Source organism: Collinsella sp. LCP19S3_B6 (assembly GCF_052121815.1).
Taxonomy (GTDB): domain Bacteria; phylum Actinomycetota; class Coriobacteriia; order Coriobacteriales; family Coriobacteriaceae; genus Collinsella.
Genome location: NZ_JBQKDN010000001.1, coordinates 57,672 through 114,879, shown reverse-complemented (window position 1 = coordinate 114,879; position 57,208 = coordinate 57,672). Strand labels below are relative to the sequence as shown.

Here is a 57,208-nt window from a genome sequence, read left to right as displayed (position 1 = left end):
AAATGGAGTGAGGAAAATTGGGACTTCGGTGGTTTCTATCAGTTCCACTCTCCAGAAGGCGATGACATAGAATTCAAGACAATTTTCAGGACAATTTTTGATGCAACTGATCAGGAAATGTATGTCTTGAGAGGTCATGACGAGAAATTCCGTTCAGACGTTCCCTATGGTACAGCTAATTACTACAGGCTTACTCTCGGAAAGAACATGCAGGCCACTAATAAGAGCGCAGAAATCGACGCGCGTATTGCGGTAAGAAATGCAGGAGCTGAATTGTATAAGAAGGGCTCAGTGGATGACGAGTCCATGGAGTATTACAATAAGGCTGCTGAGGCGGTGCACACGGGATGCAATTACACCACTATGGCTGATTGCGCCAATGCGAAAGGCGATAAGGAGCAGGCTGCGATTATGTATGGCCTTGCTACTTCGCAGTTTGCCAATGCTCAGCGATACGCACAGGCATCCTATACTACTGAAAATGTAATTATTCAATAATCTTGCGTAACGCTCAGCTCGTCATTTAAAGAAAGCGGAAGTGATCTCGAACCCTCCCTAAAGATAACGCTCGAGATCACTTCCAAGATGTACCATCATGCCGATCATCTCGGCATGATGGTATTTTTCGTTTATTCGCGCTACCAGGCTTTCCTGCGTCTGACCCGGAGTTTTGATCGTGGAGGCCGGATTCGAACCAACGACCTCCAAGGCGCATAGATTGACACGGGGGATCCAAAATGCCCGCTCAGCAACTAGCTCGCCGTGCTATTTATCCAAAGAAAAACAGCCGAGAGGAACAATACCTCTGAGCTGCTAAAAGTCTTGGTCGCGGGGGCAGGATTTGAACCTACGACCTCCGGGTTATGAGCCCGTTGGAGGCTGGCGCTTATATTATGCATGGGTGTTTACCTGCGGTTTTATTTACAGATGTTTGGCGCTATTGCTCGTATTTTTCTACTCTATTTCTTCGTAAGGCGCTTTTCTTCTTCGAATCTTCGCTCAATGTGCGCAGCGGAAATGCAGCGAAACGCCTCGAAATCCGATCGAAATATCGGCCTGGACTTCCAGCAAGATTGGACGTTTCTGCAAGTTGCTCAGGCGTATCCCGCCTTGCGTTTGGCATCCGAAGATATCGTGGATGCGGTCGTTCGAGACCACTTCGCCGATATTAAGGTCCTGCTCAAACATATTGTGCTCCGCCCTGCCGTGATTGAATAGCTCGCCTGAGCGCTGCGCCGCGAGCCGGCAAGGTCAATGGCCTACAGCCAGGATGGTCTGGCGGCATCCCACCACTCGGCGCGGACGCGGGTGACCGCGAGCAGGGCCCCGCACACCGCGAAGAGCTCGTAGTCCGCCAATGTCGTCGCCATCTGCATGAGCTCAGCCAGGAGATTGAGACGGTCAGCGGTGCCAAGGTCGCCGAACGCCCCGATTGCGTTCGCGATCCGGCGCGCCTCCTGGCTGATGTTCGGGCTATTAACATCCTTATCGGGGTTCATGGACATCCTTCCTCCTCGATCCCAGCCAAGGGCATAGGAATACCTGCACAGCAGACGTAAACCATAGTTTACGTTCCGGGGAAAACGCGCTGGGAAACCAAACTCGGCATCCGCCGAGATGTGCCCACGGCTCCGCGACCGGGTTGCACCTCCGCTGCGCGGCCTCAAGGGGGCCCACGGAATCGCCCACAATTCTCCTCTTCGATACGAATGGCGGGGATTGCCGTGGACCTCCCTTGACCCCGCTCCGCTCCGGTGCGGCTTCTGCAGGAGCAGAAGCAAGCGCCGCCGACGCAGCGCTTCGCTTCTGCGCGCAGGGGCGAGAGTCTAAGGGTCACGCGCCCGGAACGGAGGAAGACATGCAGCAGCTGATGACCGAGGAAATCGCCAAGACGGCACCGAGGCTCTACGAGCAGGACGGGGCGGAGTGTTAGCGTCAATCTATTTTTCACCAGTTTCGCTAAACAGGCGCGCCGTTTGCGCAAAGGCGGTTTCACCGGTTGCGCTAACGTATTTTCACCGATTCCGGTCACGGCTCGACGGGGCCGTCCCTCGGCAGGTCCTTCAGCCTGTAGGACCTGCCGGTTATCTTGACCAGGTGGCAGTGGTGGCACACCCTGTCCGCGATCGCGCTCGCCGCCACGTCGTCCCCGAACACCCTGCCCCAGCCGCTGATCCCCACGTTGGTGGTGATGATCGTCGAGCGCTGCTCGTAGCGCGTCGATATCAGCTGGAACAGCAGGTCCGCGCCCGCGCTGCCGACGTCGAGGTAGCCGAGCTCGTCGATGATCAGCAGCCTCGAGTGGGCGTAGTACCTGAGCCTCTTCTTGAGGATGCCGCGCGACGAGGCGTCCTCCAGGTCCTCGACGAGCCGGGCGCAGTCCACGAACCTGACCTCGCGCCCCGCCCTGACCGCCTCGATGCCCAGCGCGACGGCGAGGTGCGTCTTGCCCACGCCGGGGCTCCCCACGAACAGGACGTTCTCGGCCCGCTCGACGAACCTCAGGGTCGCGAGCTCCTCGATCTCGGCGCGCGGGACCGACGGCTGGAAGTCCCAGTCGAAGTCCGCCAGCCCCTTGACGTAGGGGAACCCCGACGACCGTATGCGCTGGCTGGTGATCCTGACCTCCCGGGCGGCGACCTCGACGCGCGTCATCTCCTCGAGGGCGGAGGCGAAGCCCCGCTCGCCCGCGGCGACCATCCTCACGTAGTCGGGCAGGGACGCCGCCATCTCGTGCAGCCCGAGCGCGGAGAGGTTCGCCTGCGCCCTGATCGAGGGGCTGCCCTCCGCGACGGCGCCCATCACGCCCCTCCGAGCGAGTCGAGCAGCGCGAGGTTGGCGCGCGCGGCCTCGGCGATGTCCGCGTCGGCCAGGCCCCGCTTCCCCTCGAGGGCCTGCCCGTAGTGGTCGGGGTCGTAGTTGATGGGCCTCGACGGCCCGGACGCGGCGTCGTGGACGGCGACCTCCTCGCCGGCCATCCTCACCACGACCTGGCCGCCGGGCATCGCCACGACGCTCACGCGCCGGCCGATGCAGCGCCTGGGCACGGACCACTCCCTGCCGGCGGCCCTGACGAGCATGGTCGGCGGGACGGTCTGGACGCTCACGTCGCCCACCATCGACTCGAGGAGACGGAGGTTCCCGATGGGCCGCAGGCTCTCCTTCTCCCGCATGAACAGCGCGTCGGGCGGCAGGCCGGTGGTGCGGTTCGGCTCAGAGTTTGCCTGGGCCTCGACCCGGGCCACCGCCCCGGCGAGGCCGCTCCACCCGGTGAACTCGCCGCCGTAGGCGAGCAGGCGGTTCAGGAAGCGGTTGGCCGACTCGTCCTTGCCCTTGGTCTGCGGCGAGCGCGGCGCGCAGAGCCTGAGCTCGAAGCCGGCCTCCCGCGCGAACCGCCACGCCCTCTCCTGCCTGGTCCTCCTGCGGCCAGAGACGGTCACCAGGCACGACATGTTGTCCGTGATGCACTCCTCCGGGACGCCGCCGAGGCGGGTGAAGGTGGCGAGCAGGCAGGACAGCAGGTCGTCGAGCGTGCGGCTCCTGACCGGTATGAAGCGGTGCTTCCGGGAGTAGCCGAGCGTCGCGGTGAACACGCTGAACTCGAAGACCTCGCCCTCCGAGTCGACGAGCCTCATGCCCTCCTTCCAGTCGAACTGCAGCTGCCTGCCCGGGGGCGTCTCGAACCGCGGGTGCGGCTCGCGGCCGCCCGCGCCCCCGAAGGGCACGTCGCGGGCCCGGCACCACGCGGTGAAGGCGCCGTACCCGGGCAGCCCCTCCCCGCGGCCCTCGCGCAGGAACGCGTACACGGCCATCTTGGTCATCCCGGGCAGCTGGGCCTTCGCGCGGATCACCTCCTCGAGCGGGTCGAAGGCGCTGCCCCTCGCGGACCTCCCGTCGGCGGCGGACTCGCCCTCCCGCCAGTACTTGGCGACCGTGTGCCGGTCCATGCCGCGCCTCCTCGCGATCTCGCTGAAGTTCGGCTTCGCGCCGGACCCCCTGTAGACGTTCAGCTCTCCCATTACGTTTCGCTCCATATCCCGCTCCTCCCGGGTCGGATACCCGATCGGAGCATAGTTCCGTTAGCGCAGTTGGTGAAAGTGCGTTAGCGGGGCCGGCGAAAGCGCGTTAGCGCATTCGGCGAGATGCGTTTGCGAAAGTGGTCAATTTTAGATTAGCGCTAACACGGAGGACCCCACGGCCTACGCCCACTACTTCTCGTGCTTGAACGGATGGGACTGGTGGCTGCTCAAGTTCGACGGAACGGACGAGGCGTTCGGCCTCGTCGAGGGCTACGACGACGAGCTCGGCTACTTCAGCATCAAGGAGATGGCCGAGCTGAACCGCTAGATGGGGTTCGCCGCCGTCGAGCGCGACGAGCACTTCTCCCCGAAGCCGCTCAGCGCCGTCAGGAGGAGGTAGCCGCATGGTCACGGTCGAGGTGGGGACCGCGCCGGCGGGCTCGGAGGAGCTCGAGCGCCTCACCGCCGCCGCAAGGTCCGAAGCCGACGCGTTGGCGCGCTCCGGCGGATGGGCTGCCGTCCGGGTCGGTTTCGGAGACGCCGAGACCATCGACTGCGAGACGGGTCGGACGGTCTATATGGCCGGGGCGGAATAGCCCCGGGCCGCCGCCCGCACGGGCATGCCGGCGGCGGCGTGCCCCTCGCGGCGTTTCGCGGGGATGTCTCGCGCCATCCCCGGACCCCTGCGCGCCAAAGGGACGAGTCCCCTTGGAACCCCGGAACGGCCGCCGGCGGGCCGTGAACGGCGGAGCGTCACAAGCGTACCCGTGAGCTATACGCCCGAGGCTCCGCAACGTGACGATAGACAATTCGGTTTGTAGCCTTTCAGCCCGCTCACACCCGCTGACGGTACGATAAAGCTCCGCAGCCTACTGGTAGAGGTACCGGAGGCTGCGGGGCTTTATCGCACCGTCAGCGGGGTAGAAATAGGCTTAGGCGGGGGCTCTAAGCGGCACTAGCTCGTCATACGCTATGACACATTCGTCCACCAAGTGAATTCAATTCCACTCATTGAGGTGTTGAACTGCGGCATCCCCTCGTAGTTGTTCAGATAGCCTGTCACTGAGATCCAAGCGCCGCCATCGCCAACGTCACTGAGCATGTCGAGGAACGGGTCGATATCTTGGGCCCATATCACCAGCGTGACGTTACCGCTTGAAGGGTATCCCTCTCCGATGTCAACAAACACGGGCATGCCAGCTTCATCCGTCGCTTGATACACGTTGACAACTGGGCCGACCACAGTGCAGGTTGTTCCCATGTGGTCGCGAGCGTTGTACCAGCGTTCACTCTCGGGCACAGCTACCAACTCGGGGACTGTTGTTTGCCAACGTTCGTCTTCATATTGCGGGATGCGTCTTGCGCCTCCGCCGCTCGAAAGCGAGGAATCGGAGGTGGGGTCGGCCTCATCATCGAACGCAGATTCCGGGTCATAACCGTAGTCGTAATCCTCATCTACGACGGAATCGATTTCATTCGATTGCGCTGAATCATCAGGGGTGTTGACTGAGGGGGCGTCGACGGGCTCACGCGTTGCAACGCCCGCGAGGAATAAGGCGACGCAGAGAACGCCCGCCAAGGCAAAGCCGCGATTCTTTCCCCCAAGCTTTTCGTCAAGCCGTGCCACTGCAAGGAGGGCACATGGAACCGCCACGAGAAGCATGACGAGCGTAACCCCATCGAGAATGAGCGTCCCATTGCCTAGCTCTAGTAGGCTCATGGCGACCACCGCCACGCCAAATATACCGAATCCGACCATTCCGCCCCCTTCGGAAGGCTGTACTAGACTCCAGTCTATTCTGTACAAAAATGCAGGTCAAATTACTGTCAATATCTTATCTATTAATGTGTCGTCCATTTTGCGTTTTTGGAGGTCGGCATGACGAGCGAGCTGTTTTTCTACGTAACAATCGACACTTTCGATGAAATTATCACTGAGCTCCGCTCTTGTTGCGACGGCTCAACGGAGATGGAGCGTGAACTACTTCAGCAAACAGCCAATATGAATAACCTGCTGACGAAGTGGAAGAGCCATCCGGGGCCCTATAAGTGGAACTATTGCCCACCGGACGTTTCGGATGACATGCTGATGAAAATTGAACTAGGCACATATTTAGCCATGAAGATGCATCTCGACGGCAGGTTGGCGCGCTCCGGCGGATGGGCTGCCGTCCGGGTCGGTTTCGGAGACGCCGAGACCATCGACTGCGAGACGGGTCGGACGGTCTATATGGCCGGGGCGGAATAGCCCCGGGCCGCCGCCCGCACGGGCATGCCGGCGGCGGCGTGCCCCTCGCGGCGTTTCGCGGGGATGTCTCGCGCCATCCCCGGACCCCTGCGCGCCAAAGGGACGAGTCCCCTTGGAACCCCGGAACGGCCGCCGGCGGGCCGTGAACGGCGGGCCAATCGCTCGGCTTCAACTCGCGATCGCCCCGCCGTGTCACGCCCCGCCGGCTCTCGCTCCGGCTCCGTTCGATGGCTCCCAAGGGTCGCCATCACTGCGCCTCCGCTCACCTGCCCCGTTGCACTCCAGCCGCATGGGCTTCCGCTGCACGGGCCATGCGAGCTGTGGCTCGCCCTTCATCCAGGATGAGACCGGCCCCTTGAGGGACGTTTGCTCCCAGGCCTGCCGCATGACGCTACGGCGAAAGAACGGGTTGGCGTAACCGGAAAGGAAAGAGATGGCCAAGGTCCCGCGCAACAAGGGCTCCTACAGTGTCTACAAAGACGGACGGGCCCAGATTAAGTTCCCCCTCGGGTTCAACGAGAAAACCGGAAAGTACGGCGTCTACAACGAAAACTTCCCATCAGAGGCAGAGGCTATCGCGGCAATCAAGGAGATCAACGACTTCATCTACCACGGCGGCACCGCCGCCGTGGTGCCCGCCCATAGGATGAAAAAAGATGCCAAGGCGAAGGAGGAGGCGGAGCCCTTCCGGACATTCGCGGCGAATTTCGTCGCCGACCGAGGGAAACAGAAGGCGGTCACAGAACGGACCATCAAGGACTACCGCACCCACCTGAAGAGAATCGATCCGTATATCGGAAGCATGCCAATAAGCGCCATCGGGCCCAAGGACATTAACGCCATGTACTCCGGCCTCCGGAGCAACGACCGCCGCAACGGTGGGGCGGCGCCCGTCAGTGGCACGTACCTCCAGCACATACACAGCACCCTGTCCCTGGTCTTCGACCGAGCGGTCGTATACGGCTACATTGGCTCGAACCCCTGCAAGGATGTCGACAAACCCAAAAGGGACACCGAGGAGAAATATGCCCTATCGGTTGATGAGTGCCGCGCATTCATCGGGTCCGTGCTTGACAAAGGGCTTGAGGCGAAGAGCGTCGGCCTCCTTATCTGCCTGTGCACCGCCGCACGGTTATCGGAAATGCTCGCATTGACCTGGGCGGATTATTCCAGCGGCACCCTCCGCATCAGCAAGGCGATGAAAAAGGATAGCCAGGAGACCAAGGAGACCAAAACGGGGGACGTGAGGAACGACCCCTGCCCCCGATATTGGTCGACGTCCTAGCAGAGTGGAAGGAATTGCAGGCGGCCCAGCTCGAACGCATCGGCCTGAGCCAGACTGGATCGACCCCCATCGTTCAGGCGAGGCGGGGCAAGCACACCCTTAAGACATCGTTCGAGAAGTGGTTCAGGCTACAGAAGCACAATTACAATCTGCCGCCGGAGATCACAATACACGGACTGCGCCATACCGCGACCAGCATCTTGCAAAGGGACTGCCATGTCGACATGGCGACGACGATGCAGATCACCGGCCATAAGACAGTCGAAATGCTGAAACGCTATTCTCATACGGACGACAGTGCAAAGCGCGCTGCGGCCGAGGCCTTTGGCGACTTGCTGGCACCCGACAAGAACGAAGCGCGTTGCCGCTACTGCCGCTACTGGACCGTGTCCCCGGACGACGCGGGGATCGGGGCATGCTGGCACGGCTACGACGGCAACGGGATCAAGGTCCTGCCCGGCGCGACGAAATGCCCAACGAACGGCTTCAGGGCGGGCTGATCTAGCAACCGCTGATGTGGCCCGGCTCCGCAGACAAACTTACCAAGACAGTCATTCCTCGAAGAAATCCGTGTCAACGGCCTTGATCTCGTAGACCTGTCTCGTGCTCACGCCGACGCCGTAGTCGATCATGAGGCCGGCGAGCGCGGGGCCGTCGACGAGCACGACCGTCTGCCCCAGGAGGCCCTCAGCATATTTGCGGGCATCCTTGGAGAAGCGAGCCGTGGTGATGAAAAGGCCCTTCGATACGCCCTTTCCGGAAAGCGCCCCGACGAATGCCTGAACCTCCGGCCGTCCGACCGTCCTTTGCGGATCCCACCGCTTAGCCTGGTAGCAGATGGTTCCAAATCCGAGTCGGTCCTCACGGACGACGCCGTCTATCCCCTCGTCACCACTCTTTTTGGTGACGTCGGCACGGGAGTCCAGGCTCTCGCCGTAACCCATCGCCACGAGCAGCTTTCCGACCAGGTGCTCGAAGAAATACGGATCTTTTCCCATGATGATCGAAATGAGGTCGTCGGCGAGCGCGTCGCGAATCTCGCCGTAGGCAGACTCCATCGCCTCCTGAGGGGACTCCTGGTCCTCCAGCGTCGAAACGCCCTCGGGCTCTGAAGCGTTTTTGGCCTTGCTTGCGGCCTGATAGCCGTCTTTCCACTTCTTGAATGCCGTGCAGTTCTCATAGAGACCCTTGGCTGTAATGGGTCCGGGATAATCAGAGAGGTACGTCCTGCCGGCATCGGTGATACGGTAGGTTCCCTTCTTCTCGCCGTATTCCAGAAGCTTAGCCTTCTCCAAATCGGTGATACCCCAGTACACGCGGTTGTAGAGTCTCGACTGGCCGGTCTTGAGACGCTCGCCCCGTTCGTCATCGGTCATGTCGAATTCGATCGCCACGGCATCCTGGAGGTCGGTGCCCGCCAGATATCCATCGACATGCGCCAGCGCTTCAAGGATGGGCCGCATGGTCTCATGCCATTTGGGCATCGTCATCGCTCGTCATCCCCTTCATTTCAGCAAAATCGGTAAAAGGTTCAACCGCCTCTGCGGTCAAGGGACCTGTCGCCTGTGGCAACGACCTGAGCTCCCCTGCAAGTCTCCTAGACCCGCCCTTGAGGCTGACGAACGTGAGGCCGCCCGAGACGAAGCCGCCGACGACCGGAACGACCTTGCTTACAGCGTCGCCGAAACTGCTTTTGGTGATTTTGACGCCGATTCCGGCAAGAACCTTTTTGATTATCGGGTAGTAGCTTGTCTGCATAAGCGCCTTATTGGCGACCTTCTTGGCAACATTCGACTGGACCGTTTTGGAAAACGCCGTCAACGCGGAGTTGGCCCCGCTCACCCCGACCATCACGGCCAGGAGAAGGGCAAAAGCCGCCAAGGTCTCATCGTCCATCTCGTCGCAATCGTCGATGAAGGACCGCCAGCCGTAAAGATACGCCAGTTTCTGCATGATTCGAAAGGCGTGGACATAGTACTGCGTCACGTCCGCCGGGATCGTTCCGAGCATCGCGAGTCCTCCGGGCAATCCCGCGGAAAACGAAAGGACGCTCGATTTCTTCGTCTCGAAATCAATGACGTCCATGGCGATGGAGTCGACAAGGCCGGAATCCATCCCGGCGGCTGCCGGGCTCGTTGAAATAGCGAGCTCCACTCGCTCGTCCGAGACGCCTCGTTTCCGGAGCTCAGAACGAAGGAAATGGTCGCGCTCGATCGCCACGCCCTTCAGTCTCATCACCTTCTGGAGGAAGGCGACGGCATATCTCTGGGCTTCTTCCTCCTCCCGATCAGCCTCGGCCTTTAGGCCCCCAATACCTTCTTTCACAGAATCGGACTCGGATAGCTCCGCCCCCTCTTTTGGCTTTACGGCACTCCCCTTCACGCTACTCACCGACCTTTTCGGCATAGAGATTAAATAGATGGGAGACGATCTTGTTCTCGTCTCCATTGAAATCGACACCGTAGGCCGATTCGATTGCCTCGTCGAGCTTGCCGTGGGCTTCGAACAGCTCTGGATACAGGAACTCGTCCGCCGGTTTATAGAGGTCGGCCAGGGACGCGCCGTGATACAGCCCCCTTGCAGAAAGCACCGCCTGACCGGCATCGATGATGGCCCGCCGTCCCTCATCGGTTAATTTCGGCAGGGGGAAATTGTTCCACACGATGGTGTTCGAGAAACGGCAGTCGCTCTTGAGCTCGCCTCCGACCGCCTTCTGCCACGCCATGAAGACCCCTGATGAGATGATTCCGAACAGGAGACCATCGGGGTCGTCGGCGAAGAAACAGGCGTCCGTAGCGATTTCCCCGGATTCACACCGTTTGACCGTGAAGTACTTTCGCCCACCGGAAAAATGACGCGGGACGCAGAGGAACGGCCCGTCGGCCTTCCTCACCTCAGCATAGCGCCAGGGCTCATCAGCAAGCCGCCTCGTCGATGCTTTCTTCGAAGCCAAACGGAAATCTCGGACTCCCTGGACCCTCTCCCTCAAGATCGGGGATTTCGCGATATCCGATCTAGGCGCGTCCGCAAGCCACAAAGACCATCTTTCCTTGTTGTTAATCAACTCCTGGGCTCCCACACACGGGACTACATATTTTGCGGCGATGCTGTCGGAAATAACGTCCTCGTATTCTTCTCTTGTCTTAATCTGGAAGTATCCCCCATCCGCCGGTTTACCTCCGATGACCATAGGAGATACATCCTCAAACAGTGGTCTCATTTTCTTCTCAACAAAGACGTTCGGAGCGTCAAGCAAGTAACCGTTCAAATTGTTCGGATGCTCAATCGTCCTTTTGCCCCGATGATACGAGAAGGCAACAGGCTCCACGGGACCCTGGGAGAATCCAACGATGACTACGTGCACATGGGCCTCGTCGTCAGCCGCCGAATCCCATACGAAAGAACGGTGTGCGAAACTGACCCTCCATCCCGCGTCGAATAGGGGCCTGAAAAGGGATGGAACCGGCTGGCCCTGGCAAATCGAGTTCGTCGAGACAAACGAAAACTCCGCGTCAGTATTAACCAAATAATCGGCCGCTTTCCTATACCAGCATGTCGCATAGTCGAGATAGCCGTCGTAGCCCCGGCCCCAAACATACTTGAGGTCGTCCACCTGCTCATCGGTCCTTTGGGACTGCCCGATAAACGGCGGATTGCCGAGAACGTAGTTGACCTCATCACTTGGGACCACGTCGTTCCAGTCGATGCGAAGCGCGTTTGCGTTGACGATGCCCTCGTAGTCCGTGAGCGGCAGTTCCTGATAGACGCGCTGCGTCACCTTTGCCGTATCGGCATCCGCCTGCTTCTCGGCAATCCAGAGCGCAGTGCGGGCAACGCAGCAGGCGAAATCCTCAAGCTCGATGCCATGGAAATTCTTCAGACTGACAAGGACGTCGGCGGCCTCGACCTCCTCAAAGCGGAAAGACGTTTGTTCTCCTTGGAGTTCAAAAAGAATACGGTTTTCTAACTGTCGCAGGCAGAGATAGCTCTCCGTAAGGAAATTACCCGAACCTGCCGCCGGATCGAGGATAGAGATGCTACCGATCTTCTCATGGAGCTCCTTGAGAGCACGGGTCCTCGCGCCGCCCGCGACGGGCTTTGCACAGGCCTCATCAAACTCCACCTTGAGATCGTCGAGAAAAAGCGGGTCAATCACTTTATGGATGTTCTCGGGGCTCGTGAAGTGTTGGCCGTTCGCACGCCGATGGTCATGCGACAGCGCCCCCTCAAAGATGGAACCGAAGACCGTGGGGCTCACGCCAGTCCAATCGAATTCCTGACAGCCCTCGACAATGAGCGTATGTCGGAAACTCTCGGACAATGGCGGGATTTCCGTCCTCTCACGAAAGAGGCCGCCATTCATATAGGGTAGCTTCTTCAACCAGTCCTCGGCGTACTTGTCACGATCTTCATCTTTGGTATCGAGCCAGACGAACAGGTCCTTGAGGCCTCGCCTGAGATCACCCGCCTGGAAGTGTGCGACGTAGTCTCGGAAGGCATTTGGCTCCATGAGACCAGCGTCCTCGCAGAACATAAGGAACATGAGGCGCGTCATGAGCACGGAGAGCGCATGGTGGTTCTCGGGCGCGTCGGGGTCGTCGAACGCCTCGGCAACCTGGTCATGAAGTTTCGACATGATCTTGCCGGCCTCTACGGAGACGGCACGGGAGATCGTGGCCGGGGCCTCCGCCCCGCCCTTGAGGAACTGAATGGCCGCGAGATTCTTGGGGAGCTCGGCGAGTGGCAACTTGAAAAGAGGCTCCCGGCATAGCGAGTCCCGTTCGCGGTCGAAGATCCAAAACTCGGCAAAATTGCAAGCGATAATGTAGCGCGGCTGTTGGGAGAGGGGCATGCCCTGAGCATAGGCGTTACCCTGCTTCGCTGGTGTCACCTTGCGTCCCTGGCGCGTCTCCTCCTTGGCGAGATCGATTCCAAGCGACTTCTGCTCGACGAGGGTTTTTGCCGACGGGATGAAGACGTCGATGTACCCTTCATGTGTGCTCGCATCGGTGGAAACGGGCTTTTCGAACTCAAGCCGTGACACCGCGTCCTCTACGCCGAGGACGTTCTGGTAAAAGTCAATCCAGAACCGCTGGGTGTCCTGGTTCTCATTTCCCTTTTTCGCCCACCTGCTTGCAAAAGCTTCTGCATCGGCTTTCTTTCCTGGCATACGGACCCTCACTTGATAGCCTTTTCCACTGAGAAAGATTCTACGGGTTCTTCACTTCTATTTAGCTGGTTTTAGTTTTATTGGCATCCGTTTTGCCTTGGCGGTCGTTGCAATCTGCTCATATTCCGCTCAGGAGTCCTCGCTGCATTGTCAAGATAAAAGAAAACAGCCCAGAGAACAAGGCCTCTGAGCTGCTAAAAGTTCTTGGTCGCGGGGGCAGGATTTGAACCTACGACCTCCGGGTTATGAGCCCGGCGAGCTACCAGACTGCTCCACCCCGCAATGTCTGGGCGCCTCATATGCGCAAGGAAGAATATTACTCGGGAGTTCGGTGGACGGCAAGGAAAATCTCGTAGAGCATAATTCCTTCATATTTAAAACCTCTCAGCCCACATTACCGTAAACGAATCGCAGCCGAGCGCCGTCGACAGCACGTATACAATGGTGCGCGTCCTTTTATGCCGAAATCGGGAGTAGACATGCTGCTCGCTATCGATATGGGAAACACGCAGACGGCCATGGGCCTGTTTGACGGAGACGAGCTGGTGCAGTCGTGGCGCATGCCCACTGACCGCTCCTATACCGCAGATGAGATCCATGTGCGCCTGATGGGTTTTTTTAAGATGTACGGCCTTTCGCTCGACGCGGTCGACGCTATCGCCTTTGCGGGCGTGGTGCCGCAGCTCTCGCGCGAATGGCATGCCGTGGCCGACCGCATTGCCGCAGACGCCATCGTCATTGGGCCGCAGACGGCCGCCGTGACCAAGCTGCGCGCGGCGCGTCCCCAGGCCGTAGGTGCCGATCGCGTCGCCAACGCCGTTGCGGCTGAGACTTTCTACGGCGCGCCGGCAATCGTGGTGGACTTTGGCACCGCAACCAATATCGACGTCATCGATGAGGACGGTTATTACATTGGCGGAGCGATCGCGCCGGGCATCCGCATCTCCATGGATGCACTTGCCGCCCGCGCCGCCAAGCTCGCCAGCGTGCCGCTCGAGGCGCCCGAGCACGCCATCGGCCGCGATACCGAGGAGTGCATCAAGGTCGGCGCCGTGGTGGGCACCGCCGCTATGGCCGAAGGCCTGGTCGCGCGCATGAAGCGCGAGCTGGGCCGCGAGGATGCCACCGTTATCGCCACGGGAGGCCTCGCCGGCATCGTCGCCGATTCGACCGATGCCTTCGACGTGGTCGATGGACAGCTCACCATTAAGGGTATCTGCGAAATCTACCGCCGCATGCAGGAGCTGGGGTAAGACAGGGACCGGAGCCAAGCGTGAGCACTGTCTTATCCCCTCAGTTTCTCTGACGCACGGACTAGGTGACTCTAGTTCTCCAACCCCTCCGTGAGCCAGTTCAAGGGACTACGTTTCATCAAAACAGAAAGACCGACACAAATGCGACAGCGTCGCTTTCGTTTCGCGACGCCGCCCCCTCGGCAAACACGGCGTAGTGTTGCACTAGGTCCGAATGCCAGACGCACAAGCCCGGCCTCCGTCCGCATCCCGCCTTTCGAGGGCATCCGCAAGCACTTGATAGTAGATAACCGGATCCTGCGCCGCAGCGAGGCCCGACACCTGCCCGTCGCCGGTCTCCACCACAATCCAGGTTCCATCCACTCGCCCCGCAAAGTCCACGGTGTAGTAGGGGCTCCCAAGATTTGAGCACGCCAGTACAAGCTCCTCGGGCGGCTTCGCAACATTGGTCGGCTGATTTGAATTCCGGCATACGTTGAGGAGATTCCCGTCGAGATAGAAAGCTCTCCATTCATTCGTTGCACCACCGTAGCGGGCCAGATCAACGTACTCTTTGCAGACAATACCGACCGTGAAAAGGTCCCCGCGGAGCTTGACGAACTCTTTAACAATCCCGTCCATGCGCTCCTGGCTCACGGGAGTGTGAAAGCTAACGGGAAACCTCGTCCCTTTGACCGACTTTACATAGCCCTTGACCATAAACTCCGTGAACATGCGGTTGATTACCACCGCATCAGCCCGATGGCCTAGAAAAGCAGAGCGCAAGCTCTCCACGCTCCTCGAACAGTTCCAGATCGAAAAGCCCCACGTCAAGACGCCCCTCAGCACACGCAGACTCATATTCGATACGCATCAACCCATCTGGAACTATCTTTTCAAAATAGTCAGCTGGAAAGAGTACGTTGGCGACCCTTGGCATAGCAGCCCCCTTCGCAAATCTCAACCTCACCTTTCTTGCACGTCCACCGACGGCAGCGCGACGCTTGCCACAAAGAGCGGTACGCCGGTGCGAGACACGAGCGCTGCATAGAAAGGCCTGTCAAGCGTTATCTTGCGCGGCTCTGGCGGGTTCTCCGGCGGAAGGCCCGCGACAGCGACCATCACCGTGTACGCACCGGCCTCTACGCCGTTCTCATCGACAGCGAACTTCGCGCCATGGACAATCTGCGTTGGAGTCCCCTCTACCCCCACCATAGGTGTAAGCTCCATCGCAGTTGCCGTAGAGACGCCGGCGGCCTTTAGCAGCGAGCAGACGTCCGAGAGCGTCGACTCGCATTCAAAGCGAGGAATCCCCAGGTCGACGGGCTCCCATTCTCCCTCGCCTTGGGACAGACGCTCGAATAGCCCAAGCGCGTCATCAACATGATCATCCTCGCCGCTCGGAAGAACAAAACACACGCCGGCATCGGAGCTGAGCGGCAACAAGAAGGCAACCCTGCCGTTCTCGACGATCACCGCGCAATCGCGCTTGCCACGCATAAACGCTGCTTGAACATCGCCGCTCTTTGCATGGAAGGTCTCAACTTTGGTCGATTCACCATCAAACGGATCCGCCCATGCATCCTTCATGTAAAGCGCACTCACAAGACAGGCAAGAGCCACTGGTGATAACTCGATGCTTGGCGACAGCAGGCCGTGAGTTTGTTCGGCTATCCAATCGGTCACCCGTTGGCTAACGCGCGGATCGGCCAAGTCATCGATTGACACATGCACGCTGCATTTGTCGCACTCGTGCAGAAACGCCTCCGATGGGCTCGCGGACCTGGAAAGCCAAGCTGCCGTTGCCGAGCTCGCATCATAACCGTCATAGCCCCAGTTCCGCTCCAGCTCGATGCCGAAGGGATCACGCTCGCTAAACATGTCGCCATCGCCCAGGAGCATGTCGAGCTCCCGACATGTGGCGCCCGAGGCACCCTTTCGTACAATCGTCAACAAGCTCGCGACGCACGCAGGCGACCAAACCCCGTTCTTGCCTTGAGCGAGTATTTTCTCGGATAGGGATTTTGCAACCCTCCATGCCTGTGGACACGCCGAATTTGCTTTGTCAGTCATAGTCTGCTCCCATCGTTAGGATATAAACTATTATTTCGCACGGCGCGGACACAAATCTCGCACCGGAAAGGCAGCCCAATGGTTTTCTAAGAGGCTCAAAGCCTTTCTATTCCTCAAAAACGAAAAATTTTCAGTTTTGAGGAACAGGCTCGATGCACGCTACGCCTCGCCGCACAGCCACCTCGCCAGGTCCACGATCTGCACTCCGTCGCGGTCCGTGGCCTCGTGATGCGTGCGGGCGAGAATCATCTTGGGGTACGCGTCGCCAATGCTCAGCAGTGGTGAAATCTCGCGTTCAAATGTCTTATCCGAGCTGATGTCGTCGCTCACCTGAATGTAGAGCTTCTCGCTTCGCTTGATTGCTACAAAGCCAATTTCCTTTTTATAGAGTACGCCGACGTATACCTCATATCCGCGGCGCAGCAGCTCGATGGCCACTATGTTCTCGTATACGCGCCCCCAATCCATATCACGTGTACCGAGCAGCGCGTATTTGAACGCGTGGTCCGCCAGGTAATACTTCTCGCCTCTCTTAAGGTATTTCTTGCCGCGAATGTCATATCGACGAACTTTATAGAAGGCAAACGCATCGCACAGGTACCCCATGTACGCACCGACCGTCTTGTTCGTAATCTTTAGTCCATCCGCATTTAATGCATCGGTAATGTTGCGTGCCGACGTAATGTTGGAAACGTTGTCCATCATGTAATCGGCAATGCGCAGCAGCGCCGATTCGTTTCTCACGTTATGCCGCTGCACGATATCTCTCACAATGAGCGTCTTAAAGACGTTGGAGAGATATTGATAGCGCTGCTCCTGCAGTGGATAAGGGTAAGAGCCGGACATGCCGCCGGTTCTCGCGTACTCATCGAAGTCACGGTCGACCTCGTCCTCGTCGCCATAGAGACGATACTCCTCAAACGAGAATGGGAAAACCTCGATCTCGAACGTGCGCCCCGTAAAGAGCGTCGACAGATCGCTCGACAGCAAAAAGGCGCTCGATCCGGTAATGAAGATGTCATACTGCTCGGATGCGTGAAGGCTGTTGATCGCACGCTCAAAACCGTCGCACATCTGAACCTCATCGATAAGCAGAAAGTTTTGTTTGCCGGGCACCCGATGATCTTTTACATAAGCGAGCAACGCGTGATACTCGAGCAGGTTCTCGAACTCATCGAGGTTGTAGTTGATATGGATGACATTCGAATTAGGCAGATTTGCCTCCACGTAATCGCGGAGGGCCTCGAGCAATTTTGATTTACCGCTGCGGCGGATGCCCGTGATGACCTTGATATCCGGCACGCCAATAAGACTCGTCAACGTGTCCATATATGACGCTCTATTGATGAGTTTCATCGGGGCCTCCTCGCAGTCTTTTATCGCTATTCCTCAAAAACGAAAATTTTTCAGTTTTGAGGAATAGGGCCGCGATGCCACCCTGTAGTCGTGCAAAGACCCTCCCCGGCAGAGGCAGTTCACTCTGCCGGGGAGGGTCTTGTTGTCATCGTTGTCTTTGAGCGCGGGCATCTCGCGTTACAGCCCGCGAATCCGTACGGCCTCGGGCGGAAACTCCTGCTCGCCGGCATCGGTCTTGATGGTCGCGCGACCCCAGATGTCCAGGCCCGCAAACACACCGACCGCAAGCGGCAAGCCGTTGGGCGACACCGCCGCAACCTGGCGGCCCAGCAGCGGCACCATGTCGAAGTACTCGCCCAGCACGGGAGCCAGCGGGCCGGCGGCGCCCTGCGGCGTGTTGGCGACAACCGCCCAGGCGTCCACGCGAGCCAGCACGGCGGTAGTCAGCGCTTCGACCAGCGCTTCATCGGTCACATCCACGCCAAGTTCGCCCAGCGCCGCGCGCTCAATATCCACCGTCACGGCACCGAACATGCCCGCGGCACCGGCGCCACCGTTGACGGCGACGCGTGCAAACGACGTCTCAAACGCGGGCGCGCCGTACACGATATCGCTCGGCCACTGAATGCCCACCTTGCCGGCAAGGCCCAGCCCCGGCGTCGATGCCGTTCCCGCAAGCGCGTCCATCATGCCCATCGCCGCCACAAACGGCAGGCCATGGAAGGCGTGCATATTCACATCCGGGCGCACGACCAGCGAAAATGCCAACGATGTGTCGCCGGCACTCCAGGCGCACCAACCCGCGGGCACACCCTCGCGACCCGCGTCGCGCGCGGCGTCAAGCTCGGCACCGACGGTTACAGCGTTCATCTCAATCATCTACATACGCCCCAATTCGCCCACGATATGGCCCACGCGATCCTCGGGCTCCTTGACCTCGACGCCGTTGTAGCGGAAGAACCGCGCCGGGTCGTGCATCAGGTCCTCGAGCGGCACCAGCACAAAGTCGCGTTCGCCAATGAGCGGATGCGGCAGGCGCAGCTTTTTGCCGCCGTGGATCTCGCCATCCATCCACAGCAGGTCCAGGTCGATGGTGCGCGGGCCGTTGACCTTGGCCCTCTTGGATCGGTCGCGCCCCAGCTCGGCCTCGATCTTCATAAGCTCGTCGAGCAGCACCAGCGGCGCCAGCTCGGTCTTGATCTCGATGACAGCGTTGGCAAACGCGTCCTGGCGCGTCTCGTAGGCCGGCTCGCTCTCGTAGATGCGCGAGCAGTTGGACACACAGGTGAGCGGAATCTCGGCGATCATGTCGCGCGCGGCGCGGATGTTGTCGCAACGATGCCCCAGGTTGGAGCCCACGGCCACAAACGCGCGACGCGGCTGCGGCTTGGCAACAGCCCAGTAGCCGTTCAGGAACTGCGCAAAGCCGGTGACATCGTGCACGCGCACGATGTTGGCACCGGCCTGGATAGCGCCCAGGCACACGCCAAATGTGGCGGCATCGCGCTCGGCGGCCTCGGTCACGCCCGAGACGGCGCCCACAAAGCGCTTGCGCGACACGGCGCACATGAGCGGATAGCCCAGCGACGCCATCTTGGCGGTCTCGCGCTGGATGACGATGTCTTCGTTGGCCGTCTTGCCAAAACCCGGACCCGGATCGATGCAGATACGGTCGCGTGACACGCCGGCGTGGATGAGCGCGCGGGCCTGATCGGACAGAAAGCCCATGACGCGGCGCATGATGGGCGCCGAATCGGGCAGGGTAAAGCGGCGAAGCTGCGAGGTGGGCACATAAGCCTCCTCGCGGCGGGCGCTGCGGCGCATCATGGCGGCCAAGTGATCGCTGGGCTCCGGCGCGGGCTCAGGGGTCGCGGCGGCCTCGGCGGCAGGGGCAGCCTGCTCGGCGGCCGGCGTCTCCTGCTTCTGCTCGCCCGTTGGCTCGGGCGCTGGCTCCGGATCGCCAAACGGCAGCGAGGGCTGCACCACGCCACCCGGCAGTTTGGCCTCCGTCTTGGGCTCGCCCAGCAGCTTGCCACGACGACGGCGGGCGGGCTTCTCGGCCTCGCGCGCGGCCTCGGCAGCCGCCTCGCGCGCCTTCTCGGCAACAAACGCCGCGGCAGAGGTATCGAGCTGCACCGTTGCATGCGTGCGAGCGGGCGCGGCGACCTCGCCGGCGTGCATCACGATGACGCCGCAGGTGCTCGTCGCGACAAACTCGACCATCTTGGGGTCGGTGAATCCCGTCACGTCGTTGACGATCGAGGCGCCGCAGCGCACGGCCGCCTTGGCAACCGCCACGTGACGTGTGTCGATCGAGACGATGGCGCCCTCTTTGGCCAACGCACGCACAACGGGCAGCACGCGGCGAGCCTCCTCGTCGGGGTTGACCGGGGTAAAACCGGGGCGCGTGGACTCGCCGCCCACGTCGATGATGTCGGCACCGGCGTCGAGCATCGCCAGGCCGTACTCGATGGCGGCATCCGGGTCGAAATGCTCCCCGCCGTCGCTAAACGAATCGGGCGTCACGTTGAGGACGCCCATGATGCGCGGACGGTCAAAGCTGAGCTCGTACTTTCCGCACCGCCATGTCTTGCTGTCGTTCGCCATGAACATCCTCCTAAAATGCCCGCGCCGCCACGCTCGGGCGCAGGCGGCGGGGTCGCTTTGCAATCAGTCTTTCTATTGTATCCGCGCGCGCGGGCTAGAACGCAAACGCGGCAGCGATGTCGCAAGAAATCAGCAGGTCGGCATTTGCATCCTGATCGGTGGGAGCACGATTGCATATGGCCAGCGTATCGCCGGTAAAGTATCGCGTAAGACCCGCCGCCGGATACACCACGAGCGAGGTCCCGCCCACAATGAGGGCATCGGCCGCGGCAATGGCGGCAACGGCGTCGGTCAGCACATGCTCGTCGAGCGGCTCCTCGTAGAGCACCACATCGGGCTTAATGCGCCCGCCGCACGCGGGGCACACGGGCACACCCGCGGCGTCCTCGTGCCCGCGGGCGCAAATCCACTCGGCGCTATAGACCGCGCCGCACGACTGGCAAATGTTGCGATGGACCGATCCGTGCAGCTCGAACACGCGCTGCGAGCCCGCCATCTGATGCAGGCCGTCGATGTTTTGCGTCACCACGGCATTTAGTTTGCCGGCACGCTCCAGCTCGGCCAGTTTGGTGTGGCAGCGGTTGGGCTTGGCGCCAAGTGAGATCATCTTGGTGCGGTAGAAGTCGAAGAACTCGGCCGGATGCGCCTCGTAAAAGCTATGCGAGAGCATGGTCTCGGGAGGGTAGGCAAACTGTTGGTGATATAGGCCGTCCACGCTGCGGAAATCGGGGATGCCACTCGCCGTGGAAACACCGGCGCCGCCAAAGAAGACCACACGCTTGTGGGTACCAAACAGCTCCGCCAGTGCGGCGGAGGCCCGCTTGGGATCCGATATCGCCTGCGTCATATGAGTCCTCCGTCCTTGTTGGTCGGGCAGCGTCGGGCGACATCCCAGCATGCGGCCTTTGAGTCAGCACGCGCGGAGCCCACCACCGCCCCTTTTGCGCTAATCTTAAGCCTGCAAACCCCGTCGAAAGGACACCATGCCTCAGACTTACACTTTCGCCTCGTGGAACGTCAACGGTCTGCGCGCCGTGCTCAAAAAGGACCCGAGCTTTATCCAGATCGCACAGGAGCTCAATGTCGATATCCTGGCGCTGCAAGAGACCAAGCTGCAGGAGGGCCAGGCCGATATCGACCTGCCCGGTTATCACCAAACCTGGAGCTACGCCGAGCGTAAAGGCTATTCGGGCACTGCGGTCTTTAGCCGCCAGGAACCGCTGCGCGTGCTGCGCGCCGATGCGCTGCTGCCTTACGCCGGCGAGGGCGCGGCAGCCGAGCTCGTGGCGCAGGCCGCGACCGAGGGCCGCGTCTGCGCGCTCGAGTTCGACAAGTTTTGGTTTGTGGACGTCTATACGCCCAACGCCCAAAATGAGCTCGCGCGCATCGATGTGCGCATGGCCTGGGACGATGCCTATCGCGGCTTTTTGAGCGCGCTTGAGCGCGAGACCGGCAAGCCCGTGGTGACCTGCGGCGACTTTAACGTGGCGCACGAGGAGATCGACCTTAAGAACCCCAAGTCCAACCGCGGCAACGCAGGCTTTTCGGACGAGGAGCGCGGTAAGTTTACCGAGCTGCTCGATGCCGGGTTTACCGATACCTGGCGCGCGGCAAATCCCGACGTCGAGGGCGTCTACAGCTGGTGGAGCTACCGCTTTAATGCCCGCAAGAACAACGCGGGCTGGCGCATCGACTACTTCCTGGTGAGCGACACCATCGCCGGCAACGTGCGCGACACCGGCATCCGCGGCGACATCTTTGGCAGCGACCACTGCCCCGTCACTCTCACCCTAGAGCTCTAGCCCCAGCCGACCCCTCGGGGACGAAGCAAAACGGATCATTTTCACCTCGCGAGGGAATCCACGCGGCACACCCGCCACGAAACTGCCCATCTACTACGTTTAAGCCACTACCATCAACCACGGCGAACAACGCAAAAAGAAAACCGCAGGTAGAAAGCCTGCGGTTTTCATAAAACGCGGTCATGGTCGAGGGTATCAAGCTAAACGTAGTAGATGGGCTAGTTTCGTGGCAAGCGCCGTCAACTGATTCCCTGGGGACGTCTGGGGGCGGAAGAAAACGGATCGATTTGGCTCTCTGAGGGCCACGACGCGCGTCATATCAGCCGGCCATTTTAAAACTATGCCGGTTTACGGGGCTAAATCGCAAATCCCCAACCAAACGCAATTCAAGCAAAATAAAACCGCAGGTAGACGGATCGTCTATTTTCGAAAAAAGCCGGTATGGTCTGCCTGTGCCAATCTAGCCCCGTAAACCGGCATAGTTTTAAAATGGCACTTCAACAGTATTGATTCTCGCCCCGGCGCAACCGCCACTACAGCCCGTATTTCACGACGACACGGTTAATGCGACGACACCAAGGTTTGTAGAGAGCGGCCAAGAACACGCAGGTCGCAAGGCCGTGTGTGATATCGAACGGTACCGCCGTGGCAAGACGCGCCACGGCGCCCGCCCACGTGAGCGGTTGCACAAAACCGATGATGTCGTAGGCGTTAATCACGGCGCCATAGAGCAGGCCCGACGCAAAGCCGTACGCCATCAGCGCTGGCATGCGCACGGTGCCGTCGGCGCGGTCGAACGCACCCGTATACGCCAGCGCACCGCCAACGTATCCCACGAGCCCCCAAGCATACATCTGCCACGGCGTCCACATGCCCTGTCCAAAAAAGAAATTGCTGGTCAGCGCCGCCAGCGCACCGACCATAAAGCCGTTACGACGACCGAGCGTCGCCCCGGCGATAATGGCGATGGCGCTCACGGGTTTAAAGTCGGGAATGGGGCCAAACAAGATACGCCCCGCCGCGGCCAACGCCGCCAGAACCAGCGTGGGCATAATCTGGCGCAGGCCCGGTCGCGACGCCTCGTAGCCCGCAAAGAACAGCGCGAGCACCAGCGCCACCACGACAAGCATGGCAAGCGCCGCCTGCTCAACGCCTGCCAGCAACGCCGCGGCCATTACCGCTGGCACCGCCAGCAGCAGTGGGATCTCCAGTTTTGCGAGTAGGCGCAAGACGCGATAATCCGCCATCCCATCACGCCCTATAAAACACATTGTCGGCAAAAAAGTCGGCGGGCGGCTCCATGCAGGCAATCTCACCGTCGAACATCATGGCAATGTCATCGGCAACCTGCTCGGCAAAACCCAGATCGTGCGTTGCCATGATGACGGTACCGCCGGCCTCCGCATGGTCGCGCAGGGCGCGGGCGATGATGCGACGGCTGGCCAGGTCCAGACCCTTGGTGGGCTCATCGAGCAATAGCAGCTCGGGGCCGATCAACAGCAGCTTTGCCAACGCAAGCAGCTGGCGCTGCCCGCCCGAAAGATCGTACGGATGGCGCCCATCCAAGCCGGACAATCCCAGACTCGTCGCGCGCTCTCGCGCCATAGCCTCGTCATATCCGCAGGTCGAAGCCCATTCCATCAGCTCCTCGCGCACCGTCTCGGCAACCAGCAGCGCCTTGGGATTCTGAGGCAGCAATGCCGCCGAGGCCGCCCCACGCTCCATATGCCCACGCTGCAACTTAACCGTCTTGGCCAGCACCGAAAGCATTGTCGACTTACCGCAGCCGTTACCGCCCACAACAGCATGCACCGCGCCTGCCGAAAACGACGCATCGAGCCCGCGCAGCACCCAGCCGGACGCTCGATCGTAGCGAAACCAGCCCCCTGCCAGGGTGGTAGCCGACCCAGCGTGCATTTTTGGGAGTATTCGGCATCCACCGGCGCACGATGGCGCCCCCGAGTCGTCTTGCGACAGGATTTGCGCCTCAAATTCAGCCGTTTTGTCCGATTTCGGTCTTTTTTTTGCGCCCGGAGCGCCCACGCGCGGGTCCAAATAGCCCGGCCGGCCACTGGCGCTGCTGAAAACTCCGTTTTTTGCACGCCGCGAGCCACCCCACCCTGGCACCTCGCCAGAAAACAGCTCTTCGCGATGCCCCAAGGAGGCGATGTCAGCGACCTCGCATACGCGCCCGCCCTCAATCCGATACGCGCACGTCGCGTATTCGAGCATCGGGCGCGGCTGGTGCGTTGCCACAACAACCGTGCAGCCCAGCTCGCGATTCACGCGAAACAGCGCATGCAGAAAATTTTTCTCGGCAACGGGATCCAATTGGGACGTGGGCTCGTCGAGCAGCAGCACGCGAGGGCGCAACGCCAGCACGGCTGCAAGCGACAGCAGCTGCTTGCGTCCGCCCGAAAGCGCATCGGTATCGCGGTGGAGCCAATCCTCCACCCCAAAGAAATAACTGGTCTCAGCCACGCGACGGCGCATCTCGTCGCGCGACATGCCTAAGTTTTCCAGGCCAAACGCCATCTCGTGCCACACGGTTTCGCACACAATCTGGTTCTCGGGGTCCTGAAACACATAGCCCACGCGCTCCGCGGACGCGCGAACGTCCATGTCGGCAACGCTTTCGCCCAGCATGCGCAGCTCGCCGGAGCATTCGCCCGCCGGCGAAATCTCGGGCTTGAGCAACGAGAGTAATGTCGACTTGCCCGACCCGGTACCACCGACAAGCAACGCAAACGTCCCTTGGGGAACACGCCAATCGAGCCCCTCGAACACCGGCACTTCGGCCCCGGGGTAGGCAAAGCGCAGGCCCCGCACTTCAATCGCCGGCATATCCGAGCCGCACACCGCGTCCGCCATGATGCTCCCGTCCAACCGAGCCATCAGCCAAACCTCTTCTCGTCAATCGCATGCAGCACGCAGGGCAGCGCCATCCAGGTCGCGTATACAACATAGCCAGGCCACGGCGCTGGCACCGAAAGCTGCGGGTAAAACGAATACTGCATCGTCGCGGTCCACGCCACTGCCGCCGTGGCCACGCCAAACAGCGCAAGCCCAACCAGCGCGGCAACGTCGCCGCGCGCCAGCCGATACCGCGCGTACGTCGTGCGACGCGCCGCGGCGCCCCACCCACGGGAGCGCATGGCGTCCGCACGCTCCAGCGAATCTTCCATGCCCCAGCCCATCAACACGCTCGATGCCCGTAGGCGCGAACGCACGGGGTCGGCCGGCGCGCGGCCCGGCACTTCAATCGCATCCTGCACCGCCAGCACCGTGCGACCGCGACGCAAAAACTGCGGGATAAGCCGCATACACATCGAGATCATGAGCGCGATCACCGGCGCGGTGTTACCCAAAAGCGCAAGCACCCTGTCGTAGCTAAGCATCGACGCCGCGGCCTCAAACCACAGCACGCTCGCCACAAACAGCCCGCCCATGCACAGGCCGTATACCATGCTCTCCAGATACACCGCACGCATGCCAATACGGAACAGTTCCGTCGAGCCCGAAGCGCTAAATAACGGGTTGAGCACCGCGATAATCAAAATCACCGGCAGCTGCCAGCGAAGCGCCCCCAACGTGCGTGCGACGCCGCGCGTCGCAAACCCATACGCCAGCCCGCCCGCAAGCGACAGCGCAAGCAGCACCGGTTGCATCGAGAACATGGTGAGCCCCAGCGTCAGCACCATGTAGAGCGCCGGCACCGCCGGATGCGACATCGAGAATGCCGCGACGGGCTCGTTGCCCGATTCCTCTCGCATGATATCCACGGACACCCCCATCCCCTCGCTCAAACGCCAACGCCGCAGTGCCGCCGCCATGCACAACCAGCGCAAACGTCACGCCGGCGGCACCGACATCAGCCGCCATGCGCCAATCGTTACGCGCTCATCATATGCCTGCGGTATCATATTGCGCCGTGTATCGTTTCCAAACACACGTCTCTATAACGTAACAGGAGATCACATGGACGCAACCGCAATTATCCTCGCCGCCGGCGAGGGCACCCGCATGAAGTCGAACCACTGCAAGGTTTCGCACAAGATCCTGGGCAAGCCCATGGTCCAGTGGATCGTCGACGCCACCATCAAGGCCGGCTGCAGCCGCGTCGTGGTCGTCATCGGCAGCCACGCCGACGAGATGCGCGCCCTTATCGACGGCGCCTACGCCAACAGCGCCACCAAGGTCGAGTGCGTCGAACAGACCGAGCGCCTGGGCACCGGCCACGCCGTAAAGGTCGCGCTCGAGGCATGCGGCATCATGCAAGGCCCCGTCGTCGTGCTCAACGGCGACCTGCCGCTCATCACCGCCGACACCGTCGCCAAGTTCGCGCAGACCGTCGCCGGCGGCGAGCTCGCCTGCACCGTCATGACCATGACCCCGCCCGATCCCTTTGGCTACGGCCGCATCAAGCTGGGCGCCGACGGCCAGATCGAGCGCATCATCGAGCAGAAGGACTGCACGCCCGAGCAGGCCGCCACGCTGCTCGAGTGCAACGCCGGCTGCTACGCCTTCGACGGCGCGCAGCTCGCAGCCCACATCAGCGAGATCGGCAACGACAACGCGCAGTCCGAGTACTACCTGCCCGACATGCTCGAGATTCTCAAGGGCCACGGCCAGGCAGTCTCCATCTTCCACTGCGACGACTACCGCGACGGCCTGGGCGTCAACAGCCGCATCCAGCTCGCGCAACTCACCGCTATCGCGCGCGACCGCATCAACGAGCACTGGATGGCCGAGGGCGTTACCTTCATCGACCCCACGCAGGCCTGGATCGGCCCCGACGCCGTCATCGGCCGCGACACCGTCGTGTGGCCGCAGACGCACCTGATCGGCCACGTCACCGTGGGCGAAGAGTGCCAGCTCGGCCCCAACAGCCGCCTCACCGACACCACCGTTGGCAGCGGCTGCACCATCGATGAGACCATCGCCATCGAGGCTGTCATCGAGAACGGTGTCGACTGCGGCCCGCGCGCCTACCTGCGCCCGGGCACCCACATGCTCGATGGCTCCAAGGCCGGCACACACGTGGAAATCAAGAAGTCCACGATCGGCGAGGGCTCCAAGGTGCCGCACCTGTCCTACATCGGCGACACCACCATGGGTTCCGGCGTCAACGTGGGCGCGGGCTCCATCACCTGCAACTACGACGGCGTGCACAAGCACAAGACCGTCATCGGCAAGGATGCCTTCATCGGTTCCGATACCATGATGGTCGCGCCCGCCCAGATCGGCGACGGCGCGCTCGTGGCCGCCGGCTCCGTCATCACCGAGCCGGTCCCGGCTGACGCACTCGGCCTGGGCCGCGCCCGTCAGCTAAATATTGAGGGCTGGGCCGCCGATTATCGCCGCCGTCTGCACGAGGACGACGAGGTATAACGTTTTACCAAACATCTAAGGAGCTGTTCCCATGGGGATGGCTCCTTTTTCTATGCTGACCTGCGCGACCGGATGAGTGGTCGGTTCGTGTCCGTTGACGGTAAAGACGTTATCAAGACCCGATAAACCCCGCCGCGCGGTTACAATGCAACAAGGCATCTATATGGCATTCGATATATAAAGGAGAAGGGTAATGCCGATTAATGATCCCGAGAAGTCGGAGAATATGCGCAAGTCCATCCGCGTGTATTCCGGTTCCTCCAACCGTCCCCTCGCTCAGAAGATCGCTGAGTACCTTGGGGTCGAGCTTTCGGGCCTTACGCTAAAGCAGTTCGCCAACGGTGAGATTTACGCCCGCTACGACGAGACCGTCCGCGGCGCCGACGTCTTCCTGATTCAGTCCGTGGCCGGCGGCAACGTCAACGACATGCTCATGGAGCTTCTCATCGCCACCGACGCTGCCAAGCGCGCATCCGCCCGCTCCATCACCGCCGTCATCACCCACTACGGCTATGCCCGCCAGGACCGCAAGGCCGGCCCGCGCGAGCCCATCACCGCCCGCCTCGTCGCCAACCTGCTCGAGCGCGCTGGCGTCAACCGCATCATCACCCTCGACCTGCATCAGGGCCAGATTCAGGGTTTCTTCGATATCCCGGTTAACCACCTATCTGCACTGCCGCTGTTTGGCCAGTACTACAACGACATGCACTTCGACACCGACAACCTGGTCGTCGTCTCCCCCGACGTGGGTCGCGCCAAAGCTGCCAAGAAGCTCTCCGACATGCTCGGCTGCAGCCTCGCCATCGCCCACAAGGGCCGTCCGCGCCACAACGCCGCCGAGGTCATGGGCATCATCGGTGACATCAAGGGCAAGACCTGCATCATCAATGACGACATGATCGACACCGCTGGCACCCTGTGCGCCAACGTCAAGGAGCTCAAGGCCATGGGTGCCGGCGACATCTACGTGTGCGCCACCCACGGCATCTTCTCGGGCCCGGCCATCGAGCGCCTGAACGACGCCCCCATCGTCGAGTGCCTCGTCACCGATGCCATCCCCGTCGAGGTTGGCGGCAAGATCAAGACTATCTCGGTCGCCGAGGAGTTCGCCGAGGCCATCTCTGCCGTTTACCACGAGGAGCCCGTCTCCACGCTCGTCGGCGGCGACTTCGCGCTGTAATCCAGCGCGCAGCGCATCATCTTTGGTGTTTTTAAAGGGTCGGAGGCTCGCTTCCGACCCTTTTTTCTGCCCCTCGACAACCCGCCTTGGACAGTTAGTTCAGATTTGTATTAATGTGGCATTCGTTTGGGCCATTTAATGCGTCGAAAACTCTCTTGCCGGCATAATTCCGCTCGATTCCTCCACCTATGGATCTCTTCACCATGCCATTGGCCCCATTTTGCCCACCGAGTCCCTCAACAACGGCAATACACCCCGGTCGCCTTGTACAAATCTGAACTAACTGTCCAGCACCCATCTCAGTAGATGCCTCCAAGGCCAACCCATCACTCCATTCTCCACTTTTCCAAGGCATTCCGTATGATGTCGTTACCGCCCGCGGCGCGCGACGCCCCTTTGAGCGAAAACAACGGCACGGCCATATCATTTCGCCAACGGCTTAGTACCTTATAGCTATGACAACCGTAATTTCACACCTCTCCGCCCTTCGCGCAATTCGCCGCGCTCGACGGGCGTACTCCGCCCTTCCCTGGGACGCCATCGATGACGAGCAACAGACACAAGCCCTCGTAGGTTGCGTTCCCAACAAGGACGCCATAGACTTTGCGGCCCTTGCAATACTTGACGCCTGGAGCGAAGACGACTCCGAGCGTCTAGACCTCTTTGTTGCGAGCGGCAGCAACAGACGGCCCGACGGACGGCTCCTCCAGCACACCATCACCGCCCCTCTCCCCCAGGGCGCGATCATGCACATCGAAGCCGACATCTACGCAACGTCTCCCGCCATGACGGCCATGCTTTGTTCCAAAAATGAATCGGTTGCCAAAACCTTGATGCTTCTCATGGAACTGCTCGGAACCTACTCACTTCCGCCCGAAGCAACTTACCCCATCGCCTACGACGACACGTGGCCCGAGGCCAACAGCTTCGAAACGATGGACGATCTCGATTGCCAGGGTGATCAACCGACACCCGAAAAGCAATCCGAAACCCGCTACGAACAGGCACACTACAAATGCGAGCCCGCCACAACCATCGAAGAGCTCGAGGCGGTCGCACGGTTTGCCAAAAGTAGTTCCTACGCCTCGTTTCGCACAGCTATCAAACTCGCCCGGGCCGGATCCGCATCCCCAGCGGAATCATTGATGTTCGCCGTCCTGGGCGCACCCATGCGCTTTGGCGGATTCGGGTGTTGCAGCCTGCCCATGGGAGGCCTGCTGCTCAACTATCGAGTCGATTTCGACACCCTTGCGATCAACATGTCCTCGGGCATCCCTTACGCCATCTGCGACTTATATTGTCCAGCCGCCGGAGTCGACAACGAATACAACGGAATTGGACATGAGCTTCAAAACGCTCGCATCCACGATGGCAATCGCAACAATGGCCTTAAGGCCATGGGTATCCACGTCCTGGTTATCAATCGCGACCAAATGAAGGACCTTGTTGCACTCGAAGCCTTCGCCCAGACGATGCATCGACTTGCGGGAGTTCGATTCCGCTACCGCATCAAGGGTTATCGCAAGCGTCAGGCCGCCTGGCTCAACACCCTGCGGGCCGGAATCGGCCTCGCGCCGGTCTAAAAGACTTTTACCCAGTGTTACCGAGCATGGCTGGACAGTTAGTTCAGATTTGTATAAACAGACGGCTAATGTCGAGGTGGTTTGCCGCCATCCCGGCGCCAATCACCTCATTTGAAGACTCAAAAGATCTGAAATAGCACAAATTGTGCTCCCCAAAGCGCCGTGACAATTCCGTGGCCCCGATTTTGGCAGTCAAAGATCTCTTGGTTTATACAAATCTGAACTAACTGTCCATCCCGGCTTCTGACGACTTTCCAAACGCCCTCATGCAGCCTCAATCACCCTCCATTTGACAGCAGCAACGGGGTCGCTCACCATAGCAGGCGACAAATCGATGAAAGGAAGCACATGGCAGCTGCACAGCCGCTTAAGATTCGCATGGTTGCCGGACTTGGCAACCCTGGCGATGAGTATGCCGAGACCCGCCACAACGCAGGCTTTAAGGCGATCGACGAGCTGGCGCGTCAGGCCGGCGTCACGTACTGGAAAAACCAGGCCGGCGCCGAGGTCGCGCTCATCAACATCAACGATCCAGAGGAAGAGGGCGGCAAGCGCCAGATTGTGCTGGTCAAGCCGCAGTCGTACATGAACACCTCGGGCGGCCCCATCTCCAAGCTTTGCCGCGAGTACAAAATCAAGGCCGAAGAGCTGCTCGTAATCCACGATGAGCTCGACATTCCCGCCGGCGACGTGCGCGTCAAGGTGGGCGGCGGCCACGCCGGCCACAACGGCCTGCGTTCCATCATCGACAAGATGGGCAGCCGCGACTTTAGCCGCATCCGCACCGGCATCGGCAACCCTCCCGGCAAGATGGCTGTCGCCGACTACGTGCTCAAGCAGCTGCGCGCCCGCGAGGCCGAGGACTTCCAGGACACCTGCGCCCGCGCCGCCGACGCCGCCGGCCTGGCGATTGTGCACGGCGTAATCTATGCCCGCGACCACGTCAACGGCTCCGCCTCTGCCAACGGCAAGCACTAAAACCTACCAAAAAGGGATGTTTATTATGGCAGGTTTTATATGCGAAAACGCCGCAGCGGCCGCATCGCAATAAACCCTGTGCCGCCATACATACCCAACGCCCTAAAAGGGGTCGGCCTCACCGATGTGCAAGGCCGGCCCCTTTTGTCGTTTTATCTGATAAAACCCGCCAAAATAAACCTGTCTCTTTGTGCTAGATCACTTTTCCCGCCTGCCAAAGATACACGCAAGCAACATGTCCATGAGGGTATAATTTGCACCGTATGTCTGCACAACGCCTGTGCGCGTACGGTTTTATTCGGGCTGCCGTCCATTTCCGTGGAGGCACGGTTCGGTTGCCCTAACAAGAGAGGGGTTCTATGTATAAGATCCTGGAGAAGACGCAGTTCTCGGAGAAGGTGTTCAAGTTCCGCATCGAGGCGCCTGCAATCGCCAAGCATGCGCACGCTGGACAGTTCCTCATGGTCCGCGCCAACGAGACGGGCGAGCGTGTCCCGTTTACTCTGGCCGGCTGGAACGGTGACGAGGGCTGGGTCGAGTTCATCTTCATGGTGATCGGCAAGACCACCGAGATGCTTTCCACCTACGAGGCCGGCGAGTCGCTGCGCGACGTCGTGGGCCCGCTGGGCGTTCCCACCGAGATGGCCGAGGGCCCCTGCGCCGTCATTGGCGGCGGCGTCGGCCTGGCAATTGCCTTCCCGGTCGCCAAGCACCTGGTCGAGACCGGCCACGAGGTGCACGCCATCATGGGCGCTCGCACCAAGGACCTCCTGCTCATGGAGGACCAGTTCCGCGAGCTCCTCGACGAGGACCACATCCACATCACCACCGACGACGGTTCCTACGGCGAGCAGGGCGTTGTCACCGCTCCGCTGGAGCGCCTGCTGCAGGACAAGGCCGTGAGCCAGGTCTTCTGCGTCGGCCCCGTTCCGATGATGAAGTTCTCGACCCTCACCGCCCAGAAGTACGACACCCCCATCACCGCGTCGCTCAACCCCATCATGGTTGACGGCACCGGTATGTGCGGCTGCTGCCGCGTCGAGGTGGGTGGCGTGACCAAGTTCGCTTGCGTCGACGGCCCCGACTTCGATGCCACCCTGGTCGACTGGGATGACCTTCGTGCCCGCCAGGCCGCTTACCGTTCCGAAGAGGGCGAGTCCCTCAAGGCCTATGAGGAAAAGAGCTGCGCATGCCACTAGTTAACGGTCGTTTCGTTGCCGATATGAAGTCGCCCCGCACCCCCGATAACGAGGAGCCGGCCGCCGAGCGCGCCTGCGACTTCCGTCCCGTCGACAAGGGCTTCACCGAGGAGATGGCGCTGGCCGAGGCCGAGCGCTGCCTCAACTGCAAGAAGCCGTTCTGCGTCGAGGGCTGCCCCGTCAACATCAACATTCCCCGCTTTATCGAGCAAATCCGCGAGAAGGACTTTGGCGGCGCCCTCGATACCATCCGCGAGGACTCCATGCTTCCCGCCATCTGCGGCCGCGTCTGCCCGCAGGAGAACCAGTGTGAGGGCAAGTGCATCCGTGGTAAGAAGTCCGAGCCCGTGGCCATCGGCCAGCTCGAGCGCTTCCTGGGTGACCGCCCCGAGCTCGCTTCCACGCCCAAGATGGCTCCCAAGAACGGCAAGAAGGTCGCCGTCGTCGGCTCCGGCCCGTCCGGCATCACCTGCGCCGGCGAGCTCGCCCGTAACGGCTTTGACGTCACCGTCTTTGAGGCCTTCTTTACCGGCGGCGGCGTGCTGGTCTATGGCATCCCCGAGTTCCGTCTGCCCAAGGCAGTCGTCAAGCGCGAGATTGACGGTCTGGAGGACATGGGCGTCAAGTTTGAGTACAACTCCGTCGTGGGCAACATGGCCACGGCCGATGAGCTGTTCGAGCAGGGCTTCGACGCCATCTACGTGGCGACCGGCGCTGGCCTGCCCAAGTTCCTCAACGTCCCCGGCGAGAACCTACCCAACGTCTTCTTCGCTAACGAGTACCTCACCCGCGTGAACCTGATGAAGGCCAACAAGTTCCCCGAGTACGACACCCCCACCAAGCACGGCAAGAACGTCGTCGTCTTTGGCGGCGGCAACGTGGCTATGGACGCTGTCCGTACCGCCAAGCGCCTGGGCGCCGAGCACGCCATCATCGCCTACCGTCGTACCGAGGACGAGATGCCCTGCCGCCGCGCCGAGCTGCACCATGCCAAGGCCGAAGGCGTCGAGGTTCTGCCGCTCGTCTCCCCGCTCGAGTTTGTCGCTGGCGAGGACGGCTCCGTGTGCGCCGTCAAGGTCCAGAAGATGGAGCTCGGCGAGCCTGACGAGTCCGGCCGTCGTCGCCCGGTGCCCATCGAGGGCGCCATCGAGGAGATTCCCTGCGACGTCGCGATCTCGGCTATCGGCACCAACGCCAACCCCTTCGCTGCCAAGATCGGCGGCAAGATGGAGCTCAACAAGTGGGGCTACATCGTCGCCGACGAGGAGACCGGCCAGACCACCGATCCCCGCATCTGGGCCGGCGGCGACATCGTTACCGGTGCCGCTACGGTCATTCTGGCGATGGGCGCCGGCAAGAAGGCCGCCGCTTCCATCACCAAGAGCCTGCTGGGTGAGTAATCACCTACAGCGCTGGCCACCAAACGGCAAAGTCCCCGTCGGGCACACGCCCGGCGGGGACTTTTTCTATGTCGGCCGCCCGATCACCATAAAGGTGCCTGTCCCCTTTGTGATGGCTTTTGGTCGGCTAGCCTTCGAGCTGAGCCACCTTGTAGCGGTAGGCAGCGGCTATGACGTCTTTGCAGCCCTCGCGACCCAGCTTGGCGCGGTTGACGACGATATCCTTGCCGCTCGTCATCTTCCACTTTCCGGCGCTGTAGCGCTTATAGAACGCCTCGCGTGCCTTCTGCTGCTGCTTGACCAGCTTGGCGCCCTTCTTTTTGTTGAGCCCACGCTTCTTGCGCACGATCTCGACGCGGTCCTCAAAGGGTGCGGTCACCAACACGGCAATGTGATTAGGGTTGTTACGCAGCAGGTAATCGGACAGGCGACCCTCGATAATGCAACTCTCGGTCTCGCCCAGGTCCAAAATCACCTGGCTCATCTTTTGGAACAACTTGTCCGAGTACGAACGCGCATCGTAGCGGTCGGGCAGAAACGCCATGTTTTCCACGGCCAGACGCTCGTCATAGGCGGCCATCTTATCGAGCGACTCACCCGCGCGCATCGACGCACGCACCAGCAGCTCGTTGTCGTACAGCGGAATTCCCAACTCGTTGGCAAGCATGCGGCCAATCTCGTGGCCCTCGGCGCCAAAGTCGCGCGCGATGGTAATGACCACAGGATTCTTCTTGTTCTCCAGATCGCTCATCGCGATTCCTTTCTCTATGTGACAAAGGGACAGTCCCTTTGTCACATTCATTTTGCCCCCACCTTCGTCCTGGTTTCCCAAGTGCGGCAGATTGCCCCGAAAGAGGAGCGCCGCGTACTAAATGTACGCAAGCGACGATTGAGGGGCAAGATGCCGTGCTTGGGGAAGCAGGACTATGCGGCCACAATGCGACGCTGATATGCCCTCACCAGCAGCGAGATACCAAAGTTGAGCACAAAGTACATCGCAAACACCAGGCCGTAGAGCATAAGCACCTGCGACAGGTCGATCGCGTGGGCCATCACGACGTTTGCCGTGTACATGAGCTCGGCCACGTTAATGCCCGAAAGATACGAGCTGTCCTTGATGACGGTCGTGCACTGGCTAAACAGCGCCGGAATGATCGTCTTAAACGTCTGCGGCAGAATGATATAGCGCATGGTGGCAAAGAAGCCGAAGCCCTGGCTCTGCGCCGCCTCAAACTGGCCGCGCGGAATCGAGTTGAGGCCGCCACGCACAATCTCGGCCATAACAGCGCTGGTAAACAGCGTAAAGGCGATGGTCGAAATCACAATGTCCAAACCCTGCACCGTAAAGTAGATAAACAGGATCCACAGCAAGTTTGGCGTGCAACGGAACAGCTCGATATAGGCGCTCACCAAAATACGGAATGGACGGGGCGCGTAGCTTTTAACGAGCGCCAGCACCGTGCCAAAGATGAGCGAGAAAAAGATCGACAGCGCCGAGATCTCGATCGTCTTAACAAAGCCGCCCCAAATGTAGAGCAGGTTGGTCGCGTTGAAGATTTCCATGCGCTAGGCCTCCTCTACGTTGTCGAGCCCCAGCTCGGCCAGGCTCATGCCGCGCGGGCGCTCCTTGGAGCGGCGCTCGAGCCATTGCACCAGCATGGCGAGCGGAAAGCAGATGATGAAATACATAAGGCAGCAGACGATGTATCCCTGCAGGTAACCGTACAAACTCACAAAGTTATCGGAACGGTACATAAGGTCGCCGCCGGCCACAAGCGCCAGCACCGACGTGTTTTTGACCAGGTTGAGTGCCTGGTTACACAGAGGCGGCAGAATGATCTTGAACGTCTGGGGCAGCACGATGTAGCAGTATGCCTGCGCACGGGTGAAGCCCTGGCTCTGGGCCGCCTCCATCTGGCCACGCGGAACGGCCTCGATACCGGTACGGATGACCTCCGAAATGTAGGCAGCGTGATACAGGCCCACGCCCAAGAAGCCCAGCACAAACGGCGCGATACGCACCGGCTGGTCGGCACCGGTTATGGCCTGCAAAAACTGCGGACCGGCCATGTACATAAAGAGCACCTGCACGGGCAGCGGGGTGTTCTGGTAAAACTCCACGTACACGCGGCTTATGGCGCGCAGAACGCGAGAACGAGTGGTAGAGAACACGCCCAGCAGCGTGCCCAACACCAGCGACAGCAGCAGGCCGGCAACGACCACCTGCATCGTCACGCCAAAGCCCTCCCAGAAGGGCCCCATGTTTTGGAATGTCGTCGACCAGCGGTCGGCGTCAAACAATCCTTCGAGCATTTGATTCCTTCCTTGGACGATGCGCCTATACAAGACCCCAGGTCTTGACCTCTTGGTCGAGCCAGCCGTCGGCCAGGCGATCGCATATCACCTGATCGACCACGGCCGAAAGATCGCAGCCCTTCTTGGTCGCCACGCCGTAGCCCTGCTCGCCAAACTTGACCTCGGGTTGCAGCAGCTCGACGGTCTCGTTCATGTAACCGGCCAGCGTGGAGCGGTCCATGGCAAAGACGTCGATATTGCCGGCATCGAGCGAACTCTTAATGATGGGGTAGCCGCTAAAGGCCCTAAACTCGGGCTCGCAGCTAAAGCCGTTGTCCTTGATCATCTGCTCGATCAGGCCCTGCGTGGTGGCACCCTGGCTCACGCCAATGACCTTGCCGTCCAGGTCCTCAATCGAGGTAAAGCCCGAACGCTTCTTGACCATGAGTCCCACGTAGTCGGTGCGGTACGGCGTCGAGAAATCCCAGCTCTTCTTGCGCTCGTCGGTGATGGTGTAGGTCGCCGCGACCACGTCGAGCTGGCCGTTATCGATCAGTGGGCCGCGCGTCTTGGGCGTTACGTCGGTAAACTCGACAAGCTCCTGGGCACGGGCCTCCTTGTAGCTCACGCCAAAGACGGCAGCGGCGATCTGGTAGCACAAATCGACCTCCATGCCCTCAAAGCGGCCCTTGGCGGTGTCGTAATAGCCGTAGCCAGGAACGTCCTTCTTAACGCCGGCATTCAGATGGCCACGCGACTTGATGGCCGCAAGCTTAGACCCCTTGTCGGAGCCCTCGCCGCCGGTGGAGTTGTCGCAACCGGTAAGCGCGGTCCCCGTCAGCGCGAGCATACCGGCGCCCGCCAGCTGCAAAAAGTGGCGGCGCGACACGGCCGCCCTCGTCATATCCGTCATGTCCATCACCGCGCCTAGTGCAGAATCTTGGACAAAAACTCGCGGCAGCGCGGGTTCTCGGGGTTATCGAAGAAGTGCTCGGGTGTGCCCTCCTCTAGGATGCGGCCGTCCTCCATAAAGATGACGCGGTCGGCCACCTGGCGCGCAAAGCCCATCTCGTGCGTCACGCAGATCATGGTGATATCCTCCTGCGCGAGCTCAATCATAACGTCCAGGACTTCCTGGACCATCTCGGGGTCGAGCGCCGAGGTCGGCTCGTCAAACAGGATGATGGGCTGCTTGGTGCACAGGGCACGGGCAATGGCGATGCGCTGCTGCTGACCGCCCGAGAGGTTCTGCGGATACTCGCCGGCCTTATGCGCCATGCCGACGCGCTTGAGCGCGGCGATGGCGATCTCGGTCGCCTCCTCCTTACTCTTCTTTTGCAGCTTGATGGGCGCGAGCGTCAGGTTGCCCAGCACCGTCATGTTGGGATATAGGTTGAACTGCTGAAACACCATGGAGCTGTACTTGCGAGCCATCTCCAGATGATTCTTCTTGGTGAGCGGCGTACCGTCGATGATGACCTCGCCCGACGTGGGCTCCTCCAGATAATCGACGCAACGGATGAGCGTGGACTTGCCCGAGCCGGAAGGCCCGATCATTACGAGCTTCTCGCCGCGCTTGACGGTGAGGTTGATATCTTTGAGCACATGCAGGTCGCCAAAGTACTTGTTGAGATGCTTGATCTCGATCATGTCTGCCATGAATATCCCTTCCCTGCGCTTACACGAATTGCTCTATTTTACGGAAAGAACCACGTTTCCGCAGCCCACACTACATTCCCGTAAAGAACCCGCAACCTTTAACCCACTCATTGGGGACAGACTTAAATGAGTACCCAATGAGAGGGCACTCATTTAAGCCTGTCCCCAATGAGCGCCCAATGACCAGCCAAGGGAGGCGCCCTTCATCGGCCAACAAAAAAGGGGGCGCGACCGCAATGGTCACGCCCCTCAACACCAACTATGTACCGCTCGGCCCTACACGAGTTTGCCGCCGACAATCTTGGCGGCTGCAGGCTTATCGAAGTTGCCGCCGGTGGCCTTGCCGAGCGCCCCCATAACCTGGCCCATCTGCTTCTTGGATGTGGCGCCCAGCTCGGCGATGACCTGCTCAATCAGCGTCTCGAGCTCCTCGCCCGAAACCTGGGCGGGCAGCAGGCTCTCCAGAATCTTGACCTGCTCGGTTAGGTTGTCGGTACGATCTTGATCGGTACCGGCCTTGATGGACATCTCCAACGTCTCGCTTGTCTGCTTAATCAGACGCTTGATCATGCTGTTGACGTCTTCCTCGGTCACGTCGCGGCGCTCGTTGACCTCGATGTTCTTAACCTCGGCCTTGACCTGGCGAATGATAGACAGGCGAACCTTGTCCTTGGCCTTCATGGCGGCAATCATTTCCTGCTGCAGCTCTTCGTTGGTCATCTGCAAATCCTCCTCAATAACATGGGCGGCACTCGCACGAGCACCGCCCCTTGATTACTCAGTCGTCGACGAATCGTCGGTCGAGCTCTTGGTGACGCCCTTCAGGCTCACGTTATAGGGCACGTCCTTGGGCATGGGGTTGACGGTAATGTCGGCATCCTTCGTGTACTTCTCCAGCCACTCGTTGTATGCCGTGCCCGATGCCTGGGTCTTCACCACATTGGAAACGTACTTCTTAATAGCCTTGGGCACCTGATTGATGTCATCGACCTGGCCATCGACATGGAAGTAGTCGGTGCACTTGATGATGTGGTAGCCATACGTCGACTCGACCACGTCGCTCACATCGCCCTTGTTAAGGCCCTCGAGCGCCGTCTGGTAGCTGTCGACAAAGGTGGTGAGCTTATCCCAGCCCACGTCACCCTTCTTCTCCTTGGAACCGGTGTCGTCGGAATACTGCTTCACGGCATCCTCAAAGCTCAGCTCGCCGGAGTTGATCTTATCCAGGCACTCCTGCGCCTTGGCCTTGGCGGCGGCCTTGTCCTCGTCGGAAGCGTCGGAATCAACCTTGATCAGGATGTTCGACGAGCGGCGGGCATCGTTGTAGTTAGACAGGTTCTCGTTAATGTAATCGACAATCTCGTTGTCCTTGGGCTTGCTGGTGGGAGCAACGGCATCCTTAAGCTTCTGCTGCGCCAGGCTCTCCTTGAGCGAGTCCTTGTAGGTGTCCTCGGTATAGCCGTAGGTCTTAAGGGTCTCCTTAAAGGTCTTGGCGCCCCCCGCGCTCTTGCAGGCGTCCTTCCAAGCCTTCTCTACTTCCTCGTCCGAAACCGTCACGCCGTTCTCCTTCTGCGCCTGCTGGAGCAGAATCTGCTGCGTATAGGAATCGATGAGCTGTTTGCGGTACTTCTTGGGCGTCAGGTCGTTATTGACCAGATACTGCGCCCAATCCTTGTCCTTGGTATAGCCGTAGGACGTGCGCATGCTCATGATCTGCTTGGTTACGGTGTCCTCGGTGAGGTTGGTTCCGTTGACGGTAGCAGCCACGCCGCCGGTCAGTTTGTAACCCGAGTTATTGTTCTCGGTCTGCGACATCAAACCGGAGCACGCCATGGCCGAGACGGAAAGCAGCATTGCCAGCACGCCGATAACCACCAGAACGATCTTGACGGTCTTGGACACGCGGGTTTTGCGCGCCTTTTTACGAGAGCTCGACGCGGCGCGGGCCTGCTGCTCGGGCGTCGGTGCGGCCTCTGGGTTCTTTTTCTTGTTTGCCATAGTTGGCCTTTCGCATCACGAATCGAACAAACGTCATTGTGTCACAACGCGGCCCCCGCGGCACACCTGGTGCATGGGGGACAGGTTAATCTGCACCATTTTGGTGCAAAGGTGCCAGTCTTAGAAGTGGCGGCGGATGGCGTCGACCATGCCCTGGGACGAAGTCTGACCGAGCACGTCGGCTGCGGCGTCGGCATCCATAAAGATATTCATAAGCGCTTGCAGGGCCTCGACCTGGCCGCCCGGCTCGGCAATACCCAGATTGATGATGATCTGCGCCGGCACGGGGGCACCCATGCCCGCCATAGCATTGAACGTCACGGGCGCGGAGGGCTTAATCACCGCGATATAGGGCTTAGCCACAAACCCCGGATCGGTATGCGGAATGGCAATATTGGCCGCCGGCATGGCGAGGCCCGTGGGATAGATGTCCTCGCGCGTACGGACGGCATCGAGCCAACCGGACGCAATGTAGCCGCGCGGAGCAAGCTCGCCCTCGAGTCGCGCAAACACCTCATCCGGCGTCGCGCACTCCCAATCAAAAAACACCAGCTCAGGCGCGAATAGCATCTCGGCGTTATCCGCCATACCGTCCTCCAAAGTTGCATGAGGTTCACAATGCCCCATATGATAGCGAAACCAGACAGGCAAGGTTAGTCGAGGATCCCAATCATCTCGAGTGCGCGGGCAGGCGTCAAGCACACCTCGGGCATCGCCTCCAGCATGCGCCGGTCGCTCGTGACCACGTAGTCAACATCTGCCGTCTCGCCCGAAGCGATGATGAGGTTGTCTTCGAGATCCGGCATGCGCTTGCCAAGCATGCGCGCCATCTCGCACTCTGCCAACGAAAGCGGAGAGGCAGTTGCCACCTGCATCATGTGCTCGATGCAGGCCCATGACGCCGAGGTAAACGGCACGTTAATCCCATTCGCATTCCGCCGGGCCAGACGCCGAGGCAGGATATAGAACACATCCTTTGCCGTCGTGGGCGTGTACAGAAGGTCAATCTTTCCCGCCTCGGCCAGTTCAACTAATCTCTTCGCTTCGTCGAACGCCCCCTCTTGCAGGTAATAATCGAGCCAAACGTTCGTATCTACCAAGAGATGCTTTGCCTCGATCATCGACAATTCGCCTCAATATCGGCAATCATCGTGTCATACATATCATCTCGTACGGCATCCCAGTCTTCCGCAGATGATCCAAATGGCGCAAAATCCGAAGCATTTAGCCCCAGCGATGAAAAAGCTAGGCCACACCCCTGCTCGGCCAGGCTCTCCGCGCGGGGTGCCTCGCGCTTATCCGTCACCATAAATCCCGGCAACGCTTGATGCTCGACAAGATAGGCCCAAAGCGCACGAATGGCATCGCTCGGCCCCAATCCATTGCGTGTCAGGACCGCATCGCCACCAGCCTTGAGCATAGGATCGATTCGTGTGTTGAGCTGCACCGTTGCTGCACCCATAGCGGCTCCTCTCTACTTGCTAGCAGTATAGCAAACATAAAAGGCCACGCAAAAGGGCCCCGCCCACACACGGACGAGGCCTATCGGATTTCTTGGAATGGGAATGGTGCCCGTCACGTTATCCAGAGCCCAAAATCAAAGAGATATTAAGCTGATTGGGGCACATGTGATTCCATATGCCCCAATCAGCTTTTTTGATAGTTTACGTCGCAATGAAAACCAGGTGAATCCTTTTACGCACGATGGCGCGCCGGATCAATTGCCACCTTACCGCTCTCCAGCACGTGGACGCGGCCGTCAGCGAGCATCTGCACGACTTCGGGATACAGCACGTGCTCGATCGCGTGAATGTGCTCCTCGAGCGTATCGACATCCCAGCCTTCCTCAACGGCCAGCGCGCGCTGGGCGATGATGGGACCGTTGTCGTAGATCTCGTTGGCAAAATGCACGGTCACACCGGTCACCTTGACGCCGCGCGCAAAGGCATCGTCGATCGCATGCGCACCGGTAAAGCTCGGCAGCAGCGCCGGATGCAGATTGACAACGCGGTTGGGGAACGCCGCCAGCAGGGGTGTGTGCACCATGCGCATGTAGCCAGCCATGACCACATACTCGCAGCCGCGCTCGAGAAGCTCGTGCGCAATAATCTCGTCGGCGGCGATAGGGTCGGCGTAGACATCCTTGGAGAGCGTCAGCGTCTGGATACCCGCACGCTCTGCACGCTGCAGGCCCTTGGCCGAAGGACGGCTCGACACCACGAGCTCGATCGAAGCATTGAGCTTGCCGGCGGCAATCAGGTCGACGAGCGCCTGCAGGTTGGTGCCCGAACCGCTGATGAGCACGCCGATCTTGAGCGGATCGGCCGTGTCGGTACCGGTCGGACGGGTGTAGGGCACAAAGTCCAAGCCCTCGGCGGCAGCCGTCTGCTCGTTAGCGCTCATCGGAGTACACGACCTTACCGGAGCCCTCGACGCATTCGCCCACGCGGAACGGCTTCTCGCCCAGCGCGACCAGGGCATCGGTTACCGCGGCCTCATCTTCGGGAGCGACAATCAGGCACAGGCCGACGCCCATGTTGAAGGTCTTGCATGCCTCGTTGGGCGTAAGCTCGGCCTGGTGCGAAACATAGGTGATGACGGGCGGAATGTCCCAGCCCATCTCGGCGCCATTGCGGGTGACCACGGCGTCGACGTCGTCGGCCAACGCACGGTTAAGGTTCTCGGTGATGCCACCGCCGGTGATATGAGCGATGGCGTGCACCGGAGCGCCGCCGCGGAGCAGCTCAAGAATCGGCTTGACGTAGATGCGCGTGGGGGCCAGCAGAGCGTCTGCCAGTGATGCGCCGCCGAGCTCCTCGAGCGGACGGCTCAGCTCCTCGGCCTTAGCGGCGGCCTCGGGCGTACCCGGCTTGATGCCGTCAACGCCGATGACTTTACGCACGAGCGAGTAGCCGTTGGAGTGCACGCCGGTGGAGGGAAGGCCCAGAATCACGTCGCCGGGGCGGACGTTGGCGGGGTCGAGCATCTTGGGACGGTCGACGACACCCACGGTAAAGCCGGCGAGGTCGTAGTCGGCGGGAGCCATGACGCCCGGGTGCTCGGCCATCTCGCCGCCCACGAGCGCGCAGCCCGCGAGCTTGCAGCCGTCTGCCACGCCCTTGATGATCTTTGCCATGTGCTCGGCCTCGATGTGGCCGATGGCAACATAATCCAGGAAGAACAGCGGCTCGGCGCCCGAAGCCAAAATGTCGTTGACGCACATGGCGACCAGGTCCTGGCCCACCGTCTCGTGACGGTCCATGATCTGGGCGAGGACGAGCTTGGTGCCCACGCCGTCGGTACCGCTGATCAGGATCGGGTCTTCCATATCCTTAAGTGCGGCGGCCGAGAACAGGCCGCCAAAGCCACCGATGCCACCGATAACCTCGGGACGGTTGGTATCCTTAACCATTTGCTTAATAGCGTCGACGGCGCGGCCGCCCTCGGCGGTATCGACGCCGGCATCCTCATACGTCACATGCTTGCTGTCGCTCATCTGAGCCTTCCTCTCCCACTACCGTTTGACACACAGACGCCAAACAGTGCCCATAGTTGCGTTCATATCGGCGCACACCGCAGCGGTGCGCGCCGTCATATCAACAAAACAGCAGGTAAAACCTACCAAAATAAACCTGTCCCTACATGGCAGGTTTTAGGCCTCGCCGTGCTTCTCTTCCCAGCTGCGGTCATCGTATTTCTCGACCACGGCGTCGTCGCCAAAGTGCAGCGGCTTATCCAGGTTGCGGGGCTTAAAGCCCTCCATAAACTTGTCGCGGCCAAAGCTCTCGGGAATCGCCACGGGATAACGGCCGGTAAAGCACGCATCGCAGTAGCCGCCCTTGGGCATGACCTTCAGCAGGCCCTCGACCGAAAGGAAGGCCAGCGAATCGGCGCCAATGTACTCGCAGATCTCATCGACCGTCTTGTTAGCGCTGATGAGCTGCGACTGCACGTCGGTATCGATGCCGTAGAAGCACGGCCAGATGACCTCGGGCGAGTTGATGCGGATGTGAATCTCCTTGGCGCCGGCGTTGCGCAGCATCTTGACGAGCTGCACCATGGTGGTGCCGCGAACGATGGAGTCGTCGATGACGACCAGGCGCTTGCCCTCGATATTGTCGCGCAGTGGATTGAGCTTCATGCGCACGCCCATGGCACGCAGCTCCTGCGTGGGCTCGATAAACGTACGGCCCACATAGCGATTCTTGATGAGGCCCTCGCCAAAGGGAATGCCGCTCTCACGCGAATAACCCTCCGCAGGCGGCAGACCGGAGTCGGGCACACCGATGACCAGGTCGGCATCGACGGGCTCCTCGTGTGCCAGCTGACGACCCATGTCGTAACGGCAGGCGTAGACGCTCTTGCCATTCATGATGGAGTCTGGGCGGGCAAAGTAGACCTGCTCAAAGATGCAGTTAGCGGGCTCTTCGGCAGCGGGCACGCCTTGCTCGGACACCAAGCCCTCGGCGCTGATGCGCAAGATCTCGCCGGGACGGACGTCGCGGACGTACTCGGCACCCACAATGTCGAGCGCGCAGGTCTCGGACGCAACGACCCAGCCACCAGCGCGAGTGACATGAGTGGCAGCGTCGACCGTCGCGGCGTCGTCTTGCGACGGCAGCCGCGAAACGGATGCGGCGTCGGCCTGGTCCAAGCCCTCGTCCACGAGCTTGCCCAGCACCAGCGGACGAATGCCGTGCGGGTCGCGGAAAGCATAGAGCGCCTGCTCGTTGATGAGCGTCATGGCATAGCCACCGCGCACGAGTTCCATCGTCTTGCGAATGCCCTCGCGCAAATGGCCTGTGCGCTGCGTAAAGTAGCCGATGAGCTTGGTCGCGACCTCGGAATCCGAATTGGAGAGGAACGGCACGCCCAGCTCGATGAGCTGACGGCGCAGCTCGTCGGTGTTGACGAGGGTGCCGTTGTGCGCAAGTGCGATGATGACGCTATTAATGGTCGAAAGATGTGGCTGCGAGGCTTCCCAGCTCTTGGCGCCGGCAGTGCCGTAGCGCACGTGACCCACGGCCAACTGACCAGAAAGCGTCGATAGGTCGGCGTTGGAGAACACACGGTCGAGCAGTCCCAGGTCTTTACGAACCATAACCGTGCCGCCGTCGCCCACGGCGATTCCCGCCGATTCCTGGCCGCGATGCTGCAGCGCACGCAGACCAAAGTACGTCAGTCGAGCCACGTCGCGATCGGGCGCCCACACACCAAAAACGCCGCATTCCTCATGCAGCTGGTCGGAGTCCGGATCGTACGTCGACATGGTCGTCACCTGTCCCGTGGCACGCTCGGCCGCGCGGATGGTTTCTTGAGACATGGCATCCCCTCAGAGCCTCGTTATTTGGCGTTACCTGCCCTATTATACGCACGGCAAGACAAGCACTCCCGCGCATGAACAGCGGTTTTTAAAAGCCCACCGAGCTTATTATCCGTTTTGCGACCAAACATTTTATTGGGTAGTCCACTCTCAGGGGCAACGGCCTCGAAGACTTCCCGTGCGCCGTGTCTCGCCCGCGCTAGGGGCTACATTGTTGCAATTGGGACGTTCGTCCTGTCTTTTAGCTGGTCGTCGGCGTATCCTTGTAGGCTACTACAAGACGAGAAAGGTAGCGTATGGATCGAAATCAACTCGACCCCAGTGTCCCCAGCACCACGGAGGCCAAGAAGATCCCCCTTATCATCAAGGTCTACGCAGTCCTGTGCACCCTATCTGGCGTGGGCACGCTCCCGTCAGTCGCCGTCTTTATGTGGCGGGTCATCACCGCACTCATTAACGGCAACGTCGCCGCTAAGCTCGGTGATAACACCCTGGTCGCGGTTGGCCTTATCGTCGCCGGCATTATGCTCTCGGCGGCAAGCGCGATCATCTTGATCGTCTTTGGCCTGGACCTCATCAAGGACCAGCGGCGCAATGCCGCCCGCCTGTCTTACGTCCTCATCGCATTTACCGTCGTGGAGCTTTTAGTTGACGTGATGCTCCAGGGTATCGGACCCTTCCTGCTGCGCCCCGCCGTCCAGCTTGTCATCCTCATTGCGCTGTCGGCCACCGTCGACCCCACGCTACGCCAGGAGCGCGAACTGCAGCGCCGTCTGCAAGAGATGCTCGACCGCGATGCCGCCGCCGAGGGGATGCTCGGCCGCGACGAAACCGGCGAGGGCTACATCAAGCTCAACTACTTCAACCTGTTCTGGGTATTCTTCGTCTGCAGCGTGTTAGGTCTCATTCTCGAGGAAGTCTGGCATATGGTCGTCGTCGATCCCGGCGTCTATCAGGACCGTGCCGGTATGCTATTTGGCCCCTTTAGCCCCATCTACGGATTTGGCGCGGTGCTCATGACCATGGCGCTCAACCGCTTCTATAAAAAGAATCCTCTGATCATTTTCCTGGTAAGTGCCCTGATCGGCGGCGCTTTCGAGGTGTTTGTAGGCTGGTTTATGCAGACCTCATTTGGCGTGGTGTCGTGGAGTTATTCACACATTAGGCTATTCGGCATGCCCGATCCCATCGCGGTATTGACCGGGGGACGCACATGCACGCCGTTTGCCTGCATGTGGGGCCTGGGTGGCCTCATCTGGATCAAGGTCTTGCTGCCGCGCCTGCTTAAGCTCATCAATATGATTCCATGGAAACGCCGCTACTCTGCTACCGTCATCCTGACCGCCGTCATGTTGATCGACGGCGTCATGACGTTGCAATCGCTCGACTATTGGTATCAGCGCGTCAACGGAACCGTTCGAAATATTCCCGTCGCACAGTTCTATGACAAGCATTTCGATAACGAATATATGGAGAACCGTTTTCAGAGTATGACCATGAGCCCCAAGGACGCCACACGCGTGTAGCAAACGCCAGAGCAAAATAGCTCCAACACATCAAAGCCCGCTGGCAGATCTACATGAACTGCCGGCGGGCTTTCGCTATAGACAGACTCGGATTGCCGACGAGGCCTTACGCCTCGCGCTCGACCTCGCTCACGCACTCGTTCTTGATGGTGCCGACGAGCGACTGCAGCGCATCGACCACATGCGGGCGGATATCCCCTCCAATAAGTACAAGCATGATGTCATCGCCCACGGCAAGCTCACCGCTCGCCAGCCATACGCGCACATAGCCGATGCCGGGCATCGCACGCGTCGCTTCGATGGCAGACCGTACCTTGTCGGCGTCGTAGCCAAACACCATGCCGCTTACTTTATGACCCGGCGCCACGCCATCGGTCTTGACACCACGGGCCTCAGACTTGGGCGTTGCGCGCACCACGCCGTTATGCGTCAGGTACATACCGCACGCCGGTGCCGAGGCGTCGGCCTTGGCCTCGCGCAGCCAGACATCGACCGAAGGCATCATCTTGCCATTCTCAAGCATCATTTCCCCTTATTGTCGTCGAGTAGCCTTGGGGCGGAGTTCCTTATAGCTACCCTTCGATTACCAGCCAGATTCTCTGTCAAACAGAATGAGAGCGACTAAAAGATCCCCGTCCCAAATTAGCCACCCTCGGGCAATTTATTCTTCAACCGGCGTGAGCACCATCACGGCACGCGTGTCGCTAAAGGAAAGGGAGCGGCAGGTGATGAGCGTTACGGCCTTGGTTGCCGAAGACGCACGATCACTCGCATCATAGGCCTTCGCCGATGCTCCATCCAGCATTTCGGAAAGATAGTTCTTTAGACCGTCTTCGCCATCGAAGCTCGGTGTGCGCGCTTTGTTATACGTATCCTCGACAATCTTGGTCACGAGCGGCTTGAGTTTATACGTACCGTCGCGCGTAATGTAGTACACATACTCGATGCTATCGAACTTTGCCTGGTCGGTTGTGTCCGAAATAATGTTGAACATCGAGCCGTCGTTCATATGATGGCCATAGATCGTGGTCTGCTGGTCCACCATACCGGGGGCCGTATCGTCGCAGTCCAGGAAAATTGCACCGGAAGCGTTGGATGTACCGTCAAACAACGTGTTGAGGTACTTGGAGTTATTGTTGGCCTGAACCACCGGATAATTGATAGTAGTATCCGGAACGTAAATCCAGCCGACAATCTCGGGGTTCGTCTGCGCAAGGGCATCAAAATCAACGACGGGGATGCCGCTGCCATCCTTATCGCTCACATATTGTTTCTCGATCTTTGCATACGAGTCGCTTGCCTGTTTGTAGCCAATTTGCGCATTGATGTAGATAGCCGCTGCGGCAACAATCAATCCGATTCCGACAATGATGAGCAAGATAGGGAAAATCGACCGACGTTTTTTGCGCGGCTGTTGGACATGTCCCGCCGAGTCCTTATGGGCCGGTGGCGTAGTACGCTGCGGCGATTTCGCCGTGCTATACGCCGAAGGACGGTATGCGGCAGGCGTATTCTGGCGCTGGCGGCGCTGCCCTGTCGGCACCACGGGGCGTGGGGCACGGGCATGCTGGGGAGAGGATGCCCGACCCTGCTGAGGCGCACGGCTGTCAGCGGGCTTTGAAGGGTCGGGGATTTGAGAGGACCTAAAACGTTTTCCCTGATAGTCGGACATAACTCTCCTTATGGCACAAAAGGAATGGTGGCGATCTTACGCGTCAGCCATCTCCTGTTTCATTTTCTCAATGACCGTACGATACTCGGGGTCGCAAGCACCCAGAATCTGTGTGGCGTAGATAGCGGCGTTCTTGGCGCCGTTGATGGCAACACAGGCTACGGGCACGCCCGAAGGCATTTGCACCATCGACAACAGCGAATCCATGCCGCCCAGGTCACTCGTCTTCATAGGAACACCGATAACCGGCAGCGGCGTAAAGGCAGCCACGACACCGCCCAAGTGAGCGGCCTTGCCGGCGGCGGCGATAATCACCTTGATACCGCGATCGGCAGCAGTCGAAGCCCACTCGTGAACCTTCGCCGGCGTGCGGTGCGCGCTTGCGATCACGAGCTCATAGGGCACGCCCAGCGCCTCGAGCTCGGCGGTGCAGCCTTCCATAACGCCCAGATCGGACTTGGAGCCCATGATGATCCCGACAACCGGCTTCTGATCTGCCATAAATAAAGACCTCCTGTTGAGAGCGGTGACGCGGCCAATCCGCGACCCTTAACTACTGAGAGTAGTATAGCCGCTCCCGTCCCTGCGGTCTGTGGGTGCTCTGCGGCGGCCCGGTGTTTTCATCTTCACTCCGGTTGCTACGCAAAGTCGTTCAGATGAAAACACCGGGCCGCCGCAGAGCACCTTCGACCTACCGGGAATTGCCATGACGTACGTTGGCTGATTTGGTTTGGAATGGGAGGTTGACGAGGCTGAAAGTCCCTCCTACATAACGTGGGCGCCGTCGTTCGAATGAACGACGGCGCCCACACTCAATTTTATTCAGCCCCAGTCATCGCGCAAAGCCCCTTCTGCAGCACACGGTGCAGCAAAGTCACCGCAGGCCGGGGCGGGAGGGGCCGAGTTTCCTCCTGAGCGACTCTGCTTGCAGCCGGAGCGAAAGGGGGAAATCTCGGCCCCTCCCGCCCCGGCCGACCAGGTCACATTACACCGTGTACTGCGGCAGGTCCTGCAGGGCGATGACGTCCATGCCCATGTCGTTGGCGCTGCCGTGGCCCTGCTGGTCCTCGCGCACCGCCTCGATAGCACTCACGTAGGTATTGGCGGCAGACATCGCCGTCACGCAGGTCACGCCGCGGCGCACCGCCTCGGTGCGCAACAGATAGCCGTCGCCGCGCGAGCCCGGGCCGTACGGCGTATTGATGATCACCGCGATCTTGCCATCGGCGATAAGGTCACCGATGTTGGGACGTTCGCCGTCGTGCGGGCCGCTGATCTTTTCCACGACCTCGCACGTCACGTTGCCTCCACGCAGCACGCGCGCCGTACCCTCGGTAGAGCAGATGTCAAAGCCCAGATAGCGCAGGATACGGGCGACCGAAAGGATATGACGCTTGTCGCGATCGCACACGCTAATGAACACCTTGCCGGCGCTCGGATCGGGCAGCTTGTAGTCAATCGCCAGCTGTGTCTTGGCATATGCCTCGGGATAGCTCTTGGCGACACCCATGACCTCGCCCGTCGACTTCATCTCGGGCCCCAGGATAACGTCGGCTCCCGGGAAACGGCCCCAGGGCATAACGGCTTCCTTCATGCAGAAGCAGTCCAGCTGGCGCTCGTCGCTCGGCAGGCCCAGGCTCGCGATGGAATCGCCCGCCATGATGCGCGCCGCGCACTTGGCCAGCGGCACGCCGGTGGCCTTGGAGATAAACGGCACGGTACGGCTGGCACGCGGGTTGGCCTCGATCACGTAGACGGTCTCGCCCTTGATGGCATACTGCACATTGACCAGGCCGCGGACTCCCAGCGCCATCGCGATGCGGCGCGTGGTCTCGCGGAGCTTCGCCTGCAGACTCTCGCTAAAGCTAAACGGCGGAATGCAAGTCGCGGAGTCACCGGAGTGGATACCGGCCTCCTCGATATGCTCCAGAATACCGCCGATGTAGACCTCCTCGCCGTCGCACAGGGCATCGACATCGGACTCGATCGCGCCCTCCAGGAAGCGGTCGAGGTACACCGGGTAGTCGGGGCTAATGCGGGCAGCCTCGGCCATGTAATCGTGCAGATGCTCGGCATCGTAGGCGATCATCATGCCGCGGCCGCCCAACACATAGCTCGGACGAACCAGCAGCGGGTAGCCGATATGCGCAGCCACGGCCTCGGCCTCCTCAAACGAGGTGGCCTGACCCGCCGGCGGGTACATAATGCCCAGTCTGTCGAGCAGGGCGGCAAAGCGCTCGCGGTCCTCGGCAAAATCGATGGCATCGGGCTTGGTACCCATGATGTTCACGCCGCTCTCCTCGAGCATGCGCGCCAGCTTAAGCGGGGTCTGGCCGCCGAGCGTCACCACGACGCCGTCGGGGCGCTCAACATCGATAACGTCCATGACGTCCTCGTAGGTGAGCGGCTCAAAGTACAGACGATCGGACGTGTCGTAGTCGGTCGAGACGGTCTCGGGGTTGCAGTTGACCATGATGGTCTCGAAGCCACGGGCCGCCAGCGCGTAGCTCGCGTGCACGCAGCAGTAGTCAAACTCGATACCCTGGCCGATACGGTTGGGGCCGGCGCCCAGGATCATCGCCTTGGGCTTGTCCGCCGGCGTGGTCTCGTCGGGAGCCACGCACTTCTTGGCATCCGGGCTCGTGCGGTAGATGTTCTCGTACGTCTTGTAGTGGTACTCCGTGGCGCTCGAGAACTCCGCAGCGCAGGTATCGACCGTCTTCATGCTGGGAACCACGCCCAGACCCTTACGGTAAGCGCGAACAAAGCGCTCGTCCGAGCCGGTCAGCGCGGCAATCTCGGCATCGCTCGTGCCATACTGCTTGAGCAGGCGCATCGCGTCGGCGTCGATGTCCTCCACGCACAGGCCGCGAATGCTCTCCTGGACCTGCACCATATCGTTGATACGGTTGAGATACCACGGATCGATGCCGCAGATGGCATGGATGCGCGCGACATCCCAGCCACGACGCAGGGCCTCGACCACAAAGAAGATGCGGTGCTCAGTCGGGGTGCCCACGGCCTGAGCGAGCTCGTCGTCGCTCAGCTTATCGGCACCTTCCTTGCCACCAGCGCAAATGCCCTGATGCCCGTCCTCCAGCGAGCGCATGGCCTTGCCAAAGGCCTCCTCAAAGGTGCGGCCGATCGCCATGATCTCGCCCACGGCTTTCATGCGCGTTGTGAGCGTGGGGTCGGTACCCTTGAACTTCTCAAAGGCAAAGCGCGGCACCTTGACCACACAGTAGTCGATCGTGGGCTCAAAGCAGGCAGGCGTGGCTTTGGTGATGTCGTTGACGATCTCGTCGAGCGTGTAGCCCACGGCCAGGCGAGCGGCGGCCTTGGCGATGGGGAAGCCCGTGGCCTTGGAGGCCAGTGCGGACGAACGGCTCACGCGCGGGTTCATCTCGATGACGATCAGGCGACCGGTCTGCGGGTTCACGGCAAACTGCACGTTGGAGCCACCGGTCTCGACGCCGATCTTCTCCAGAATGGCGAGCGAGGCGACACGCATGCGCTGATACTCAAGGTCGGAGAGGGTCTGCGCCGGCGCCACGGTGATGGAGTCGCCGGTATGCACGCCCATGGGGTCGAGATTCTCGATGGAGCACACGATGATGCCGTTGCCGGCGTGGTCGCGCATGACCTCCATCTCGTACTCTTTCCAACCCTCGATGGACTCCTCGACCAGTACCTCGTGGGCGGGCGAAAGCTCAAGGCCCTGGCTCACGATGGAGACGAGCTCCTCGTGGGTGTGCGCGATGCCACCGCCGGCGCCGCCCAGGGTAAAGCTCGGGCGCAGCACGCAGGGATATCCCACGCGCTCGGCGATGGCCTCGGCGTCGGCCACGCTGTAGGCATAGCCCGAGCGCGCGACCTCCAGGCCGATCTCAGCCATGGCCTCGTTAAAGAGCTTGCGGTCCTCGCCGCGCTCGATGGCGGCAAGGTCGCAGCCGATCATCTCGACGCCGTACTGGTCGAGCGTGCCGTCCTTTGCCAGCTCGACGGCGGCGTTCAGACCGGTCTGGCCGCCCAGCGTGGGCAGCAGCGCGTCCGGGCGCTCCTTCTTGATCACGCGCTCGATAAATTCGGCGGTGATGGGCTCGACATAGGTGCGGTCGGCCAGGCCCGGGTCGGTCATGATGGTCGCCGGGTTGGAGTTGACCAGGATGACCTCAAAGCCATCCTCCTTGAGCACCTTGCAGGCCTGGGCGCCGGAGTAATCGAACTCGCAGGCCTGGCCAATGACGATGGGGCCCGAGCCAATGACGAGGATACGCTTGATGTCAGTACGCTTAGGCATGTTAGTTCTCCTCGGTCTCGGTCGTGGCGGAACCCTCGTCGGCAAAGTTCCAGCCCTGCAGGCGGTCCTTCGCGGTGTCGATGTCCAGGTAGTTCTCCTCGCCGTCCATGAGTCGCGTAAAGGCGGTAAAGAGATAGTGGGCATCGGTGGGGCCGGGCGAGGCCTCGGGGTGGTACTGGACCGAGAAGCACGGGGCGTCGAGCAGCTGAATGCCCTCGGCGGTGCCGTCGTTGAGGTTCACGTGCGTCAGGCGAATGCGGCCAAAGCGCTCGTTCATCACGACGGGCGCGATACCACGGCGCGCCCAGACGCGCAGATCGCCGTCGGCCGCATGCTCGGTCTCGCCGCCCGAAAGTTCGGGGACAAGCTTGCCCAAGCTGGGGAACAGCAGGCCAAAGCCATGGTTTTGCGCGGTAATTTCCACGCGGCGGCTGACCAGGTTCATAACCGGCTGGTTACCGCCACGGTGACCGAATTTGAGTTTTTCCATCTGGGCGCCGCATGCCAAGCTGATCATCTGGTGACCCAGGCAAATGCCAAAGACGGGCACCTTGCCGATCAGTTGCTGCACCTGCTCGTAGGTCTCTACCACGGCATCGGGGTCGCCGGGACCGTTGGACAAAAAGACGCCATCGGGATTCATGTCGAGTACCTGACGCGCGGGTGTATCCCACGGCACGACGGTGAGGGCGCAGCCAGCACGGACCAGACCCTCCAGGATGCCACGCTTGACACCGCAGTCGTACGCGACCACGTTGTGGCGGGCGGGAGCGGGGGCCGCAAGCGCAAAGCCATGCTCGGCAGGCAGATCGCTTCCGGCGAACGGATGGGGCGCAGGGCAGCTCACGGTCTTGACCAGGTTCTCCCCCACCAGCGTGGGAGCAGAGGCCAAGCGCTCGGCAAGCTCGTCGATGTCGAGGACCTCAGTCGAGATAATGCCCATCTTGGAGCCATTGTCGCGCAGGTGGCGCACCAGGGCTCGGGTGTCGACGCCCTCGATAGCGACGATGCCGTGTGCGCGCAGGTACTCCGGCACGCTAACGGCCGAGCGCCAGTTAGAAGGCGTGGCACACATGTCGCGCACGATCATGCCGCGCATGGCGGGAGCACTCGCAGGGCGTACGTCATCGCCGGGGAAGGCGGACTGGACATCGGTCTCGTCGATGCCATAATTGCCAATCTGCGGATAGGTCATGGTAACGATCTGGCCAGCATAGCTCGGGTCGGTCATAACCTCAAAGTAACCCTCGAGTGAGGTATTGAAGCAGACTTCGCCGGTCGCGGTGCCCTCGGCACCACATGCACGGCCATAAAAAATGGTCCCATCCTCAAGGTACAGGATGCAGGGACCGCAAGCACCCTTGCTGGTTTTGGCCAGCATGCGCTGGCACAGTTCGCTGGGCGCGATGGTGCGGGCGGCAGCGCCCGCAATATGGTTGTTCGCCATAGTTCTCCTTCCCGGTCTCTCGGGACCGGCTTAAAGGTGTGTAGTTAGGCCTCGCGGTATTCTAACCGTAAGCATGACTTATGGCGTTAATTACATAGAATTGTTTACAAAATGATAATTATGACTTCTTATGCATAATGATTTTCTAGGACGGGATTAAAAAATCATTCTGAAAGCAGAGCTTTGTCGCTGAGTAGTCAATTTGGGACGGGGCTATTTTAGCTGCCCCGTCCGTCAATCAACCTAACCGTCGTGCCACCAGCCGGGGTAGCTAAAATAGCCCCGTCCCAAATTGACTACTCGCCAACCGCATACATGACAGAATAATTTTTTAATCCCCGTCCCAGAAAAATCATCCCGCGTGGGCTTGCGGCTCACGCGGGATGTCATCGTTCTATGTGGCTGCGGACTACTTTTGCTTGTCCTGCTCAAGTAATTCGGACGGGGTGCGGCCAAGCTTGCCGCCACGGAAAATCTCGCGGCCGTGCAGGCGGTGCTCCAGGTCACGTTCGGCCTTTTCCTCGTCAATCTTAGTCTGGCTCACCGCCGGGTCCTCGATGAGCGACGATACCGAGTTCACCTGTTTCTGAATGCGCTCGGCAATGGTGTCATCCATGCTCACGATACGCATCTTCCAGTCGATATTGGTGGCGTTGGAAGAGCTCTTGGTCCAGACGAACGTCAGGATGGCGCTCTGGTGGCCCTGGGCGGGAAACATGCCAAAGAAGGAATCATGCTGAATCCTGCTGTCCTCGTCGATATAGGCGTGGACGTTATACACCACACGGTCAATCTTGTCGTTGAGCAGGGCATTGGTTGCGAGCGCCGCCGCCTGAATCTGACCGTTGGACAGCAACTCGAGTTCATTGGCAGAAGACGTGTCCAGCACCGTCACCTCAACCGTGCCCGTACCCTCGTCGGCCTCGTCGACGGTAAAATCGAGCGGGAACTGCGTAAAGCCGTTGCCCCATTCAAGTCCACCTTTGAGCGCGGTCGAGACGGTATCCACCGAAACGCTCTCGGAGAGGTTCGCGGTGTTCAGGCGTCGCATCACGCCGTAGCCGATCTGCATGCCCACAATCAGCACCAGGATGCCGATAACCACGGCCATGGCAGTTTTCGTAATGGTATGGCTCACCTGCGAACCCGAAGGATCGTCCTCGGACAGCGGGTCGATATGTTTTGCCTGGCTCGCGCGATCCTCGCTGCGCAGCCGCGCCAGTGTCGCCTTGTCACCGCGTTTGACGGCAGACTCTTTCTCGCGCATGCGCTCGGTACGCTTTTTGGCGAGTGTAGGATCCAAGACGCCGGATGCATCGATTTCGGAGAATAACTCCGTCACTTCTTCCGGAGTCAGATGGTTCTTATCAGCCATAACCTTCCTGTCATATCAATCAGTCGAGCTCGTGCGCACGCGCACCTTCGAACTGCATTCGATAGTAACGGGCATAAGTGCCGCCACGGGCGAGAAGCTCCTCGTGCGTGCCACGTTCCACAACGCGACCATGCTCAACGGTCGCAATCTCGTCGGCATGCTTAATGGTCGAGAGACGGTGAGCGATGATGATCGTGGTGCGGCCACGCGCCAAGCGCTCGAGCGACTCCTGCACCGCCTCCTCGCTCTCGTTATCCAGAGCACTGGTCGCCTCATCCAAAATAAGGATCTTGGGATTTTTGAGAAACACGCGCGCGATGGCGACGCGCTGCTTTTGACCACCAGAAAGACGGCTGCCGCGCTCGCCCACCACGGTGTCATAGCCCTGCGGAAGCGACTCGATAAAAGCATCGATGTTGGCGCGATGGGCCGCCTCGGCGATTTCTTCTGCCGTGGCGCCCGGCTTGCCATAGGCGATGTTCTCGCCAATCGTTCCGTCGAACAGATAGACATCTTGCTGCACCAGGCCGATGGATCGGCGCAGGCTACGCTGCGTCACGTCGCGCACATCCTGGCCGTCAATGCTAATGGAGCCGGCGGCAACGTCGTAAAAGCGCGGCAACAGCGAACAAGTCGTTGATTTGCCGCCGCCCGAGGGACCAACCAAAGCGATGGTTTGACCGGGCTTAATGGACAGATCCATATGGTCGATAACGGGACGCGTCCCGTCGCCCGCGCCCAGCTCGACATCCTCGTAGCTAAAGCACACGTCGCGATACTCAACAGCGCCGGCCGTCACCTGCAGATCCGCAGCACCCGGCTTATCCTGAATATCGGGAACAGTCGAGAGCACCTCGTCCATGCGCTTAAAGCCGGCGATGGCTTTCTGATACGCCTCGGCCGAATTGACGAGCGTCTCGAGCGGCGTGCAGAACAGCGAAATGTAGAGCGCGAAGGTTGCCATATCGACCGCCTGCAGCTGGCCTTGGGCAACGAGCCAACCGCCCAGCAGCACCACGATCACATAGAGCACGCCCGAGAGCAGACCATACGTCGCGGTGTAGACGCCCATGGCGTGATACATGTTTTCCTTGGACGAAAGGTAGCGATCGTTAGAGGCGCGGAACTTAGAGCGTTCGGTCTGCTCATTGGCAAAGCTTTTGACCACACGCATACCCGCCAGCGAATCCTGCAGCTGCGCATTGATGCCGCTGATCTTTTTGCGGTTATCGCTAAAGACCTCGCGCATGCGCATATTCTGCCAAAACATAATGACCGCGAACACCGCCGTCACCACGGCCATGACGAGTGCGAGCACCGGCGCAATGGTAAACAGAATCACAAACGAGCCAATGATCTCGATACCGCAAATAATGATCCATTCGGGCACGTGGTGCGCCGCCTCGCAGATATCGAACAGGTCGTTGACCACGCGGCTCATCATGTCACCCGAGCTGTTGCGATCAAAGTACGCAAAGCTAAAACGCTCGTACTGATCGAACAAGTCCTCGCGCATCTTGGACTCCATGCGCGCGCCCATCACGTGGCCCCAATAGCTCACAAAGTAGCGGCAGGCGCAGCGGGTGGCATACATCAGCACCAGTCCCACCGCGATCATACCGAGCGCCTGCATAATGGCAGTCTGGCCCTGGGTAAACAGCCCGCCGCACAGATTGCGCAGGATAATGGGAAACGCCAGGTCAATGGCAGCAAGCACCAGGGCGCAAATGGTATCGGCAACAAAAAGCCCCATCTGGGGCTTGTAGTAAGACAGAAAACGCTTCAGCATGTGATCCTCAAAGAAATATCAGCAACGTAAGACCCTGGGACAAAGCAATCAGTAGCACTTGTCCCAGGGCTATCCCCACTCGTTACAGCTCAGAACCACCAAGGCGGTGCGCGATGCTGTCGCAGGCAAGCGCGCCCACGACGGTCTTGGCATCCTCGATCTTGCCGTCGAGCACAGCATCGATCAGCTCGTGCAGCGGCACCAGGTCAACGTTGACAAACTCGTCATCGTCGGGGTTGGGCGCATCGAACTCGAGCTTGGTGGCCAGGTAGATGTGAATAATCTCGTCGCAAAAACCACA

53 protein-coding genes and 1 tRNA gene (2 of these 54 only partly in view) are annotated in these 57,208 nt (G+C 60.3%); 16 read left to right on the top strand and 38 right to left on the bottom strand.

What is annotated here, in order from left to right:
- On the top strand, positions 1-498 hold the 3' end of the coding sequence (locus ACTQWD_RS00545; protein ID WP_441559018.1) for a C45 family autoproteolytic acyltransferase/hydolase. The gene continues 1,167 nt to the left of window position 1, outside the view; only the last 498 of its 1,665 coding nucleotides appear in the window; its start codon lies off the left edge, out of view; its stop codon occupies positions 496-498.
- Positions 499-897: 399 nt separating this feature from the next.
- Positions 898-1,218, top strand: a complete 321-nt coding sequence (locus ACTQWD_RS00540; RefSeq protein ID WP_441559017.1) for a hypothetical protein — start codon at positions 898-900, stop codon at positions 1,216-1,218.
- Positions 1,219-1,259: 41 nt separating this feature from the next.
- Here the strand turns inward: ACTQWD_RS00540 and ACTQWD_RS00535 are convergent, their stop codons facing one another.
- The 3 genes from ACTQWD_RS00535 to istA all read right to left on the bottom strand — a co-directional run bounded on the left by ACTQWD_RS00535 (position 1,260) and on the right by istA (position 4,034).
- Complete coding sequence (locus tag ACTQWD_RS00535) at positions 1,260-1,499, bottom strand: hypothetical protein (protein ID WP_441559016.1); 240 nt, start codon at positions 1,497-1,499, stop codon at positions 1,260-1,262.
- 529 nt (positions 1,500-2,028) lie between these two features.
- On the bottom strand, positions 2,029-2,802 hold the full coding sequence (gene istB / locus ACTQWD_RS00530; protein WP_427719878.1) for an IS21-like element helper ATPase IstB: 774 nt from the start codon (positions 2,800-2,802) through the stop codon (positions 2,029-2,031).
- Positions 2,802-4,034, bottom strand: a complete 1,233-nt coding sequence (istA, locus tag ACTQWD_RS00525; protein ID WP_441559015.1) for an IS21 family transposase — start codon at positions 4,032-4,034, stop codon at positions 2,802-2,804. The genes istB and istA overlap by 1 nt, the downstream gene beginning before the upstream one ends.
- Positions 4,035-4,221: 187 nt before the next feature.
- On the opposite strand from istA, the gene ACTQWD_RS00520 reads away from it, so the two are divergent.
- Together ACTQWD_RS00520 and ACTQWD_RS00515 are read left to right on the top strand one after the other, a co-directional pair.
- Complete coding sequence (locus ACTQWD_RS00520) at positions 4,222-4,347, top strand: hypothetical protein (protein WP_441559014.1); 126 nt, start codon at positions 4,222-4,224, stop codon at positions 4,345-4,347.
- 76 nt (positions 4,348-4,423) lie between these two features.
- A complete protein-coding gene (locus tag ACTQWD_RS00515; RefSeq protein WP_441559013.1) occupies positions 4,424-4,615 on the top strand; it encodes a hypothetical protein in 192 nt (63 codons plus the stop codon).
- Positions 4,616-4,989: 374 nt separating this feature from the next.
- Here ACTQWD_RS00515 and ACTQWD_RS00510 read toward each other — a convergent pair whose 3' ends face one another.
- Positions 4,990-5,778: a hypothetical protein gene (locus ACTQWD_RS00510; RefSeq protein WP_441559012.1), complete on the bottom strand. Its 789-nt coding sequence runs from the start codon at positions 5,776-5,778 to the stop codon at positions 4,990-4,992.
- 120 nt (positions 5,779-5,898) lie between these two features.
- On the opposite strand from ACTQWD_RS00510, the gene ACTQWD_RS00505 reads away from it, so the two are divergent.
- The 3 genes from ACTQWD_RS00505 to ACTQWD_RS00495 all read left to right on the top strand — a co-directional run bounded on the left by ACTQWD_RS00505 (position 5,899) and on the right by ACTQWD_RS00495 (position 8,052).
- Positions 5,899-6,267 (top strand): hypothetical protein, encoded by a 369-nt coding sequence (locus ACTQWD_RS00505; protein ID WP_441559011.1) that lies wholly within the window; start codon positions 5,899-5,901, stop codon positions 6,265-6,267.
- Positions 6,268-6,700: 433 nt separating this feature from the next.
- Positions 6,701-7,552, top strand: coding sequence for a tyrosine-type recombinase/integrase (locus ACTQWD_RS00500; RefSeq protein ID WP_441559010.1), 852 nt, complete (start codon positions 6,701-6,703; stop codon positions 7,550-7,552).
- Between the two features lie 14 nt (positions 7,553-7,566).
- A complete protein-coding gene (locus tag ACTQWD_RS00495; protein WP_441559009.1) occupies positions 7,567-8,052 on the top strand; it encodes a tyrosine-type recombinase/integrase in 486 nt (161 codons plus the stop codon).
- A gap of 51 nt (positions 8,053-8,103) precedes the next feature.
- Here the strand turns inward: ACTQWD_RS00495 and ACTQWD_RS00490 are convergent, their stop codons facing one another.
- The 4 genes from ACTQWD_RS00490 to ACTQWD_RS00475 all read right to left on the bottom strand — a co-directional run bounded on the left by ACTQWD_RS00490 (position 8,104) and on the right by ACTQWD_RS00475 (position 13,004).
- The gene (locus tag ACTQWD_RS00490; RefSeq protein WP_441559008.1) at positions 8,104-9,042 is read right to left on the bottom strand and encodes a restriction endonuclease; all 939 of its coding nucleotides are present in this window, start codon (positions 9,040-9,042) and stop codon (positions 8,104-8,106) included.
- A complete protein-coding gene (locus tag ACTQWD_RS00485; protein WP_441559007.1) occupies positions 9,020-9,943 on the bottom strand; it encodes a hypothetical protein in 924 nt (307 codons plus the stop codon). The genes ACTQWD_RS00490 and ACTQWD_RS00485 overlap by 23 nt, the downstream gene beginning before the upstream one ends.
- Positions 9,936-12,722, bottom strand: a complete 2,787-nt coding sequence (locus ACTQWD_RS00480) for a class I SAM-dependent DNA methyltransferase (protein WP_441559006.1) — start codon at positions 12,720-12,722, stop codon at positions 9,936-9,938. Before ACTQWD_RS00480 ends, ACTQWD_RS00485 begins: the two co-directional genes overlap by 8 nt.
- A 205-nt stretch (positions 12,723-12,927) precedes the next feature.
- Positions 12,928-13,004, bottom strand: a tRNA-Met gene (locus ACTQWD_RS00475).
- A gap of 197 nt (positions 13,005-13,201) precedes the next feature.
- Here ACTQWD_RS00475 and ACTQWD_RS00470 point away from each other — a divergent pair.
- On the top strand, positions 13,202-13,975 hold the full coding sequence (locus tag ACTQWD_RS00470) for a type III pantothenate kinase (RefSeq protein WP_427718022.1): 774 nt from the start codon (positions 13,202-13,204) through the stop codon (positions 13,973-13,975).
- A gap of 204 nt (positions 13,976-14,179) precedes the next feature.
- Here the strand turns inward: ACTQWD_RS00470 and ACTQWD_RS00465 are convergent, their stop codons facing one another.
- From ACTQWD_RS00465 to ACTQWD_RS00440, 6 genes are all read right to left on the bottom strand, one after another.
- Positions 14,180-14,788, bottom strand: coding sequence for an ATP-grasp domain-containing protein (locus tag ACTQWD_RS00465; protein WP_441559005.1), 609 nt, complete (start codon positions 14,786-14,788; stop codon positions 14,180-14,182).
- Between the two features lie 132 nt (positions 14,789-14,920).
- A complete protein-coding gene (locus tag ACTQWD_RS00460) occupies positions 14,921-16,027 on the bottom strand; it encodes a serpin family protein (protein WP_441559004.1) in 1,107 nt (368 codons plus the stop codon).
- A 159-nt stretch (positions 16,028-16,186) separates the two neighbouring features.
- A complete protein-coding gene (locus ACTQWD_RS00455; RefSeq protein ID WP_441559003.1) occupies positions 16,187-17,356 on the bottom strand; it encodes an ATP-binding protein in 1,170 nt (389 codons plus the stop codon).
- Between the two features lie 204 nt (positions 17,357-17,560).
- Entirely contained in the window at positions 17,561-18,262 is a 702-nt protein-coding gene (locus ACTQWD_RS00450; protein WP_441055405.1) for a hypothetical protein, read from the bottom strand.
- Positions 18,263-19,990: a dihydropteroate synthase gene (gene folP, locus ACTQWD_RS00445; RefSeq protein ID WP_441055406.1), complete on the bottom strand. Its 1,728-nt coding sequence runs from the start codon at positions 19,988-19,990 to the stop codon at positions 18,263-18,265.
- A gap of 94 nt (positions 19,991-20,084) precedes the next feature.
- On the bottom strand, positions 20,085-20,837 hold the full coding sequence (locus ACTQWD_RS00440; protein ID WP_441055408.1) for an NAD-dependent protein deacylase: 753 nt from the start codon (positions 20,835-20,837) through the stop codon (positions 20,085-20,087).
- A 136-nt stretch (positions 20,838-20,973) separates the two neighbouring features.
- Here ACTQWD_RS00440 and ACTQWD_RS00435 point away from each other — a divergent pair, with 136 nt between their 5' ends.
- Entirely contained in the window at positions 20,974-21,792 is an 819-nt protein-coding gene (locus tag ACTQWD_RS00435; RefSeq protein WP_441055410.1) for an exodeoxyribonuclease III, read from the top strand.
- 533 nt (positions 21,793-22,325) lie between these two features.
- Here the strand turns inward: ACTQWD_RS00435 and ACTQWD_RS00430 are convergent.
- The 3 genes from ACTQWD_RS00430 to ACTQWD_RS00420 are packed head-to-tail and all read right to left on the bottom strand — an operon-like array spanning position 22,326 to position 25,565.
- Entirely contained in the window at positions 22,326-23,039 is a 714-nt protein-coding gene (locus tag ACTQWD_RS00430) for a DUF6580 family putative transport protein (protein WP_441055412.1), read from the bottom strand.
- 4 nt (positions 23,040-23,043) lie between these two features.
- Entirely contained in the window at positions 23,044-24,687 is a 1,644-nt protein-coding gene (locus ACTQWD_RS00425) for an ABC transporter ATP-binding protein (RefSeq protein WP_441559002.1), read from the bottom strand.
- Positions 24,687-25,565 carry an energy-coupling factor transporter transmembrane component T family protein gene (locus ACTQWD_RS00420; protein WP_441055430.1) on the bottom strand — a complete coding sequence of 293 codons (879 nt, stop codon included), beginning with the start codon at positions 25,563-25,565 and terminating at the stop codon, positions 24,687-24,689. Before ACTQWD_RS00420 ends, ACTQWD_RS00425 begins: the two co-directional genes overlap by 1 nt.
- A 205-nt stretch (positions 25,566-25,770) precedes the next feature.
- Between ACTQWD_RS00420 and glmU the strand changes: the two genes are divergently transcribed.
- The 6 genes from glmU to gltA all read left to right on the top strand — a co-directional run bounded on the left by glmU (position 25,771) and on the right by gltA (position 33,523).
- Positions 25,771-27,183, top strand: coding sequence for a bifunctional UDP-N-acetylglucosamine diphosphorylase/glucosamine-1-phosphate N-acetyltransferase GlmU (gene glmU / locus ACTQWD_RS00415; RefSeq protein WP_441559001.1), 1,413 nt, complete (start codon positions 25,771-25,773; stop codon positions 27,181-27,183).
- 193 nt (positions 27,184-27,376) lie between these two features.
- Positions 27,377-28,363, top strand: a complete 987-nt coding sequence (locus ACTQWD_RS00410) for a ribose-phosphate diphosphokinase (protein ID WP_154516678.1) — start codon at positions 27,377-27,379, stop codon at positions 28,361-28,363.
- A gap of 455 nt (positions 28,364-28,818) precedes the next feature.
- A complete protein-coding gene (locus ACTQWD_RS00405) occupies positions 28,819-29,946 on the top strand; it encodes a hypothetical protein (RefSeq protein ID WP_441554195.1) in 1,128 nt (375 codons plus the stop codon).
- Between the two features lie 348 nt (positions 29,947-30,294).
- The gene (pth, locus tag ACTQWD_RS00400; RefSeq protein ID WP_427717993.1) at positions 30,295-30,924 is read left to right on the top strand and encodes an aminoacyl-tRNA hydrolase; all 630 of its coding nucleotides are present in this window, start codon (positions 30,295-30,297) and stop codon (positions 30,922-30,924) included.
- Between the two features lie 359 nt (positions 30,925-31,283).
- A complete protein-coding gene (locus ACTQWD_RS00395) occupies positions 31,284-32,123 on the top strand; it encodes a sulfide/dihydroorotate dehydrogenase-like FAD/NAD-binding protein (protein ID WP_006235793.1) in 840 nt (279 codons plus the stop codon).
- Complete coding sequence (gene gltA / locus ACTQWD_RS00390) at positions 32,114-33,523, top strand: NADPH-dependent glutamate synthase (protein WP_427728860.1); 1,410 nt, start codon at positions 32,114-32,116, stop codon at positions 33,521-33,523. Before ACTQWD_RS00395 ends, gltA begins: the two co-directional genes overlap by 10 nt.
- 127 nt (positions 33,524-33,650) lie before the next feature.
- On the opposite strand, the gene ACTQWD_RS00385 is transcribed toward gltA, so the two are convergent.
- The 13 genes from ACTQWD_RS00385 to purF all read right to left on the bottom strand — a co-directional run bounded on the left by ACTQWD_RS00385 (position 33,651) and on the right by purF (position 44,798).
- Positions 33,651-34,274 carry an AAA family ATPase gene (locus tag ACTQWD_RS00385; RefSeq protein ID WP_427717988.1) on the bottom strand — a complete coding sequence of 208 codons (624 nt, stop codon included), beginning with the start codon at positions 34,272-34,274 and terminating at the stop codon, positions 33,651-33,653.
- Between the two features lie 173 nt (positions 34,275-34,447).
- A complete protein-coding gene (locus tag ACTQWD_RS00380; RefSeq protein ID WP_055285379.1) occupies positions 34,448-35,086 on the bottom strand; it encodes an amino acid ABC transporter permease in 639 nt (212 codons plus the stop codon).
- Between the two features lie 3 nt (positions 35,087-35,089).
- On the bottom strand, positions 35,090-35,836 hold the full coding sequence (locus ACTQWD_RS00375) for an amino acid ABC transporter permease (RefSeq protein ID WP_441033137.1): 747 nt from the start codon (positions 35,834-35,836) through the stop codon (positions 35,090-35,092).
- A 25-nt stretch (positions 35,837-35,861) separates the two neighbouring features.
- Positions 35,862-36,737 carry a transporter substrate-binding domain-containing protein gene (locus tag ACTQWD_RS00370; protein WP_427795601.1) on the bottom strand — a complete coding sequence of 292 codons (876 nt, stop codon included), beginning with the start codon at positions 36,735-36,737 and terminating at the stop codon, positions 35,862-35,864.
- Between the two features lie 8 nt (positions 36,738-36,745).
- The gene (locus ACTQWD_RS00365) at positions 36,746-37,477 is read right to left on the bottom strand and encodes an amino acid ABC transporter ATP-binding protein (RefSeq protein ID WP_055251548.1); all 732 of its coding nucleotides are present in this window, start codon (positions 37,475-37,477) and stop codon (positions 36,746-36,748) included.
- Positions 37,478-37,753: 276 nt separating this feature from the next.
- The gene (locus ACTQWD_RS00360) at positions 37,754-38,197 is read right to left on the bottom strand and encodes a GatB/YqeY domain-containing protein (RefSeq protein WP_427747592.1); all 444 of its coding nucleotides are present in this window, start codon (positions 38,195-38,197) and stop codon (positions 37,754-37,756) included.
- Between the two features lie 54 nt (positions 38,198-38,251).
- Positions 38,252-39,475, bottom strand: coding sequence for a peptidylprolyl isomerase (locus ACTQWD_RS00355; RefSeq protein WP_441559000.1), 1,224 nt, complete (start codon positions 39,473-39,475; stop codon positions 38,252-38,254).
- Positions 39,476-39,595: 120 nt separating this feature from the next.
- Positions 39,596-40,063, bottom strand: a complete 468-nt coding sequence (locus tag ACTQWD_RS00350; RefSeq protein WP_427717974.1) for a PTS sugar transporter subunit IIA — start codon at positions 40,061-40,063, stop codon at positions 39,596-39,598.
- A gap of 65 nt (positions 40,064-40,128) precedes the next feature.
- Complete coding sequence (locus ACTQWD_RS00345; RefSeq protein WP_441558999.1) at positions 40,129-40,596, bottom strand: PIN domain-containing protein; 468 nt, start codon at positions 40,594-40,596, stop codon at positions 40,129-40,131.
- Complete coding sequence (locus ACTQWD_RS00340; protein WP_441033124.1) at positions 40,593-40,937, bottom strand: type II toxin-antitoxin system RelB/DinJ family antitoxin; 345 nt, start codon at positions 40,935-40,937, stop codon at positions 40,593-40,595. Before ACTQWD_RS00340 ends, ACTQWD_RS00345 begins: the two co-directional genes overlap by 4 nt.
- 233 nt (positions 40,938-41,170) lie before the next feature.
- Positions 41,171-41,878: a phosphoribosylglycinamide formyltransferase gene (gene purN / locus ACTQWD_RS00335; protein WP_441033121.1), complete on the bottom strand. Its 708-nt coding sequence runs from the start codon at positions 41,876-41,878 to the stop codon at positions 41,171-41,173.
- Complete coding sequence (gene purM / locus ACTQWD_RS00330; RefSeq protein ID WP_427717964.1) at positions 41,868-42,971, bottom strand: phosphoribosylformylglycinamidine cyclo-ligase; 1,104 nt, start codon at positions 42,969-42,971, stop codon at positions 41,868-41,870. The genes purN and purM overlap by 11 nt, the downstream gene beginning before the upstream one ends.
- 156 nt (positions 42,972-43,127) lie before the next feature.
- Positions 43,128-44,798, bottom strand: coding sequence for an amidophosphoribosyltransferase (purF, locus tag ACTQWD_RS00325; protein ID WP_441033118.1), 1,671 nt, complete (start codon positions 44,796-44,798; stop codon positions 43,128-43,130).
- A gap of 296 nt (positions 44,799-45,094) precedes the next feature.
- Between purF and ACTQWD_RS00320 the strand changes: the two genes are divergently transcribed.
- Entirely contained in the window at positions 45,095-46,324 is a 1,230-nt protein-coding gene (locus tag ACTQWD_RS00320) for a putative ABC transporter permease (RefSeq protein ID WP_441540336.1), read from the top strand.
- 106 nt (positions 46,325-46,430) lie between these two features.
- Here ACTQWD_RS00320 and ACTQWD_RS00315 read toward each other — a convergent pair whose 3' ends face one another.
- From ACTQWD_RS00315 to ACTQWD_RS00280, 8 genes are all read right to left on the bottom strand, one after another.
- The gene (locus ACTQWD_RS00315) at positions 46,431-46,850 is read right to left on the bottom strand and encodes a molybdenum cofactor biosynthesis protein MoaE (RefSeq protein WP_441054646.1); all 420 of its coding nucleotides are present in this window, start codon (positions 46,848-46,850) and stop codon (positions 46,431-46,433) included.
- A 135-nt stretch (positions 46,851-46,985) separates the two neighbouring features.
- The gene (locus ACTQWD_RS00310; protein WP_441558998.1) at positions 46,986-47,678 is read right to left on the bottom strand and encodes a class B sortase; all 693 of its coding nucleotides are present in this window, start codon (positions 47,676-47,678) and stop codon (positions 46,986-46,988) included.
- 354 nt (positions 47,679-48,032) lie between these two features.
- Complete coding sequence (purE, locus tag ACTQWD_RS00305; protein WP_373575402.1) at positions 48,033-48,497, bottom strand: 5-(carboxyamino)imidazole ribonucleotide mutase; 465 nt, start codon at positions 48,495-48,497, stop codon at positions 48,033-48,035.
- Between the two features lie 484 nt (positions 48,498-48,981).
- Positions 48,982-52,296, bottom strand: a complete 3,315-nt coding sequence (gene carB, locus ACTQWD_RS00300) for a carbamoyl-phosphate synthase large subunit (RefSeq protein WP_441558997.1) — start codon at positions 52,294-52,296, stop codon at positions 48,982-48,984.
- A 1-nt stretch (position 52,297) separates the two neighbouring features.
- Positions 52,298-53,743, bottom strand: coding sequence for a glutamine-hydrolyzing carbamoyl-phosphate synthase small subunit (carA, locus tag ACTQWD_RS00295; RefSeq protein ID WP_441042195.1), 1,446 nt, complete (start codon positions 53,741-53,743; stop codon positions 52,298-52,300).
- 409 nt (positions 53,744-54,152) lie between these two features.
- Entirely contained in the window at positions 54,153-55,118 is a 966-nt protein-coding gene (locus ACTQWD_RS00290; protein ID WP_441054653.1) for a hypothetical protein, read from the bottom strand.
- A 19-nt stretch (positions 55,119-55,137) separates the two neighbouring features.
- Positions 55,138-56,907: an ABC transporter ATP-binding protein gene (locus ACTQWD_RS00285; protein WP_441054655.1), complete on the bottom strand. Its 1,770-nt coding sequence runs from the start codon at positions 56,905-56,907 to the stop codon at positions 55,138-55,140.
- Between the two features lie 82 nt (positions 56,908-56,989).
- Positions 56,990-57,208: the final stretch of an NUDIX domain-containing protein gene (locus tag ACTQWD_RS00280; RefSeq protein ID WP_195838565.1), read on the bottom strand. It continues 477 nt past the right edge of the window; the window shows 219 of its 696 coding nt (coding positions 478-696); its start codon lies beyond the right edge, outside the window; it ends in the stop codon at positions 56,990-56,992.

What these genes read in the sequence shown, in the direction of transcription:
- ACTQWD_RS00540 (WP_441559017.1), top strand. Translation starts at nt 898, where the DNA reads ATGGGTGTTTACCTGCGGTTTTATTTACAGATGTTTGGCGCTATTGCT.
- istB (WP_427719878.1), bottom strand. Translation starts at nt 2,802, where the DNA reads ATGGGCGCCGTCGCGGAGGGCAGCCCCTCGATCAGGGCGCAGGCGAAC.
- carA (WP_441042195.1), bottom strand. Translation starts at nt 53,743, where the DNA reads ATGGCGAACAACCATATTGCGGGCGCTGCCGCCCGCACCATCGCGCCC.
- ACTQWD_RS00420 (WP_441055430.1), bottom strand. Translation starts at nt 25,565, where the DNA reads ATGCGAGAGGAATCGGGCAACGAGCCCGTCGCGGCATTCTCGATGTCG.
- ACTQWD_RS00370 (WP_427795601.1), bottom strand. Translation starts at nt 36,737, where the DNA reads ATGGACATGACGGATATGACGAGGGCGGCCGTGTCGCGCCGCCACTTT.
- ACTQWD_RS00410 (WP_154516678.1), top strand. Translation starts at nt 27,377, where the DNA reads ATGCCGATTAATGATCCCGAGAAGTCGGAGAATATGCGCAAGTCCATC.
- ACTQWD_RS00515 (WP_441559013.1), top strand. Translation starts at nt 4,424, where the DNA reads ATGGTCACGGTCGAGGTGGGGACCGCGCCGGCGGGCTCGGAGGAGCTC.
- purE (WP_373575402.1), bottom strand. Translation starts at nt 48,497, where the DNA reads ATGGCAGATCAGAAGCCGGTTGTCGGGATCATCATGGGCTCCAAGTCC.
- istA (WP_441559015.1), bottom strand. Translation starts at nt 4,034, where the DNA reads ATGGAGCGAAACGTAATGGGAGAGCTGAACGTCTACAGGGGGTCCGGC.
- ACTQWD_RS00480 (WP_441559006.1), bottom strand. Translation starts at nt 12,722, where the DNA reads ATGCCAGGAAAGAAAGCCGATGCAGAAGCTTTTGCAAGCAGGTGGGCG.
- ACTQWD_RS00380 (WP_055285379.1), bottom strand. Translation starts at nt 35,086, where the DNA reads ATGGAAATCTTCAACGCGACCAACCTGCTCTACATTTGGGGCGGCTTT.
- purF (WP_441033118.1), bottom strand. Translation starts at nt 44,798, where the DNA reads ATGTCTCAAGAAACCATCCGCGCGGCCGAGCGTGCCACGGGACAGGTG.
- ACTQWD_RS00385 (WP_427717988.1), bottom strand. Translation starts at nt 34,274, where the DNA reads ATGAGCGATCTGGAGAACAAGAAGAATCCTGTGGTCATTACCATCGCG.
- ACTQWD_RS00490 (WP_441559008.1), bottom strand. Translation starts at nt 9,042, where the DNA reads ATGACGATGCCCAAATGGCATGAGACCATGCGGCCCATCCTTGAAGCG.
- ACTQWD_RS00500 (WP_441559010.1), top strand. Translation starts at nt 6,701, where the DNA reads ATGGCCAAGGTCCCGCGCAACAAGGGCTCCTACAGTGTCTACAAAGAC.
- ACTQWD_RS00395 (WP_006235793.1), top strand. Translation starts at nt 31,284, where the DNA reads ATGTATAAGATCCTGGAGAAGACGCAGTTCTCGGAGAAGGTGTTCAAG.
- ACTQWD_RS00320 (WP_441540336.1), top strand. Translation starts at nt 45,095, where the DNA reads ATGGATCGAAATCAACTCGACCCCAGTGTCCCCAGCACCACGGAGGCC.
- ACTQWD_RS00425 (WP_441559002.1), bottom strand. Translation starts at nt 24,687, where the DNA reads ATGGCTCGGTTGGACGGGAGCATCATGGCGGACGCGGTGTGCGGCTCG.
- ACTQWD_RS00470 (WP_427718022.1), top strand. Translation starts at nt 13,202, where the DNA reads ATGCTGCTCGCTATCGATATGGGAAACACGCAGACGGCCATGGGCCTG.
- ACTQWD_RS00430 (WP_441055412.1), bottom strand. Translation starts at nt 23,039, where the DNA reads ATGGCGGATTATCGCGTCTTGCGCCTACTCGCAAAACTGGAGATCCCA.
- ACTQWD_RS00455 (WP_441559003.1), bottom strand. Translation starts at nt 17,356, where the DNA reads ATGGACACGTTGACGAGTCTTATTGGCGTGCCGGATATCAAGGTCATC.
- ACTQWD_RS00285 (WP_441054655.1), bottom strand. Translation starts at nt 56,907, where the DNA reads ATGCTGAAGCGTTTTCTGTCTTACTACAAGCCCCAGATGGGGCTTTTT.
- ACTQWD_RS00435 (WP_441055410.1), top strand. Translation starts at nt 20,974, where the DNA reads ATGCCTCAGACTTACACTTTCGCCTCGTGGAACGTCAACGGTCTGCGC.
- ACTQWD_RS00405 (WP_441554195.1), top strand. Translation starts at nt 28,819, where the DNA reads ATGACAACCGTAATTTCACACCTCTCCGCCCTTCGCGCAATTCGCCGC.
- ACTQWD_RS00510 (WP_441559012.1), bottom strand. Translation starts at nt 5,778, where the DNA reads ATGGTCGGATTCGGTATATTTGGCGTGGCGGTGGTCGCCATGAGCCTA.
- ACTQWD_RS00350 (WP_427717974.1), bottom strand. Translation starts at nt 40,063, where the DNA reads ATGGCGGATAACGCCGAGATGCTATTCGCGCCTGAGCTGGTGTTTTTT.
- ACTQWD_RS00315 (WP_441054646.1), bottom strand. Translation starts at nt 46,850, where the DNA reads ATGATGCTTGAGAATGGCAAGATGATGCCTTCGGTCGATGTCTGGCTG.
- ACTQWD_RS00355 (WP_441559000.1), bottom strand. Translation starts at nt 39,475, where the DNA reads ATGGCAAACAAGAAAAAGAACCCAGAGGCCGCACCGACGCCCGAGCAG.
- ACTQWD_RS00505 (WP_441559011.1), top strand. Translation starts at nt 5,899, where the DNA reads ATGACGAGCGAGCTGTTTTTCTACGTAACAATCGACACTTTCGATGAA.
- ACTQWD_RS00440 (WP_441055408.1), bottom strand. Translation starts at nt 20,837, where the DNA reads ATGACGCAGGCGATATCGGATCCCAAGCGGGCCTCCGCCGCACTGGCG.
- ACTQWD_RS00290 (WP_441054653.1), bottom strand. Translation starts at nt 55,118, where the DNA reads ATGGCTGATAAGAACCATCTGACTCCGGAAGAAGTGACGGAGTTATTC.
- ACTQWD_RS00535 (WP_441559016.1), bottom strand. Translation starts at nt 1,499, where the DNA reads ATGAACCCCGATAAGGATGTTAATAGCCCGAACATCAGCCAGGAGGCG.
- purN (WP_441033121.1), bottom strand. Translation starts at nt 41,878, where the DNA reads ATGAGCGCTAACGAGCAGACGGCTGCCGCCGAGGGCTTGGACTTTGTG.
- pth (WP_427717993.1), top strand. Translation starts at nt 30,295, where the DNA reads ATGGCAGCTGCACAGCCGCTTAAGATTCGCATGGTTGCCGGACTTGGC.
- carB (WP_441558997.1), bottom strand. Translation starts at nt 52,296, where the DNA reads ATGCCTAAGCGTACTGACATCAAGCGTATCCTCGTCATTGGCTCGGGC.
- ACTQWD_RS00450 (WP_441055405.1), bottom strand. Translation starts at nt 18,262, where the DNA reads ATGATTGAGATGAACGCTGTAACCGTCGGTGCCGAGCTTGACGCCGCG.
- ACTQWD_RS00360 (WP_427747592.1), bottom strand. Translation starts at nt 38,197, where the DNA reads ATGACCAACGAAGAGCTGCAGCAGGAAATGATTGCCGCCATGAAGGCC.
- ACTQWD_RS00340 (WP_441033124.1), bottom strand. Translation starts at nt 40,937, where the DNA reads ATGGGTGCAGCAACGGTGCAGCTCAACACACGAATCGATCCTATGCTC.
- ACTQWD_RS00345 (WP_441558999.1), bottom strand. Translation starts at nt 40,596, where the DNA reads ATGATCGAGGCAAAGCATCTCTTGGTAGATACGAACGTTTGGCTCGAT.
- glmU (WP_441559001.1), top strand. Translation starts at nt 25,771, where the DNA reads ATGGACGCAACCGCAATTATCCTCGCCGCCGGCGAGGGCACCCGCATG.
- ACTQWD_RS00365 (WP_055251548.1), bottom strand. Translation starts at nt 37,477, where the DNA reads ATGGCAGACATGATCGAGATCAAGCATCTCAACAAGTACTTTGGCGAC.
- folP (WP_441055406.1), bottom strand. Translation starts at nt 19,990, where the DNA reads ATGGCGAACGACAGCAAGACATGGCGGTGCGGAAAGTACGAGCTCAGC.
- gltA (WP_427728860.1), top strand. Translation starts at nt 32,114, where the DNA reads ATGCCACTAGTTAACGGTCGTTTCGTTGCCGATATGAAGTCGCCCCGC.
- ACTQWD_RS00460 (WP_441559004.1), bottom strand. Translation starts at nt 16,027, where the DNA reads ATGACTGACAAAGCAAATTCGGCGTGTCCACAGGCATGGAGGGTTGCA.
- ACTQWD_RS00375 (WP_441033137.1), bottom strand. Translation starts at nt 35,836, where the DNA reads ATGCTCGAAGGATTGTTTGACGCCGACCGCTGGTCGACGACATTCCAA.
- purM (WP_427717964.1), bottom strand. Translation starts at nt 42,971, where the DNA reads ATGAGCGACAGCAAGCATGTGACGTATGAGGATGCCGGCGTCGATACC.